The organism is Brachybacterium sp. p3-SID1565, assembly GCF_025143785.1.
Lineage (GTDB): Bacteria > Actinomycetota > Actinomycetes > Actinomycetales > Dermabacteraceae > Brachybacterium > Brachybacterium epidermidis.
The window spans coordinates 1-54,587 of the sequence record NZ_JAMBDS010000013.1 but is presented as its reverse complement, the minus strand read 5'-3'; the positions used below and the strand labels follow the sequence as shown (position 1 = coordinate 54,587).

Below are 54,587 nucleotides of genomic sequence, written 5' to 3'. Positions count from 1 at the left end.
TGCGGCATGCTGCTCACGGGCGCAGCAGCACCTTGCCCTGTCGGCCGTCGGTCAGCGTGGCCGCCACGGCGGCGGCGACCTCCTCCAGCGGGAAGGTGGCCGCGACCGGCAGGGTGACCTCGCCGGAAAGCAGGCCGGAGAAGATCTCGCCGATGAGCCGGCGACGCACCTCCGGCGCCATCTCCGCCGAGATCCGGGAGCCCCAGAAGCCTTCGACCTTCAGATCGCGGAAGATGATCGGGCCCGAGGGGAGCGCCATGGTCGAGTCGCCCATCGCCCCGAAGACCACCAGGCGACCGCCGTCCCCGAGCAGCGAGAGCACCTCGCCCGCCGCCTCGCCGCCCACGGAGTCCAGCCCCGCTGCGACGCGCGCCTCTCCGATCAGCGCACGCGCCTGCTCCTGCCAGTCCTCCCGATCGGTGGCGACGACGTCCCCGATGCCCTGCGCGGCGAGCTCCTCGACGCCGCTGCCGCGCCGCACCAGGCTGATGACGCGGATCCCGCGCAGCCGAGCGAACTGCGCGACGAGGCGGCCGACGGCCCCGGTCGCGGCGTTCTGCACGAGCACCTCGCCGGGAGCGAGGTCGAGGTGCTCGAGCAGGGAGACGGCGCTGAAGGGCATGGCCACGAGCTGGGCGGCGGACTCGTCCGGCAGCTCGGCCGGCACCGGGACCAGCGAGGAGGCGGGGGCGGTGAACAGCTCCGCCCAGGCTCCGGTGATCCCGGTCGCCGCGACACGGTCGCCGACGGCGTAGCCCTCGACGCCCTCGCCGAGCGCCTCCACCACCGCGACGGCCTCGCTGCCGGCGCCGGAGGGCAGCGCGGGGCGGACGCCGTAGGAGCCGCGGATCGTCCACAGGTCGTGGTGGTGGATCGGGCTCAACGACATCCTCAGCAGCGCCTCGCCGGCGGCCGGAACAGGGGCATCGGCCTCGGCGGTGCGCAGGACGTCGGCGGGATCGCCGAAGCGGTCGTAGGTGATGGTGAGCATGGGATCGCCTCTCGATTGTGGAACAATCATTCCACTATAGCGGCGGGGTGCCTCCCTGCACCGTGCGCGGCTCAGACCTCGGCGGGCAGGGACATCCCCGCGCGGGCGATGCGGACCATCTCCTCGCGGTCCACGACCTTGATGCGGGCGCGCGGCTCGCCGTCGGCATCCACCGCGGCCGCACCGAGGGCCTTCTCGTGCGCGTCCAGCGCCATCCAGCCCTCCCACGTGGTGTACTGCACCCCACGGGAGTCCAGCAGGCGCACGATCGCGTCGTTGTCGCGCTCCGGCGCGGTGGGCAGCTGCCCGGACTCGAGGTCCTCCAGCAGGGAGCCCACGGTCTCGATCGCATCGGACTTGGTCGCGCCGATCAGGCCGACGGGACCGCGCTTGATCCAGCCGTTGGCGTACAGGCCCGGCAGCACGGTGCCATCCGCCTCGGTGACACGGCCGGCGGCGTTGCTGATCACGCCGCGGGAGGAGTCGTAGGGGATCCCGGCCAGCTCGCTGCCGAAGTACCCCACCGCCCGGTACACGGCCTGCATCTCGTAGTCGACGAACTCGCCGGTGCCCTCCAGGCGCCCCTCCTCGTCGAGCCGGGTGCGCTCGAAGCGCATGCCGGTGACGTTCCCGTCCTCGCCGAGCACCTCGACGGGCCGATGCCAGAAGTGCATGTGCAGGCGCCGGGTGACGGGCCCGCCGTGGTGGTCGGTGGGCTCCTCGCCCGCGGCCTCGCGCCGCTGCTGCTCCTCGAGCCAGTTCACGAAGCTCTGCACCACCTGGTCGGTGCGCTTGTCGGCCTTGATGGCCTCCCACTCGGCCTCGCTGATCTGCTCGAGGTCGCGCGGGTCCATGACCACCTGCACACCCTTGGGGTGGGCCAGCTCGCGGGTCTCCAGCGGCGAGAACTTGGCCTGGGCGGGGCCGCGGCGGCCGAACACGTGCACATCGGTGGTGCGGGCTGCGGCCAGCCCCTCGTGCACGTTGGCGGGGATCTCGGTGCGCAGCAGCTCGTCGGCGCTCTTGGACAGCACACGGGCCACGTCGAGGGCCACGTTGCCGTTGCCGATCACCGCGACCTGCTCGGCCTCCAGCGGCCAGGTGCGCGGATAGTCCGGGTTCCCGTCGTACCAGGCCACGAAGTCGGCGGCACCGTAGGAGCCGTCCAGTTCGATGCCGGGGATGTCCAGATCGGCGTCCTTCAGGGCGCCGGTGGCGAACACGACCGCGTCGTAGTGCTCGCGCAGGTCCTCAATGGTCAGATCGGTGCCGAACTCCACGTGCCCCAGGAAGCGGATGTCGCCGCGGCCCAGGATGCGGTGCAGCGCGGTGATGATCCCCTTGATGCGCGGATGGTCCGGGGCCACGCCGTAGCGGATCAGCCCGAACGGGGCGGGGAGCCTGTCGAAGATGTCGGCCTGGACCTCCAGGCGCCCGGACTTCACGGCCTCGGAGCGCAGCAGGGTCTCTGCGGCGTACACGCCGGCGGGGCCGGATCCGATGACGGCCAGGCGGAGGGACTGCGGGGAGGAGGACATCTCACCTCGGTCTCGTGGCGCACGGATGCGCCGGACGGGAGCGCGCCGCAGCGCGCAGATTTCCGCACCACTTTATACGCGGAATTCGTGGGGGAGGGGGTGCTGTGAGCGGGCTGACGCACCCCCGACAGCACCGCGCACCCCCCGATGCTCCGAGGGGTGCGCGATGGTGGTCGAGCGGCGGGGGCGGGCGGGAGCCCGGCCCACCAGGGTCAGCTGCCCTTAGGGCCAGCTGTCTCCGGGTCAGCTGTCCTTGCGGGCCTCTTCCTTCGCAGCGGAGGTCTCCGGCTTGTTGTAGGCCAGCCAGAAGTAGACGCCCACGAACACGGCACCGCCGACGATGTTGCCGAGGATCACCGGGATCAGGTTGTCCCACACCACGGACAGCGGCGTCAGCGCCGCGAAGTCATCGACGGTCACTCCGGCCTTCTGGACGGCGGCGCCGTTCCAGAACTCGTCCCCCGCGCCGTACTTGACCATCAGGCCCATCGGCAGCATGAACATGTTGGCCACCGAGTGCTCGAGGCCGGTGGCCACGAACAGCGAGATCGGGCCGATCACGGCGAGGATCTTGTCGGTGACCGTCTTGCCGGCGGTCGCGATCCACACCGCGAGGCACACGGCGAAGTTGGCCAGCAGGCCCAGGAAGAAGGCGCGCGGCCAGTCGTAGGAGACCTTGGCCAGCGAGGTGTTCAGCGTGATCAGGCCCCATGCCCCGCCATTGGAGGCGTGCACGCCGGCCAGCAGGATCAGCAGCGCCATCAGCGCGGAGCCGATGAAGTTGCCGGTGATGGAGATGCCCCAGTGAGCGAGCATCTTGCCGGCGGTGATCCGCTTGGACAGCCACGGCATGACGGTCATGGTGGTGCCGGTGAACAGGTCCGAGCCGCTCATCACGACCAGTCCCAGGCCCACGGAGAACACGACACCGCCGAGGACCTTGGCGATGCCGGTGGGCCATTCGGTCATCCCCTGCTGGGAGGTGACCATGTAGATGAAGCCCCAGGCGATGAACGCGCCGCCGGTCAGGGACAGCAGGAACATGCGGCCGTAGGGCGTGGTCGCCTTGGCGTACATGCCGTCCTCGAGCGCCTTGGCGAGAGCCTTCGGTGCAGGGATCGCCGTGCTGGGCGGGGGAGCGGGAGCGGGAGCCGGCGCACCGGAGGCGCCGGGCCCGGGGGCGGGTGAACTCATGGGGGATTCCTTCTCTCGTACTCAGGAGGAATCCAGGTTACGCCCTGTTACCTGCGGAAGGAGACCGTTCGGGCCCGAGACGGCGAGCGTGTCCTCGGGTGCGCTGTGCGGGCCCTGAGTGAGGGAGGGAACCCTGTCAGCCCTGTGTGCTCACCGGTACCACGCCCACTGCGACCGACAGCGTGCTGGTGGCTCCGGGCGGACCCACCACGATCCCCTTGAGCGGGGGCACATCGGTGTAGTCGCGTCCCCAGGCGGTGGTCACGAAGCGCTGATCGACGAAGGTGCGGTTGGTGGGATCGATGTCCACCCAGCCCGTCCCGGGCACCAGCACGCTCAGCCAGGCGTGGGAGGCGGCCGAGCCCACCATCTCGCCGTCCGGTTGGGTGCCGAGCGCCCCGTCGGTGCTGCGCGCGGTGCGCAGGTAGCCCGAGACGTACCGGGCGGCCAGCCCGGCGGACCGTGCCACTGCCACGCCCACGTGGGCGAAGTCCTGGCACACGCCGTGCCGGGCGCTGAGCACCTCCTCCAGGGTCGAGGTCACCGTGGTGGCCCCGGAGTCATAGGTGAAGTCGGTGTGGATCAGCGCGGTGAGGTGGGCCAGGCACTCGCCGGTGGGGCGCTCGGGGACGAACACCTCGGAGGCGATCTCCTCGACCGCCCCACCAATGCGGATCCGGGGCGACGGCTGGGTGAAGTCGATGCTGGCCGCCGGCATCAGCGGGCCCCAGTTCTCCGGGCGGCAGCTCTCGAACGGGCGGGACATGGTCTCGCTGGGGTAGCGCCGCTCGGCCACGGAGACCCGTGCCCGGGAGTGCACCTCCAGGTGATCGTGGTGCTCATCCACCAGCAGGTAGGTCGAGGAGTTGCCGTAGAAGTCGGTGTGCGTGCTGAGCCGGGCGGGAGCAGGGTCCACGGAGACCTCGTGGGAGAGCACTCGCTGGTAGGGGGTGGCCCGGGGCTCCACGTGGGCGCGGCCGTAGTTGCGGCTGACGGGCTTGGCGTAGGTGTACGAGGTCAGGTGGTGCACGGAGTAGTCGACGGTCTCCACCGCGCTGTGGTCGTCCAGGCGCAGCGGGACCGGGGGCAGCTGCTCAGACATCGTCGAACCCCCAGGGGGCGGTGGACTCGGCAGGCCGGAAGTAGACGTCCTCGAGCGCACCGGCCAGTTCGCGCAGCGAGGAGATCGCGGAGCTGGTTTCGTCCAGCAGCACGGTGGGAGCGTCGTCGGCGGGATCGCCGACCGGACGCAGCAGGTCGCGGGGCGTCCAGCCGCCTACGCGGGTGCGCAGTGCGCTCAGAGGCGCCCGCAGCTCGGGCGAGGGCGTGGGCTCGGGCAGGCGGTCCAGGCCGGCACCCAGGCGCTCCAGCTGGAAGGCGAGCGAGCGCGGCAGGGTGGCGTCGGCCAGCAGCAGCTCCAGCAGCAGCTCCGGCTGGACCGCGGCATGGTAGTAGCGCCGGTAGGAGGCTCCGGACTCGGTGATCACCGCGACCGCCTGGGTGATGCGCGCCTCGGACGCTCCCGGCCTGCGGTGGCCCAGGCTGGCGCGCAGCAGTGCCAGCAGCCCCAGGGTGCGCTCGATGCGGCGGCCGGTCTCGGTGAGGTCCCACCCGATGTTGCGCGGCATCGAGTCGGTGACGGCACCGGAGAGGGTGAGGCAGCCGTCGATGATGTCGGTGAGGGCAGGCTCCAGCGGCTGGGACTCCATGCGGGACAGGGAGCGGATCCGCGCCCGCATGCGCGCGATCACCGGCCAGATGTCATCGGAGACCAGGTCCCGCAGGGTGCGGGTGGTGTGGGCGAGAGCCGAGAACGACTGCGCGAGGGAGCCGGGCCGGTCCACCGCGGTCAGCAGGGAGGCGATCTCGGTGTGCACCTCCTCGGCGTCCTGCAGGTCGATCCGGTGGAAGCCGGGGAAGGTGGTGGTGACGTCCGTGACGGCTCTCAGCAGCACCGACAGCGCGGTGCGCGCACTGCTGCCGCGCTCGGAGCCGAGATCGTTGGTGGTGTCCAGCACGGTGCGCAGCAGGCGCGCGGTCAGGTCCACCCGCTCCAGGTAGCGGCCGAACCCGAACAGGTCCGAGCCGATCGAGCGGGTCATCGCGGGGTACGCAGGCAGCACCGAGCGGCTGACGGTGGTGGGGGATGCCGGTGCGGCTGCGCCGGCGCTGTCGGACTCCGGTACCAGCACCCATACGTCCTTCACCGCGGGCGGGGCATCGTCCACGGTGGTGGCCACGCCACCGGGCAGCACCTCGTACCCGTCGTGCCCGGCCAGGACCATCAGCTGCAGGGTGACGGGTCGTTCGACGGGCTCCACCGCGCCGCTCGGGTCCAAGGACAGCACGGGGGACCAGGCGGTGCCGTTCTCCTCGGAGGCGGAGCGGAGCACCAGGTCCTCATGGAGCATCTGTCGGCACAGGTCGGGCAGGGCGCTGCGCAGTGCGGGGTTCTCCAGCAGCCCGGCCCCCAGCGGATTGAGCACCTCGACGTCGCCGTTGCGTGCAGCCTCCACCAGTCCCGTCACACCGCGCAGGGCAGTGGGGCCCAGGTCCAAGGGGTCCACCTGCCCGGAGGGGGCCAGACGGATCAGGGTGTCCACGGCCTCGGCCGGATCGGCCTGCACGCCGGGCACGCGCAGGGTGAGCGACCCGGCACCGGTGCGCAGGTCGGTGGCGGAGACCACGGGGGCGCCCAGGAGGTTCGCGAACCAGTGGTGGTCGAAGGCCCGCAAGGGATCCTCCTCCTCGCCCATCAGCACCACGGCGCGCCCCGCGCCGCCGTCAGTGCGCCCGCGATGGTCCAGCGCAGCGCGGATCCGATCGAAGAAGGGGTGCAGGCGGCGCAGCTCGGTGGAGCGGTACAGGCCTGGGGCGCAGCGGGACAGCACCCGGCGCATCTCCAGGGCGGCGCCGGCCCCGTGCGGGACGTCGATCTCGTCGCGGATCACCTTCCACTCGCCGTCGGCCGCGCGGCCCACGGTGCAGGTGAGGGCGAACAGGCTGTGGGATCCGCGGGCGGGGATGCCCACGGCGGTGCGAAGGTAGGCCGGGTCGTCGAGCAGCTGCGCGGTGGGTGCCACATCGGAGCCGAACACGGTGCGGGGGCCGTAGAGGTCCGCGTACAGCGCGTCCATCAGGCGTGCACGCTGCACCAGACCGCCCGCCAGGTGCTCCCAGTCGGAAGCGGTGACCACCGTCGGCAGGGGGTCGATCATCCCGGGGGCCGCACCGGAGACGTCGGCCGCGAACATGGCGGCGGCATCGGAGGATGCCTTGCGCAGAGCGGTGGGACCCAGGGCATCGAGTTCGACCTCGAGCGAGCGGGGGGTGGAGGAGCTCACCGGTTCATCGTAGGCGGCAGTGGTGGCGACCGGCGGCTCGTGGCGGACCCGCCGGTCGCCTCGGGGCTCAGGAAGCAGCGACCGCCGGGATGCCCTCGGAGGGCTGGACCACCACGAAGCCGGGGCCGTGGAAGGCCAGCTGGAACGACTCACCCGAGCCGCGCCCGATCAGGGAGCCCATCTTGAAGTCGTTCTTGATCTGGGGCTGCAGGTTCGCCGACCAGCACACGGCTGCCTGCGGGTCCACGTACGTGGGCTGGCGCGAGCAGTCCAGCAGCATCGGCGGGCCGTCGGAGGTCACCGCCACCATGCCCTGCCCCTGCAGGAACAGGTTGAACAGGCCACCGGCCATCATGCCGCCGCCGCCGAGGGCACGGATGTCCCACTGGATGGTGCTGTCGAAGGCCAGCAGGTTCTTGGTGTTCAGGGTGAGGGCGTCGCCCTCGAGCTGGATCAGGAAGATCTCGTGGGCCTGGCGGGCGTAGAACACCTCGCCGTGGCCGCGGGTGCGCATCATGTTGGCGCCCTCCCCGCTGACCATCTTCTTCAGCAGCTTCATGCCGCCGCCGGAGCCCTGGTACGAGAAGTCCATCTGCCCCTGGTAGGCGACCATGGCTCCGGCCGCGGAGATGATCTCGGGTGCCTGCGGGTGCAGGGCGCACCGCAGCATCTTCGAGGACTGCAGCGTCCAGCGGTCGTTGGTCTGCTTCTCCTGGTTCGAGGCGTCGAACAGGTTCGAGCGCATGGTTCCCCCTTCGTGCCGGCCGGGCCGTGCCCGGGTGCGTGTCGACGCCGCGCGGCGCCGCGGCGCCAAAGCTGTGCGGCACCGCGCGCGCATCGTCTCACGTGGGGGCGGCGGGGTCGAGGGGTGGCCGTGCCCGAACCCGGGCCCGCCTCAGGCGGGGGCGTCGGTGAGCTGGTAGTCGCCGGCCTCGTCGACCGCGGCTGCGAGGGCGTCCTTGGACACCTCGCGGTCAGCCGTCAGCGTGAGGGTGGAGGTGCCTCCGGTGACCAGGTCGACCTTCACGTCGGAGACGCCCTCGATCGCGGAGACCTCCTCCGTCACCGCGTTCACGCAGTGGCCGCAGGTCAGGCCGGTCAGTCCGTAGGTGGAGGTGCTCATGTCGTGCTCCTTCGTCTCGCGTCGGTGGGGTGGGGGCGCTGGTTCCTCGGTCAGGCCGCGGCGCGCCCTTTGGCTGGGCCGGGACGCGCCCCTTGGCCGGTCCGGGGCGGACCCCTTGCTCGGCCGGGCCGGGAACCAGGCCCTCGATGCGATTCTATACCCCTCAGGGGTATCGCTCGGGTGTGGCTGGCCCCCTGTGCAGGAGCCGTGCAGGTGAGGTGAGGGAACGCCGGAACGAGCGCAGCGGGACCCCGGCCGCGGCACCCGCCTCGTAGCATGGCCACCATGGTCGATCCCCGCCCTCGTCGCCCGGCGCGCCGCGATCCGCGGCTCGTCGCGCTCGCTGAGGACTCCGGCTACGAGATCCAGGGACGCATCGGCGCCGGGGGCATGGGGATCGTCTACCGGGGCCGGGACGCCGACGGCAACGACGTCGCGGTCAAGCTCCTGCGCCACGAGATCTCCGATGATCCGCGTGCCCGGGAGCGCCTGGCCCGAGAGGTGGCAGCCCAGCAGCGGGTGCGCAACGACAACATCGTGCGGATCCTCGATGCCGAGCTCGACTCCGGCGAGGCCTTCGTGGTCACCGAGTTCATCCCGGGGCCCACCCTCGAGGACGCCGTGCGCAGCCGGGGCGGGCTGCACCCCGAGGCCGTGCGCGAACTGGGCCTGGTGATGGGGGAGACCCTGCGGGACATCCATGCCGCCGGTGTGGTGCACCGTGACCTCAAGCCGAGCAATGTGCTGCTGCGCGGCGCCACCGACGAGGACCTGGACGGCTTCGACCCCGACGGGGACCGGCTGGACCCGGTGATCATCGACTTCGGCATCGCCATCGCCGCCGAGGAGTCGCGCTTGACCTCCACCGGCCTCGTGATGGGCACCGCCGCCTACCTCGATCCCGAGGTGGTGCGCACCAACCACACCGGGGAGGCAGGTGACTGGTGGGCGTGGGCCGCCCTGCTGGCCTTCGCGGCCACAGGTCGCGAACCGTACGGGGGTGGCCGCGCGGACCTGGTGTTCCTGCGCGCCGAGCGCGGCGAGATCGACGTCGAGGGCGCACCCGCGGAACTGGCACGGTGGCTGCGCAGTGCACTGCAGGCGGATCCGGAGCAGCGGCCCCGCCCCGAGGAGCTGCTCGAGCAGCTCGCCGATCTCGACCTCACCCACTACGACGACCCCGGTCCCACGGAGGTCTTCGATGCCGGTGGGCGCACCGCAGCACTGCCTGTCGCTGGAGCCGGCGCGGTGCAGCCCGGCACCGAGGCAGGCGGCACCGCCGGGCGCGGGGCCGACGCGCCGGTGGGTGAGACCGCTGCCGTCGTGGGGGGCGCGCCCGCCCCCGAGGACGGGGCGCCCACAGTCGCGCATGAGGCCGATCGCCACGCACCCCCGCAGGGAGTGACCGAGGCGCTCCCTGCGGCTGAGGGACCGTCATCGCTCCCCGACACGCAGGCGATCCCCGCCGGGACGGACGACACCCAGGTCCTCGAACCGATCGACTCGCCCACCGCCGTGCTGCCGGTGGTGGACCATCCCTCCGCTTCGGGGCCACGAACGGAGCCGATCCCGGACCGCGGGCCGGCCACCGAGGTGCTGCCGGTGATGGGCACCCCGACCCGGCAGATGCCCGTGGTGCCGCAGCATGCGCAGCCTCCGGTGAACGGCGGGGGGTACCCGGTGCAGCGCAGCCCCCAGGTCGCGCCTGCACCGCAGATGCGCAGTCATGCACCGGTAGTGCAAGCCCCTGCCCAGGTGCCCACGGCGCCCGGGTGGGCCGCGCCTGGCGCCATGCCCGGGCAGATGACCCCGTACGGTCCCTGGTCGGCCCCCGCCCCGCCGCCGCGCCGACCCCTGCTGGTGTGGACCGGGCACCTGCTGCTGATCGGCCTGGCCGCCGTGGCCCCCTACATCTCGCTGGTGCTGCTGCTGGTGCTGGGAGCCCTGGCCCGCACATGGGAGCGGTCCCATCAGGCCCTCGCGCAGCGACGCCTCCGCGGCGCCGCGGGATCGGGCGCTCAGTGGGCCGTGGGGGCTGCTGCCCCCCTGCGGATGCTGTTGTCCCTGGTCGAGATCGCGCTCCAGGCGCTGCTCCCGCTGCTGCTGGGCCTGCTCGTGGGCATCGCCGTGGACGCAGCCTGGACCGTGCTGCGCGCCGCCCCACCGCCCGACGGCATTGCCTTCGCGACCGCGATGACAGTGACCCTGCTCATCACCTGGGTGGGGATCGGCAGTCGCACCACCCGCGCGGGTGCGCATCGCATGGTGGACGCCGCCGCCCCGGACCGGGTGTGGTCGGCAGTGCTGGCCGTGCTCCTGCTGCTGCTGGTGGCCGCGGTGGTCACGACGATCCTTGCGCGCGGCGGGGCGGTGGACTACTTCCCCTTCGGCGCGGGCCCCAGACTCGAGGACATCGCCGTCTGGCGCCGCTGAGCGACCTTCCGGGCATACCCGGAGCGTGGTTCCGGCGCCTCGGACGTTGACCTGCGAGGGTTACACTCGCCCCCGTCCCGTCCATCCGCAGCGCCCCACCCGGGGGTGAGGAGAGAACATGGCCTCGTCGTCGAAGTCAGCGCAGAGCCGCCGTGAGGCGCAGCGGGAAGCCATCCGCAAGCAGCGCCAGGCCGAGCTGCGCCGGCAGCGCACCGTGCGCTCCGTGGTCATCGCCGTGATCACCATCGCCGCTCTCGTGCTCCTGGCCGGGGCCGGATACCTCATCTACCGCTCGCTGCAGCCCGAGGGCCCGGTGGCGACGCCGCAGGGAATCCCAGAGGGCCAGGGGTACCTGACCCTGGGCGCCCCCAGCGATTCCGGCAAGCCGGTGCTGGAGGTCCACCTGGACTTCATGTGCCCCCACTGCGGCACCTTCGAGGAGGTCAACGGCGCAGACCTGCAGACCATCGTCGAGCAGGAGGAGGCGACCGTGCACCTGGTGCCCCGTCGCATCATGGACCGCTCCTCCAGCTCCGGTGACTTCTCCACCCGCTCGGCCAACGCACTGGTGTGCGTGTACGAGGACGACCCCGACAACGCCCTCGCCTTCCAGCAGGCCATGTTCGACAATCAGCCCGCGCAGGGCACCGCGGGCCTGAGCAACGAGGAGATGTGGGAGTTCGCGCAGCAGGCCGGTGCCTCCGACAGCGTTCAGAGCTGCATCGACGGCCGCACCTACCAGGGCTGGGTGCGCCAGACGGCGAACGGCTACGCCCAGGAGAAGACCTCCGGCACTCCCTACGTGGAGATCGACGGCACCGAGTTCCAGGACTGGTCCACCCCCGGCGCCCTGCTCGAGGCCGTGCGGGCCGCGGGCAACGACGCGCCCGCCCCGTCCGACGGTGGCGGGGCCTCCGACGGTGGCGGTGCCTCCGATGGCGGCCAGGGCTGACCTGGCCCCGGTAGCATGTCGGGGCCGGTTGTGATCGACCGGCCCCATCCCGCTGGAGTGGCGCAACGGTAGCGCACCTGTCTTGTAAACAGGCGGTTGCGAGTTCGAATCTCGTCTCCAGCTCTGAGAACGGCTCTGGCCGACGGCAGGGCCATCACGTGGCCGCAGCACGAGCACCGCAGGACCCAGGGCCGCGTGAGGTGCTGCCGGCAGGTGCGTGCGAGCCCCGGCGTTCCCAGCACGGTGGCCTACAGTTCGGCTGACCCAGTCAGCGAAGTCAGGAGCCGCTGTGATGCACGAGAGCACCGACGACCAGACTGCCGATGCCGGCGGGGCGGAGCGGGTGGTGTTGCTGGACGAGGACGGCACCGCGGTGGGTACGGAGCTGAAATCCGAGGTGCACACCGACCGGACCCCGCTTCACCTGGCCTTCTCCGCGCACCTGATGGCGGATGACGGCCGGGTGCTGCTGACCCGCCGCGCCCTGTCGAAGAAGACCTGGCCGGGGGTGTGGACGAACTCGCTGTGCGGGCACCCGGCACCCGGGGAGTCCACCGCCGAGGCGATCCGCCGGCGCGCCGCCCAGGAGCTGTGCATCGATCCGACGTGGCTGGGAGAGCCCGAGCCGCTCCTGCCGGAGTTCCGCTACCGCGCGGTCGATGCCAGCGGGGTGGTCGAGAACGAGATCTGCCCCGTGTTCGTCGTACGACTGCAGGTGGAGCCGGAGCAGTTGCCGGCGCCCAACCCCGAGGAGGTCGCCGAGCAGCGCTGGCTGCCCGGGGAGGACCTGGTCGCTGCGGTGCAGGCTGCGCCCTTCGTGGTCAGCCCGTGGCTCGCCCTGCACATCGCCGACGATCGCGCGCGGGAGGCGCTCAGGACAGGTGCGGCCGGCTGATCAGCCCCACCGCACCTGCGCGATGATCAGCATGGTCACCAGGAAACCGGTGAGGTAGTTCAGCCACAGGAAGCGCCGCCAGCCGGCGTTGGCCCTCTCCGCGCGCTCATCGGGCAGGGCGCGGAACGGCCAGATGTTGGCGATGTACGGCAGCATCAGCACCGCTGACAGGGAGAACAGCTCCCACGGAAGCACCAGCAGCACCGCGGCCAGGGCGTAGAGCCCCATGGACACCAGCACCGTCGCCCGCGCACCCAGCACCGTGGCGATCGACCCCAGGCCGGCGGCCCGGTCTGCGGTCACGTCCTGCACCGCCCCGAAGGCCTGGCTGGCCATCGACCAGGAGAAGAACGCCGCCAGCACCAGCACTGCCGAGGCACCCAGGCGGCCGTCCGGCAGCAGGGCACCCACCACGGCCGGGCCCACGAAATGGGTGGCCGAAGTGGCCGAGTCCAGGAACGGCACCTCCTTGAACCGCAGGCCCTCGGCGCTGTACGCCACGACCGCGACCATGGTGACCGTAAGCGCCACCGCGGAGGCGATCGTCCCCACCGCGTACAGGTAGACGAGGAAAGGCACGCAGGCGACGATGCAGGCCACCAGGATCATCCGATGGTGGCTGCGGTCCACCACCGCGCCCTCCACGCCGCCCTTGCGGGGGTTCAGCAGATCGGACTCGTAGTCGAACACATCGTTGATCCCGTACATCGCCAGGTTGTAGGGGATCAGGAAGAACAGCGTGCCGATCACCAGCGGCAGGTCGATGCGTCCGGTGGTCAGCAGCATGGCCGCTGCGAACGGGTAGGCGGTGTTCACCCAGGACAGCGGGCGTGAGGTCTGCAGCAGGGACGAGAGCAGGCTGCCGCTGCGGGCCGGAGCGCTCATCGCAGGCCTCCTTCTGCTGGGTCACGATCTTCTCGCTCATGTCCGACCGGCTCTGCTCGGAAAGGGCCGGCTCGATCAGGGTCCCGGCGCAGGAACGCCCACAGCGCGGGCAGCAGCAGGGCCACCACCAGCACGTAGGAGAAGTCCTCGATGGGCGCCAGGCCGATGTGCCAGCCGATCAGATGCTCCTGGGCGTAGGTGAACAGACCCACCGCGATCATGATCGTGTCGAACACCGCGGTGAGCACCGCCACCACGGTGAAGGCGATCAGCGAGGTCAGCAGGACACGTCGTCTGCGCCGCCGCTGCACGTGCGAGAGGGCCAGGGCCGACGCGACGGCCGCCACCGCCATCACCACCAGGTTCACGTACAGGTAGGTCATGCCGCGCCGGTCCGTCCTGCGCTGCCGGCACCGGAGGCAGCCGCTCCATCCCTGCCGCCCGCACGGGCGCAGAGCAGACGATCGGCACCCGTGGCCACCACCATCGTCAGGTGGCACAGGAACCACAGGAAGAACGGCTCCTCGATCGTCAGGTGCGGCACGATCTCGTAGCCGCTGAGATACGGGCCCTCGCCGCGCGCGAACACCCCGAGCGCGATGCACACCAGGTCCCACACCAGCAGCAGCCCCACCCCAGCCGCCTGCACTCTCAGCGCGCGCCGCCGGTCACGGAACAGGTACAGCCGGAAGCGGTGGTCCAGCAGCAGCATGCAGCCGCTGGATGCGATGATCGCCGCGAGGTAGGCCCAGGAGGTCACGAACTCCATCATGGCGCGATCCGCGGCAGGGCCGACGGCGGCAGCGGGCCGTCGCTGCGGTCGCCCCGCAGGCGCTTGAGCACGTTCTCCGCGCTGATCAGGCACATCGGCAGACCGACCCCGGGAACCGTGGTGCCACCGGCGTACAGCAGGTTCGGAACATGGCGGGAGCGGTTGGCGCCGCGCAGGAAGGCGGACTGCCGCAGCGTGTGCGCAGGGCCCAGTGCGTTGCCGCGCCAGGAGTGCAGGTCAGTCGCGAAGTCGCCGGGTCCCACGCTGTGCCGCACCACGATCCGATCGGCCAGGTCCGGCACCCCGGCCCAGTCGTTGATCTGCGCGATCGCCTGGTCCACGGCCCTCTCCACGTCGGCATCGCCTTTGCCGTCGGCCCCGCCGCGGCCCAGACCGCGGCCGGTGGGAGCATCGGGGGAGACGGGGATCAGCACGAACAGGTTCTCGCTGCCGGCCGGGGCGCTGGTGGGGTCGGTCGCGGAGCTGCGGCACACGTAGATGCTGGCCGGATCCGGGACCGTGGGCTGCGCGGCCCCGATCTGGGCGAAGTTGCGATCCCAGTCCTTCGTGAACAGCAGCGTGTGGTGGGTCAGCTGCGGGAGCGCGCCCTCCACGCCCAGCAGCGCCAGCACGGCACCGGGTCCGCTGGTGCGGCCATCCCAGTACCGCTGCGGATAGGTGGCCAGCTCCTGCGGGAGCAGACGGGTCTCGGTGTGGTGCAGATCCGCGGCGGAGACCACCACGTCCGCATCGATCTGCTCGATGCCGGCGGCGGTGCGCACCGTGACTCCGGTGGCGCGGGCGCGACTGAGGCCCGGCAGCCCGCGCGGTGCGGTGGTGCGGATGGCGGTGACCTCCGCGCCGGTGCGGATCTGGGCCCCTTCGGCACGGGCGAGGTCGGCGATCACCTCGATGATGCGGTGGAACCCCCCTTGGGGGTACTTCACACCGTCCTCCAGGTCCATCGCGCTCATCAGGTGGTACAGGCTGGGCGCGGTGCGCGGCGTGGCCGCCAGGAACACCGCCGGGTAGCCCAGGATCTGCCGCAGCCGGGTGTCCTGGACCGTACGGCTCACCAGGGAATGCAGGGACTCCAGCAGCAGCCGGCCCAGCTTCGGCAGATGCGGTAGGGAGCGCAGGGCGGTGCCCAGCGGCACCCCCGAGAAGGTGGTGTACAGGAAGGACCGGGTGGCCAGCTCATAGGTGTGCCGCGCGGAGTCCAGGTACCGCTCCAGGCGCCTGCCCGCCCCGGGCTCGACCTGCTCGAACAGTGCCACCGCCGCGGCCCGGTCCGAGCGCACGTCCAGCGGCTCGGCGTGCCCCTCGCCGTACACCCGGTACGCCGGATCGAGGTCCACCAGCTCCAGGTGGTCCTCGATGCGCTCCCCCAGGAGCTCGAAGAAGTGCTCGAAGCACTCCGGCATCAGGTACCAGGACGGCCCGGTGTCGAACACGAAGCCCTCTCGCCTGAGGCGGCCGGCCCGACCGCCCAGCTGATCCCGGGCCTCGAGCACCGTCACCCGGTGGCCGTCCCGCGCCAGCAGGGCCGCGGTGGCGAGCCCCGCGATCCCCGCACCGATCACGATCACCCGTGCCATCAGCGATTCCTCCCGTCGGGCCTGCGCGCTCGCAGGCCACGGCCCCGCTCCTGCAGAGCGGCCCGCGCGATGATCGCGGCCTTCTGGGCGTCGGGGATGCGCACCCGCCCCGTCCGCAGCTCCTCGGCGTCGGTCGCGGCCAGGCGGTCGGTGAGAGCGGCGAACAGGTCGTGGACCGCGCGCACCGCGGTGCGACTGGAATCCGGCAGCAGCACGATCGCCTCCCGGGCTGCGGCGAGGTCCGCCTGGATGTCGATCAGCAGCTCATCCTTCTGCTGGTCGGTGAGGGTGGCCGGGTCCACTCCGGGGAAGTAGCTGCGTCCGCGACCCACCGCGTCTGCCCGCAGATCCCGCAGGAAGTTCACCTTCTGGAAGGCCGCGCCGAGGCGTCGGGCGCCCTCGAGCAGCGCCGGGGAGGGGGCGACGGGCACGGGGGAGCGGTCGGTGGTGAACACGTGCAGGCACATGAGCCCCACCACCTCCGCGCTGCCGTACACGTACTGCGCGAAGGAGAAGGGATCGTGCTCGCTGACGGTGAGGTCCGCGCGCATGGAGGCGAAGAACGGGCGGGTCAGTTCAGAGCCGATGCCGCAGGCGCGGGCGGTGCGAGCGAAGGCGTGCACCACCAGATCGCTGCTGAACCCGCTGGCCAGTGCCTGTTCGGTGCGCGTCTCGTAGTCATCCAGTGCTGCGGCGATGGCATCCGGTTCCAGCCCGCACCCCTCGGCGGCGCCGTCGACGATCTCGTCGGCCACCCGCACCAGTGCGTAGACGGAGCGCACCCGGCCCCGCACCGGGGTGCCCAGCAGCCGGGTGGAGGAGCCGAAGCTGGTGGAGTACGCATCGATCACCCGGTCCGCCGCACGCACGGCCGCAGCGGTGTATGCGCGGGCGTCGAGGGCCGCCTGGGGATGGGGCACGGGAGGCTGCTGGATCACCTGGGCGCTCCGATCTCCTCGGCGAGGCGGCGCAGTGTGCTGCCCAGTGGATCGGGGAGCTGCGCCGGTCCGATGTGCTGCTGTGCCTGATGGGCGTGCCGCCGGATCTGCTCGCTCGTCGCATCCAGGGCCCCGCACCGTGTGAGCAGCTCCCGCATGGACACGGTGATGCCGGCCAGATCTGCATCGGTGGCGACGGCCGAGCGGGCCAGCAGCTCGCGCACCTCCGCCGCTTGAGGAGACATCAGTGCGGAGGCCATGAGGTAGGTGTGCTTGCCCTCACGAAGGTCACCGCCCACGGGTTTGCCGGTGCTCTCCTGGTCGCCGAACACTCCCTGCACGTCGTCCTCGAGCTGGTAGGCCATGCCCAGCTGGGTGCCGATCCGCCCGACGGCCTGGACCTGCTCGGTCTCAAGACCCGCCAGCAGAGCACCGGACATCAGCGGTGCCTGGAACGTGTACACGGCGGTCTTCAGCTCGGCGGTGCGCAGCGCCTCGCTGCGCAGGTCGGCGGGGCCGGCATCGCCACCTGCCGGAGCGAGGGCCAGCTCCACGTCCAGCAGCTCGCCCAGGGTGGTGGTCACCACCGTGTCGTGCAGGATCCGCTGGAGCTGCTCCCGCTCGGGGGCCTGCACCTCAGCCGTGCCGGCCAGCAGCAGACGGTACGCGGCGGCCAGGGCCAGATCGCCGGCCAGGATGCTGCGGGAGTACCCCCGGTGGATGGCTGACTCTCCGGACATTCCGCGCGAACGCGCGCCCGCGGCGTGCGAGGCGTGCAGGGAGGGACGCCCGTAGCGCATGTCGTCGCGGTCGATCACGTCGTCGTGCAGGATGAACGCCGCGTGCAGCAGCCCGTACACGGCGGCGACCGCGGCCACCGCATCGGCCGTCGCAGCAGACGGCCCGCGCTCACCGACGTGCGCGGCCAGCACCACCAGGCGTGAGCGCAGGCGCTTCCCACTGCGCGTGTGGGTGAGGACCTCTTCCCACAGGGAACGCCCGTGATCGCCGGCTCCCTGGCCGCAGTCCTGCTGTGTGCGCACGAACCGCTCCAGGGTGGAATCCACTGCTGCCAGGTCGATGGCGTCGAGGCCCAGATAGTTCACTGGGTTAGTCAACCATATGCCGGGCGGAGGCCACCGAGGCTCCTCCCAGGCGCGGGAGGCGCCTCCCTCCAGCTCGCAGCGCACTGTTCTGAGCAGGCAAGCAGCTCTACCGGGTGCTGCGTTCAGATGGCGTTGGTGGCGTCCTCGTCACTGATCACCGGCATGGCGGTGGTGGTGGTCATCGGCTCACCCTCGGGGGAGAGCGGTCGCACCTTCAGCCAGTAGTAGCCGTGCGAGCCCAGCATGATCGTGAGGGTGCCGTCCTCGCTCACGGCAGGGAACTCATGGCCTCCGAACAGGTCGCGCACAGTGCGGCGGGCAAGGCCGCCCAGATCGAGGGTCGCGGTCACCGGCTGCGAGGACAGGTTGAACACGCACAGCAGGGTCTCGGCGTGGGAGTCCGCCTCCTCGCCGTACTCGGCGCCGTCGTAGGTGCGGGTGAAGGCCAGCACCCGGTCCGAGTCCGCGGGAATGTTCCGGTAGGCACCCATGCCGAAGGCCTCGTGCTCCCGCCGCACCGCCAGCATCCACCGCACGAAGTGCAGCAGCGAGCCGGAGTGGGCCATCTCCGCCTCCACGTTGGTGGTGGAGTAGTGGTACACCAGCGACTGGATCACCGGCAGGTACAGCTTGCCCGGATCGGTGATCTCGCTGAACCCGGCGTTGCGGTCCGGGGTCCACTGCATCGGCGTGCGCACCGCATCGCGGTCCTCCAGCCAGATGTTGTCCCCCATGCCGATTTCGTCACCGTAGTAGAGGAAGGGGGAGCCGGGCAGGGACAGCAGCAGGGCGTGGATCAGCTCCAGCTCGGAGCGGGAGTTGTCCAGCAGCGGCGCCAGGCGGCGACGGATGCCGATGTTGGCCCGCATGCGCGAATCGGGGGCGTACCAGCCGAGCATCGCCGAGCGGTCCTCGGGGGAGACCATCTCCAGGGTGAGCTCGTCGTGATTGCGCAGGAACGTGCCCCACTGGGCGCCGGGGGGGATCTCCGGGGTGTCGGCCATGATGTCGATGATGTGGCGGGCCGAGCCCTCCCGCAGCGCGTAGAAGATGCGCGGCATCACCGGGAAGTGGAAGCACATGTGGCACTCGGGCCGGTCCTCGGTACCGAAGTACTCCACCACGTCCTGGGGCCACTGGTTGGCCTCGGCGATGATCACCTTGCCCGGCCAGTGCTCGTCCACGAACGCCCGCAGCTCCGCCAGGAAGTCGTGGGTGGCCGGCAGGTTCTCCCCGTCGGTCCCCTCCTCCTCGAACAGGTAGGGGATGGCGTCGGCGCGGAACCCGTCGATCCCCTTGTCCAGCCAGAAGCGCACCACGTCGAGCACGGCCTCGCGCACCTTGGGGTTCTCGAAGTTGAGATCCGGCTGGTGGGAGAAGAAGCGGTGCCAGAAGAACTGGCGGCGCACCGGGTCGAAGGTCCAGTTCGACTCCTCGGTGTCCACGAAGATGATCCGCGCTTCCTGGTACTTCTCGTCGGTGTCGGACCACACGTAGAAGTCGCCGAAGGGGCCCTCCGGGTCCGAGCGTGACTCCAGGAACCAGGGGTGCTTGTCGGAGGTGTGGTTCAGCGGCAGGTCGATGATCACGCGGATGCCGCGACGGTGCGCCTCGGAGACCAGGCGCTCGAAGTCCGTGATCGAGCCGAACTCGGGCAGCACGGCCTCGTAGTCGGAGATGTCGTACCCGCCGTCGCGCAGGGGGGAGGCGAAGAACGGCGGCAGCCACAGGCAGTCGATGCCCAGCCACTGCAGGTAGTCGAGGCGATCGATCAGGCCGCTGAAATCACCGGTGCCATCGCCGTTGCCGTCCGCGAAGGCGCGCACCAGCACCTCGTAGAACACGGCCTTTCGGTACCAGTGGGGGTCGTAGTCGACGCCCGGTCCCTGCGGCGAGAACTGGGTGGCGTTCAGGGCCATAGCCTGCTCCTTCGATCGTCTGCGCGGCAGGCCCCAGCGTAGTGGAGGCGGTGGTGGGCGGCGGCCCCGTCCGGTGGTAGGTTCAGGCCGTGCCACACGCGGTTCTCGCAAGGCCCGGCAGTTCCCCCGCCCGCATCGCGGTCGCCGGGGCCGGGGCCGTACTGATGGGCGGGACCGCTCTTCTGATGCTCCCGGTCTCTTCCGCTGATGGAACCTGGACCGGTCTGGTGGACAGCTTGTTCACGGCGGTCTCGGCGATGTCGGTGACGGGCCTGGTGGTGCTGGACCCCGCCCATTGGACGACCTTCGGGCAGGTGGTGATCCTGCTGCTGATCCAGATCGGGGGAACCGGGGTGATGACCCTGGCCACTCTCCTGGGACTGGTGACGATGCGTCGGTTGGGCCTGCGCGCACGGGTGACCGCGGGCAAGGAGATCCATGCCGAACTGGGCGACGCGGGCGCGGTGGTGCGAGGCATCGTGGTCACCTCCCTCCTCATCGAACTGGTGGTGGCCGCGATCCTGTTCACCGCCTTCGCCCTGCGTGACGGGCTTCCCGTGCTGCCAGCGGCGGGCAGTGCCGTCTTCCACGCGGTCTCCGCGTTCAACAACGCCGGGTTCTCCCCGCACAGTGACAGTCTGATCCGGTATGCCGACGATCCCCTGGTGGCGCTGACGCTCGCCGCGGCCGTGGTGGCCGGGGGGCTCGGCTTCCCCGTGATCGCCGAATTGCTGCGACGACGGCACGGCCCCCGGCACTGGACGCTGACCACGAAACTCGTGCTCACCGGCACCCCTATCCTGCTGCTGGCCGGGCTGGTGACCACACTGCTGACCGAGCACTCCAACCCCGGCACCCTCGGGCCGATGGACTGGCCGCAGAAGGTGCTCAACGCCCTGCTGCACTCGGTGTTCAGCCGCACGGCCGGGTTCAACTCGGTGGACGTGGGCGCGATGCGGGAGGAGACCTGGTTGAGCACCGTCATCCTCATGCTCATCGGCGGTGGCCCCGCCGGGACCGCCGGCGGTCTGAAGATCACCACGGTGCTGATCCTGGTGCTCACCATCCGCAGCGAACTGCGCGGCGACAGCCACGTCATCGCCTTTGGCAAGAGGCTCCCGCAGGGGGTGAACCGGCAGGTGGTGACCGTGGTGGGGCTGATGTCGATCATGCTGCTGGGGGCCACCGCCGCGCTGATGGCCCTGGAGGACCACCCCCTCGACCGGGTGCTGTTCGAGGTGGCCTCGGCGATCTCCACCACCGGCCTGTCCACCGGGATCACCCCGCAGCTCAGCGATGCGTCCTGCCTGATCCTCGCCCTGCTCATGTTCGTGGGGCGGGTGGGCCCCATCTCCCTGGGCACCGCCCTGGCACTACGGCCTCGGCCCCTGCTGTACGAACCACCGAAGGAGCGACCCCTCATTGGCTAATCGAACGCCATCGGCCCATCGAACCCTGCTGTCCCGCCGCGATCCGAAGGATGAGGAGCACCATGTGCGCAGTGTCGTGGTGCTGGGGCTTGGCCGGTTCGGCTCCGCTCTCGCGGTCGAACTGACGCGCCTGGGGGTCGAAGTCCTGGGGGTCGACCAGGATGAGACCGTGGTGCAGGACCACGACGGGCGTCTCACCCATGTGGTGCGGGCGGACATCACCCGCGAAGAGGTGCACTCCCAGCTCGGGGTGCGCGATGCCGACCGGGTGGTCGTCGCGGTCGGCGGCCGCCTGGAAGCCAGCGTGCTGGCGTGCTCCCACCTCCTGCGGGCAGGAGTCGAGGACCTCTGGGCGAAGGCCGAATCGGCCGACCACGCGCAGATCCTCGACCAGCTCGGGGTGGCCCACGTGATCAAACCCCAGCATGAGACCGGGCAACGGGTCGCGCACCGGATCGCGGATCGGGCCGAGGAATGGGTGACCTACGGGCGGGGGTTCGCCATGGGCCTGTTCCCCGTCCCCAACCGTCTGCTGCACCGCACCGCGGCCGATGCCCGCATCGCGGAACGCTTCGATGTGCGCCTGATCGCCCGCTGCCCGGCCGGGCGGGACTGGGAGTACGTCTCCCTGCAGACCACGTTCAACCCAGGTGATCAGTTGATCGTCGCCGGGCAGGAGGCGAACCTGGAGCGCTTCGGCCGCTTGGACTGAGGTCGCGGTCCGTGCTTGCCGTGCCGCTGTCGGTCGGCGGAATCTGCCAGTCGATCTGCTGGCCGCCCTGCTGGGCCAGCAGTTCGTTGACCCGCGAGAACGGCCTGGAACCGAAGAACCCGCGGGAGGCCGACAGGGGGCTTGGGTGGGGGCTCGCGACGTAGGGGACCGCTCCCAGCATCGGCACCAGGGACTGGGCGTCCTTCCCCCACAGCAGCGCCACCAGGGGCCCGCCGCGGGCCACCAGTGCACGGATCGCGAGCTCGGTGATCTCCTCCCAGCCGCGCCGGCGGTGCGACCCGGGGGAGCCGGGCCTCACGGTGAGCACCCGGTTCAGCAGCAGCACCCCCTGCTCCTGCCAGGCGGTGAGGTCACCGTGCGCGGCGGGCGGGATGCCCAGATCCGCCTGCAGCTCGGAGTAGATGTTCGCAAGGCTGCGGGGCAGGGGACGCACGTGCTCCTCGACGGCGAACGAGAGCCCGATGGGATGCCCGGGAGTGGGGTACGGGTCCTGCCCCACGATCAGCACCTTCACCTCGGCGAGAGGACGGGTGAAGGCCCTCAGCACGTGCTCGCCTTGGGGCAGGTACCCGCGACCGGAGGCGGCCTCCTCGCGCAGGAAGTCACCTAGGGCATGGATCCGCTGCTCGGCGGGGGAGAGGGCCTCGGCCCAGTCGGGAGCGATGATCTGGGCGAGCGGCTTCGGCATGGCGACAGTGTTCCATGCTGGCCGGAGCGGTGATGCGTGTCCCACCACGGGGTTCGACGAGGCCCGGCGCGCCGCTGCGGGAGCGAGCCGCCGCCCGCGTACGCTCCACCCATGCCCCCCGCCGATGCGCACTCCGATCACCCGTCCCGCCCTGAGGGCGCAGGGGAGGAGCTGTCCGAGCGGGACCGGCGCATCCTCGAACTGGAGTCGCGCACCTTCCGCTTCGTGGGCACCAAGGAGCGCGTGATCCGCGAGCAGCTGGCCATGTCCCGCACCGCCTACTACGTGCGGCTGAACGCCCTGCTGGACGACCCGGCAGCACTGCGCGCCGCCCCTGCCCTGGTGAACCGCCTGCGGGACCGGCGCACCTCGGCCGACGACCTCTCCACCGCAGCTCCGGACCACAGGGTGGCCTGAGCAGGCGTGTGCTCCCACCCCCTGCCGGTCCGAACGGGTTTAATAGGCCCGTGGCCGATACCCAGTACCCGTACCCGCCCGATCGATTCGACGACGAGGCCGATGCCGCGACGTTCCACGGTGCGCACCGCGCCGAGGAGCCGTTCTGGCGTCAGAACCTCATCTACCTCGTCATCATCGCGGCGGCCTTCGTGACGCTGCTGGTGCTGCTGTTCCTGATCGGAGGCATGGGCAGGGACGGCGACGACCGCGCGAGCGACCCCACCTCGCCCGCCGCATCGGAGACCACCGAGGAGGCTCCTGCGGAGGAGGAGGGCGCCGAGGGCGAGGAGGAGGCCCCGGCCCCCGAACCCGATCGCTCCATCCCGGTGATGGTCATCAACGCCGGCGGCATCAATGGGATGGCCGGCGCCTGGCGCGACTCCCTCGAGGGCTCCGGCTGGGAGCAGGTGAGCATCGGCACCGCCGACAACGTGCAGCAGGAACCGGTGGTGTTCTACCGCGACGAGGCCGATGCCGAGACCGCCCAGGCCCTGGCCCAGGAGGTCGGTGCCGGTGAGGCCCGACAGAGCGACGAGTACGAATCGCGCATCACCTTCGTCGCCGTGACCGAGCCGGGAAGCGGAGGCCAGGAGGGTGAGGGCGGGAACGACGGCTGATCGAGCGGTCGCTGATCGACTGTTCCCCGATGTGCCGGCCTCGGCCCTGGGTCGAGAGTTAGCACTCTCGGGTCGAGAGTGCTTATGATGAGCTGGCACTCACCGGCCGTGAGTGACAGCGCCTCCCGAGGCACGGATCCGCGGCCGGCGAAGGCCTGATCGGGGGCGCTCGCGCCCGCCGACCACGAACATTCCGGCCCCGTGAGGGGCCCGGGGCCGTGGGACATGAACACGGCTGCGGGTCTCGTCCGTCGCGGGCACAGGGTCGGGTGGACACCACACCACACGGGAGAGATTCCACACATGGCCAAGCTCATCTCTTACGACGAGGAGGCCCGGCGCGGTCTCGAGCGGGGAATGAACCAGCTCGCTGACGCCGTCAAGGTCACCCTCGGCCCCAAGGGCCGCAACGTCGTGCTCGAGAAGTCCTGGGGCGCCCCCACCATCACCAACGACGGCGTCTCCATCGCCAAGGAGATCGAACTCGACGACCCGTACGAGAAGATCGGCGCGGAGCTCGTCAAGGAGGTCGCCAAGAAGACCGACGACATCGCGGGCGACGGCACCACCACCGCCACCGTCCTGGCCCAGGCCCTGGTCAAGGAGGGCCTGCGCAACGTCGCCGCCGGCGCCAACCCCATCGCTCTGAAGCGCGGCATCGACAAGGCCGTCGCGGCCGTCTCCGAGACCCTGCTGTCGCAGGCCAAGGAGGTCGACACCAAGGAGCAGATCGCAAACACCGCCGCCATCTCCGCGGCCGACCCGGCCATCGGCGAGCTCATCGCCGAGGCGCTGGACAAGGTCGGCAAGGAGGGTGTGATCACGGTCGAGGAGTCCAACACCATGGGCCTCGAGCTGGAGCTCACCGAGGGCATGCGGTTCGACAAGGGCTACATCTCGCCCTACTTCGTCACCGACGCCGAGCGCCAGGAGACCGTGCTCGAGGATCCGTACATCCTGCTGATCAGCTCGAAGATCTCCACCGTCAAGGACCTGCTGCCGCTGCTGGAGAAGGTCATCCAGTCCGGCAAGCCGCTGGCGATCATCGCCGAGGACGTCGAGGGCGAGGCCCTGGCGGTGCTGGTGGTCAACAAGCTGCGCGGCTCCTTCAAGTCCGTGGCCGTCAAGGCCCCCGGCTTCGGCGACCGCCGCAAGGCGATGCTGGAGGACATGGCCATCCTCACCGGTGGCCAGGTTATCTCCGAGGAGGTCGGCCTCAAGCTGGAGACCGCCGGTCTCGAGCTGCTGGGCCAGGCCCGCAAGGTCGTCGTCACCAAGGACGAGACCACCATCGTCGAGGGCGCGGGCGATGCCGAGCGCATCGCCGGTCGGGTCAAGCAGATCCGCACCCAGATCGAGGGTTCGGACTCCGACTACGACCGCGAGAAGCTCCAGGAGCGCCTGGCGAAGCTGGCCGGCGGCGTGGCCGTCATCAAGGCCGGTGCCGCCACCGAGGTGGAGCTGAAGGAGCGCAAGCACCGCATCGAGGATGCCGTGCGCAACGCCAAGGCTGCTGTGGAGGAGGGTGTCGTCGCCGGTGGCGGCGTGGCCCTGCTGCAGGCCGGCAAGGACACCTTCGACAAGCTCACCCTCGAGGGTGACGAGGCCACCGGTGCCAACATCGTGAAGGTGGCCGTGGAGGCCCCCCTCAAGCAGATCGCGATCAACGCCGGTCTCGAGGGCGGCGTCGTGGCCGAGAAGGTCAAGAGCCTGCCCGTGGGCGAGGGCCTGAACGCCGCCACCGGCGAGTACGAGGACCTGCTGGCTGCCGGCATCCTCGACCCGGTGAAGGTCACCCGCTCCGCTCTGCAGAACGCCGCCTCCATCGCCGGCCTGTTCCTCACCACCGAGGCCGTCGTGGCCGACAAGCCGGAGCCCGTCAAGGCTCCCGCCGGTGGCGACGACATGGGCGGCATGGGAGGCATGGGCGGCATGATGTGATCAGCCCCCGCGGCTGATCGCCTCGCCCGAGCGACCGCGAGAAGCCCCGGTTCCCGGAAGGGAGCCGGGGTTTTTCGCTGCCTGTGGGTGCTCCTCGGCCGGCGCCGTGCACGAGCGGATGCCGCAGTGCCGACCGCGTGCGATGCAGACCGCGTGCGATGCCGTCCGCGTGCGTTGCGGAACCGGCGTCGGGCATGCTGGAGGCATGCTCCTTGCATCGCCTCACGCCGCTGCCCTGTCCGTGCTCACCCAGAACATCCGCATGCAGCATCCGCAGACGGCTCCGGGCCAGGCGGATCACTGGGGCGACCGGGCTCCGGTGCTGCGCGATCTTCTGCGTCGTGCCGATGCCGACGTCGTGGGCACCCAGGAGGTGACCTGGCCCCAGCTCCCGGTGCTCGAGGAGGCGCTGGGCTCCACGCACCTGCGTCTGGGGTTCGGTCGCGAGGGCGGGGCGCGAGGTGAGCACTGCCTGCTCCACCTGCGGCGGGACCGCTTCGAGGTGCAGGACTGGGACCAGTTCTGGCTATCCCCGACCCCGGCGACCATCGGATCGGTGGGCTGGGACGCCCACATCACCCGCGTCGCGGTGTGGGCCCGCGTGCGGGACCATGCTGCGGATGCAGAGCTGGTGCTGGCCGTGACGCACCTGGATCACGCCGGGGAACTGGCGCGAGCGGAGAGTGCCGGGCTCATCGCCAACAAGCTGCGCGAGGTGGCCGGGGATGCGGCACCGATCGTGCTGATCGGGGACTTCAACGCCCCCGCGGGGGACTCCGTCCCTTGGCGACGCCTGAGGGATGCCGGGTTCGTCGACACGCATGACGCGGCCGAGCACATCGCCGGCGAGGACATCGGCACCTACACCGACTACGGTCCCGCGGTGCCCGGCGGGCAGCGCATCGACTGGATCATGGCCCGTGGGCTGGGGGTTCACGCCTATGCCGCCCACGACCACGTGATCGACGGGGTGCATGCGAGCGACCACGCCGGTGTGCAGGCGATCGTGGAGGTGGCTCCCTCGGCCTGAGACGGGCCGAGGGCCCTGCACCGGGCGGTGCAGGGCCCTCGAAAGGGCATGCGAGGTCTCAGCGAAGGGTCTCGCCGTGATCGTTGCCGTCCATCAGGCCGTCCTCGCGGCGCGGATCGCTGCGCGGTACGTCGCCGTCGCGACCCAGGCCATCATCCCGGCGGGTGTCGCGGTCGCTGCCCAGCAGGCCGTCGTCAGGGCCGGGGTTGCCGTCCCTGGCAGGGCCGTCGGCGCGATGGGCGCCCCCGCGCGAGTCCACGCCGCCGAGGCCGCCGTCCCGACGGTCGTCGTCGAGCAGTCCGCCGTCACGACGATCCCGGTCGCGGTCGAGCAGGCCGTCCTTGTCGTGGTGGTCGTCGTCCCGACCCAGGACGCCGCCGTCGTCACGACGGCTGCCGTCGGCGTCGCGGTCCAGCACCCCGCCGTCGCGGCGATCACGGTCGCGGTCGAGCAGGCCGTCGTCATCGCGGTGGTCTCGGTCGCGATCCCCGTCGCCGTCCCGATCACGATCCGTCTCGTAGCCCTCGGCCAGGCGCTCCTCGGCCTGGCGCTGGCGGCTCGCGGAGCCGTCCTCGTTCCTGGACCCCTCCTGCTCGGCCAGGGAGATCACGTTGGGATCGTCCTCGACGTCGTAGTCAGGATCGATGGTCGCATCGCGGTCCACACCGCGCTCGACGTCACCGCGATCGCGACCGTCGCGGTCGCGGTCGCCGAGATCGCGATCGTCGAGGTCCCGGTCCCGATCGGCGCGGGGTGAGGTGTCACGGTCCTGTCCGTACCGCTCCGCCTCGTCGCGCTCCGCCGAGGAGCGGCCGTCGAGGCGGTCGTCCTCACGGCCCAGCAGGTCGCGGTCACCGGCGCGGCGACCGTCGGCATCACGGCTGTCGGGGTCGCGGCCGTCGAGGTCCTCGCGGAGCTCGCGGTCGGCATCGGCATGGCGCATGCCTGCGGGGGGCAGGGGGCCGCTGCGGCCGTCGTTGGTGGGCTGAGTCATCGTGGTCCTCCTCCTCAGGGTGAGCGCCCCGCAGTGAGGGGCGTCACAATCAGTGCGGCCCAGCGTATCCGTCCGGCTCCGAGTTGTCAGTGCCTTCGCTGGGAGTCCGTCACCTGCCCGGGATCACCCGAACGGGTTCCACCAGCGGCCGTTGCCCAGCACCACCAGGGCGATCGAGGCTGTGAGCACCAGCAGCGACCCGATCATCACCAGCACATCGCGCGTGCGGAGCGGTCGCTGGTCGTACCAGGTGCGCCCCCTGCCGCGACCGAAGCCGCGCAGCTCCATGGCTGCGGCCACCGACTCGATCCGGTCGAAGGCCCCCAGCAGCAGCGGCATGAGCGTCGAGGTCAGATTGCGGATCCGCGTTCCCAGCCCTACGCGACGGGTCACCTCCAGACCTCGCGCCTGCTGCGCCTGGGAGATGGTGCGGAAGTCCCGCTGCACATCAGGGATGTACCGCAGGGCCAGGGAGACCGCATAGGCAGCTCGGTAGGGCACCCCGATGCGACTCAGAGAAGAGGCGAACTCCGGTGGCCGCGTGGTGGTGATGAACAGCAGCACCCCTGGCAGCACCGCGAAATACTTCAGTGTGACGACCAGCTGGTAGAACAGCTGCTCAGCGGTCAGGTCCCACCGCCACGGGCCGTCCAGCAGCAGGGTGCGGGAGTCGAACAGCTGCGGCCCGTAATCGGGGGCGAACAGGAAGATCAGCAGGTTGTTCAGGACCATGAAGATCGCGATCAGCCACAGCACCACTGCGAGGTCGCGCAGCCGCACCCGGGAGACGCCCCACAGCACCATCGACAGCACGGACAGCCCCAGCAGGTAGCGGGCATCGAAGCTGATCATCGCCCCCACCACCAGCGCGATCACCAGCACCAGCTTGGACACCCCGGTCAGCGTGTGCAGCCAGCCCCGGCGGGGCACGTACCCCAGCAGCGGCGCGCTCATCGCGCCGCTCCCTGCCCGGGCACCAGTCCTGCGCGCTGCTCCCGATCTGCCTGCACGAAGCGGTGCACCAGCCGCACCGGGTCCCCGATCCCGCAGCGCTGGGCGAGGGTGAACAGTCCCGTGGTCACCAGGTCGGCGTTCGCGGTGAGCTCCTCGTCGGTCAGGGCGGCGGCCGGATCGGTATCCGCCAGCAGGCGGCCTCCGCTCATCACCAGCACCCTGTCGGTGTACTCCAGTGCCAGGTGCATGTCGTGGGTGATCAGCACGACCGTGGTGCCCAGCTCGTTGATGCGGGTCAGGAAGTCCATGAACTCGCTGTAGTGCGCGTAGTCCTGCCCGGCCGTCGGCTCGTCCAGGATCAGCACCTGCGGGTCAAGGGCCAGGATCGAGGCGATCGTGACCCGCTTCTTCTGGCCGTGGCTGAGGGCGGAGACGGGCCAGGAGCGGAACGGCCGCAGACCGCACACCTCCAGCACCCGCGCGGTGCGCGCGGCGATCTCCTGCTCGTCCAGGCCCCGGGCCCGCATGCCCAGTTCGATCTCCTCGGTGATCAGGGGCCGGGAGATCATCTGGCCCGGCTCCTGCAGCACGAAGCCGACCTGTGCACCGCGCTCGGCGATGCTCCAACGGGCCGCATCGACCGATCCGATGCGCACCACACCTTCCGTGGCCTTCTCGAATCCGCAGATCACGCGGGCCAGGGTGGACTTGCCGGCACCGTTGGAGCCCAGCACCCCGATCATCTCGCCGCTGCGCACGCGCGCGCTCACACCCTCCAGTGCGCGGGTGCCGAGCGCATCACCCGGGCGGGGCAGCACGCAGCCCACGCCGTCGAGCTCCAGTGCGGCGGGGCGGCCCGCCGCGGGGCCCACCGGTGGTGTCCCGACCGCGGCCACCCATTGCCGCACCGCCGCGACCTGCCGCTCGTCCAGCTGCATCGCGCCCAGGTCCGACGGGCGCTGCTCGGCTCGAGCGGGAGCCCCGGCCAGGCGCAGCGCGGCCAGGTGCAGGGGCGGGCGGATCCCGTGCTGCTCCAGCAGGCCGGAGACCAGCACCTCGTCCGGGGGCGCATCGGCCACGATGCGGCCGTGGGCCATCAGCACGATGCGGTCCACCGGGCGGTGCAGCACGTCCTCCAGCCGGTGCTCGACGATCACCACGGTGCGGCCGTGGTCGCGGTGCAGCCGGTCGATCAGCTCCACCGCCGAACGACCCGCCGCCGGGTCCAGGTTGGCCAAGGGCTCGTCGAACAGCAGCACCTCGACGTCGTCCACCAGCACCCCGGCCATCGCCACGCGCTGCTTCTGCCCGCCGGAGAGCTCGTGGGGGGAGGCGGTCAGACGGTCCTCGATCTGGGCGATCGATGCGGCCTTCCGCACCCGGTCGGGCATCTGCCCGTGGGGGACCTGCTGGTTCTCCAGGCTGAAGGCGATGTCCTCACCCACCGTCAGGCCCACGAACTGGCCGGAGGTGTCCTGCAGGACGGTGCCGACGTGCCGCGAGGTCTCCACCAGCGGCACGGCGCCCGGATCGTTGCCGCACACCCGGACGGTGCCGGTGGCGGTCCCGCGGTGATGGTGGGGGATCAGACCGTTGAGCACCGAGAGCAGGGTCGACTTGCCCGACCCGGACGCCCCGATGATCGCCACCTTCTCGCCACGCCTGATCTCCAGGTCGATGTGGTGCAGGGTGGGTTCGGACTGCGCGCGGTACTGGAAGCAGTACCCGCGCAGTTCGATGATCGGGTCGGTGGGCCGATCCACCGGCAGTGCCGGGTCGGCGGTGGTCACGACTCGACCGTGAGGGACCCGGTCCTGGTGCGGGTGCGGGCGTAGACAGCGAGGATCAGGGTGCCCAGCACCGCGGTGGTGATGGTGTTGGCGGCGAATGCCACTGCGCCCTGGGCCCACACCTTCCCGGCGGGCTCGGAGTAGATCAGCACATCGCCCAGCGGTGCGATCAGCAGCCAGGCCGCCGCGTGGGCCACCGCCACCGCCGCCACGAAGCGCAGGGCGGTCGCGGCGGAGAACTCGCCGTCGTGGATCCGGTGGCGCAGCAACAGGAGCGCGACCACCAGGCCGAACACGCCGGAGGCCAGCTCCCAGCTGAACCAGATGCCGTAGCCGGTGACGTCGATCAGCAGGTGGCCGATCAGTCCGACCAACAGTCCGACCCAGGGGCCGTAGAGCACGGCCAGCACCGCGAGGATCGCGTACTGGATGGAGATGGAGGTGTTGGGGATCGGGGTGGGGATGGCCACGAAGCGGCCGAGGACGAAGAACAGGGCGGCGCCGATGCCGATGGCGACGACCTGGACGACGGGGGAATGGGAGCGGGACATGGCTACCTCTGCTGGGGACGGGGCTGGTCGAGGGGGCGGGGAGAGGATCGGGATCAGGGGGCCGGCTCGAGCCTCACCTTCCAGGAAGTGCCGGTGCCCAGGGAGAAGGCTCGCGCGTAGTGACCACGATTGATGGCCACCGCCATCCGGTCCAGGGAGTTCACGTACAGCAGCGACTCTCCCACCTCCACGTCCGCGAAGCTGCGGGCGTAGGTCATCTGTGCGGCGTGCACCACGGCGTCGTAATGGCTCACCCGCACCGTGACCCGACCACCGTGGCCGATGCCGAGCTCCCGGAACAGCTCCCGGGGGATGGACGTCCACAGGGACCCGTACCGCACATCGAGGGTGTCGATGGTGCCGTGGACACCGCCGCCATCGGCCCGAGGCTCCACCAGGGGCAGGGAGACCAGTTCCTCGAGCGGCACCGCGGGCCCCACCTGCTCGTAGGTGATCGCTCCGGAAGCGAGGCGGGCCCCGGTGTAGGCGTAGATGTCGCGACCGTGGAAGGTGTAGGACTCCTCGGAGCCCGCCCGGCGGTTCACCGTCTCGTCGATCAGGCGCAGCTCGGTGATGCCGAAGATGCTGTGCAGATGGGTGAGGGTGCCGTTGTCGGGCGTGACCACGAGGTGGCCGCTGCGGGTGCGGGCCACCACGCTCAGGCGGTCCGAGCCCACGCCGGGATCGACGACGGAGACGAACACCGTTCCTGCCGGCCAGTAGGAGATCACCTGGGCCAGCCGGTAGGAGCCCTCCCAGATGTCGTAGGGAGGGATGTTGTGGGTGAGGTCGTGGATGCGAAGACCCGGGTCGACAGCGACGGCCACGCCGTACATGGCGCTGACCGCACCGTCGTCGAGGCCGAAGTCGGATTGCAGGACGAGGGGGTGCACCCGAGCATTATCCCCACATCGCGGCAGGTGACGCCCGTTCATATCGCCAGATGAACGGGCAGCTCAGGCGGCGGTGCCGTTGCAGGGCCGGAGTCTCAGACCGCAGTGAGCCCCCAGGCCTCGGCCAGCAGCTCCAGGCCGCGCAGTCGGTCTGCCGGATCGAAGTGGTAGGCGGTGAGGATCAGCTCGTCGGCCCCGGTGGTGGTCACGATCTGCTCGAGCTGATCGACCACGGTGGCGGGCGAGCCCACGGCCCGGATGGAGAGGGTCTGGTCCACCTGGGAGATCAGATGCTCCGGGGCCACCTCCCCGATCGGGCGCGGCGGTTGGATCTTCTGCCGCTGCCCGGTGACCACGCCCAGGAACATCTGCTGCAGCGTGGTGAACTGTCGCTGCGCCTCCTCGTCGGACTCGGCCACCACCAGGTTCACCCCCACCATGGTGCGCGGTGCGGAGATCTGGGCGGAGGGGGCATCGGCATCGAAGTTGTCGCGGTACACCTCCAGCGCATGCAGGTACTGGAACGGGGCGAAGTGGGAGGCCACCGAGAACGGCATCCCCAGCTGGGCGGCCAGCCGGGCCCCGTTGGCGGTGGAGCCCAGGATCCACATCGGCACCTCGGTGCCCTTGGCCACCGACGCGCTGATGGGCAGACCACCGGTGGGCTCGTTGCGAGACCAGTCCCGCATCTGCTCCACCGCGGCGATGAAGGCATGCGGCTCCGCCGAGGTGCGGGCCAGCAGCTGTGCGGTGAGCTGATCGGTGCCCGGCGCGCGGCCCAGACCCAGGTCGATGTGGTCCCCGTGGAACTGCACCAGGGTGCCGAACTGCTCGATCACCGCCAGGGGCGAGTGGTTGGGCAGCATGATGCCCCCTGATCCCACTCGGATCCGCTGCGTGAGTGAGGCGGCCCGGTCGATCAGCAGGCTGGTGGCGCTGGAGGCCAGGGCGTCGGTGTTGTGGTGCTCGGCGAACCAGTAGCGCTCGTAGCCGAGCCTGTCGGCGGCCTGGGCGCCCTCCATCGAGGCGGCGATCGCCTCCCGGGTGGACTGGCCCTCCGAGATGGGCACCAGGTCCAGGATCGACAGGGGGACGTGGGGTGTGGATCCGTTGGCAGAGGAAGTCATGCCAGGAGCTTAGCCATAGCGGCTGGGCGCGCCGGGTGGCTGAGCCTAGAGCTGTGGGGGTCGGGTCGGATCGTGGTCGTCGTCGTGGATCCGCACGTGCGCCGCGGGGATGTCCTCGTAGCTGGTGGGATCGGAGATCGGCTCGAGGTGGGTGAGCACCGTGAGCTCCGGCAGGCGGCCCATGAGCTCCCGCTCCAGGTCCTCGATGTAGTCGTGGCCGTGCTTGACGGTCCACTCGTCGGGCACCAGCACGTGCACGTTCATGAACTTCTGCTGCCCGGCCTCGCGGGTCTGCAGGCCGTGGAAGGTGACCGTGCCGTCGGTGCGGCGGCGCAGGATCTCGGTGATGACCTCGTGATCCTCGTCCGAGAGCGCCTTGTCCAGCAGGCCGGAGACGGACTCGTGCATCAGGGAGATCCCGGTGACGATGATGTTCACGCCCACCGCGAAGGCCACCACGGCGTCCAGCCGCTCCCAGCCCGTCAGCGCCACCAGGCCCACCCCGATGATCACTCCCACCGAGGTCCACACGTCGGTCAGCAGGTGGCGGCCGTCCGCCCGCAGGGTGATGGAGCGGTAGCGCCGCCCGGCCCTGATCAGCACGAAGGCCACCGCACCGTTGATGATCGAGGCGATCACCGAGATCGCCAGGCCCCAGCCCACGTTCTCCAGGGGCTGCGGGTTCACGAACCGCTCCACGGCGGTGACCAGGATGACCGCGGCGGCCACGAAGATCATCGCGCCCTCCACCGCGGCCGAGAAGTACTCGGCCTTGGCGCGGCCGTACAGGAAGCGCTCGGTGGCCGGGCGGGCCGCGACCTTCAGCGCGATCAGCGCCACTACCGCGGCCACCAGGTTCACGGTGGACTCCGCGGCGTCGGAGAGCAGGCCCACCGAGCCGGTCATCGCCCAGGCGCCCGTCTTCAGGGCGATCGTGGCCACAGCCGCCGCGATCGACAGCCAGGCGAAGCGCGTGAGATCGACGGCCGACGACGAGGGGGCGTCCGGGCGGCGCGGCTGCGCCTCCGGAGCGTCGCCGGGGCCGGTGGGGTTCGGATCGGTCTGCACGGGTCTCTCCGCTCGTGAACTGTGCGCGCGGTGGAACGCTACCGGGTCGGAGCAGGATGCGCCCCGTCCTCGCTCATGATCGGATCAGCGCGAGCGTCGACCGGAGGAGAACGCGGCCAGGCCACCGCCGGCGCCCGGGGAGGATGTCGAGTACGCGGTACCGCCGGAGCGCCCCGAGCCCGAGCGGCCATCACCGGAGCGCCCCGAGCCCGAGCGGCCATCACCGGAGCGCCCGGCACCGCCGGAGCGGCCGGCGCCGGAACGACCCGCACGGTCACCGGGGCGACCGCCGCCGGAGCGCCCGGATCCGGACCCGCCGGCCTCTGCGTCGGGACGAGCCGAACCGCCGCCGGAGCGCCCGGATCCGGACCCGCCGGCCTCTGCGTCGGGACGAGCCGAACCGCCGCCGGAGCGACGCCGACCCTGACCGCCACCGGCATTGCCGCCGTTGACTCCACGGCCACCGTTGCCGCGGCCTGCGCCGGAGCGTCGACCGCCACCGGTGCCACGAACCGCGCCGCCACGCTCGCCGGGCTCCTGCACCGGAGTGCGATCGGGCACCTCGCCCAGTACGCGCTCCCCGGGCGCGAGGCGCTGTAGCACCTCGGCGCCGGCGCGCACTGCGGAGTGCACCTGGGGGCGGATCTTCGCGGCCCGCATCAGGGAGCTCACATCACCGCGCTGGTCCGGCGTCTGCACCGTGATCACGGTGCCCGCCTCGCCCGCGCGGGCGGTGCGGCCCGAGCGGTGCAGGTATGCCTTGTGCTCCACGGGCGGATCGGCGTGCACCACCAGGGACACCTCGTCCACGTGGATCCCGCGGGCGGCGATGTCGGTGGAGACCAGGGTGGTGGCCCCGCCGGACCCGAAGGCCTCCAGGTTGCGGGTGCGTGCGCCCTGGGAGAGGTTGCCGTGCAGCTCCACGGCGTCCACGCCGCTCTGCACCAGCTTCTTGGTCAGCTTCTTCGCCCCGTACTTGGTGCGTGTGAACAGGATGGTGCGGCCGGGTGCGGAGGCCAGGTCCAGCAGCACATCGAAGCGGTCGTCCGCGCTCACCTCGAGCACGTGGTGCTCCATCTTCGTGACCGTGGCGGTGGCCGGATCGGCCTCATGGGTGACGGGGGAGTGCAGGTACTGCTTGACCAACGTGCCCACTCCGGCGTCCAGGGTGGCGGAGAACAGCATGCGCTGGCCCTTGGAGGGGGTCTTGTCCATGATGCGGCGCACCATCGGCAGGAAGCCCATGTCGGCCATGTGGTCGGCCTCGTCCAGCACCGTGATCTCGATGGCGGAGAGGTCGGCGTGGCCCTGGCCCATCAGGTCCAGCAGGCGGCCGGGGCACGCGATCAGCACGTCGAGCCCGCGCTCGAGCGCGTCCACCTGGGGCTTCTGGCCGACACCGCCGAACACGGTGGCGGTGCGCAGCCCGGTGGCCTTCGCCAGCGGGGCGAGGGACTCGGCGATCTGGGCGGCCAGCTCGCGGGTGGGGGCCAGCACCAGGGAGCGCGGCTTGCGCGGGCTGCGCTTGCGGGCGCTCTCCTGCAGGCGCGCCACCAGGGGCAGCAGGAAGGCGTAGGTCTTGCCGGAGCCGGTGCGGCCGCGGCCCAGCACGTCCCGGCCGGCGAGGGAGTCAGGCAGGGTGGCTGCCTGGATGGGGGTGGGGGAGGTGATGCCGAGGGGCGCGAGCGCGTCGCTCAGCACGGAGGGCACGCCGAGGCGCGCGAAATCAGAGGAAAGCACAGAGGGATCCGTTCATCAAGAGTGGGTTCGCCGGGGCGCGTGCGTCGCAGTCACCGGAGGTCCCGGTGTGCGGAATGCTGCGCGGCCGGCGGAGACAGGGCCCGTCCTTCGGGCACGTCACCGATCACGGGGATCGGGATGGGTCTCCGCGGCAGGTCGTCGCGGCGAGATTCGACGGCGACCGTCACCGCCCACCGTACGCCCTCGAGGCCGTACGAGCGTGATCCGGGCCCTGGAATGTGACCCAGACGCGTGCTCAGCGCGCGAACGCGATCACTGCCCGCCTCCCAGGCCCGCATTGGCCACCGCCCTGCTTGGGGCTGGGGCGAACGGTGGGATTCCCAACCAGGAATTCCTGATCACTGGCACAGAACATGGCAGATGGTCTCGAGGTCGGGCATCAACTGCGCTTGACTGGACACATCCCCGATCAGCGCCGACCCCGAGGAGTCCCCCGTGCGCGCCACCGACACCGCACCCGATCCGGCCGCCCTGCCCGAGAAGCTCTCCGCGCTGTTCGCCCGCGCCGAGGAGCTGGCCGGGCACCTCGACGGGCCGCCGTCGGCCGCCAGTCCCGGCGACGCGGCCGGCGAACTGCCCCGACCCGAGCATCCACGCCCCCAGTTCCACCGCCCCACCTGGCTGAGCCTCAACGGCAGCTGGCAGTTCGAGATCGACCAGGGCGACTCCGGCCGTGAGCGGGGCCTGCTGGACCGCGAGCTGGACTCCCGGATCCTGGTGCCCTTCGCTCCGGAGACCACGGCCTCCGGCATCGGGAACAGGGACTTCCTGGAGGCCGTGTGGTATCGCCGCACCGTCACCGTTCCGGCCGACTGGGAGGGCCTGCGCCCGATCCTGCGCTTCGAGGCTGTGGACCACGAGGCCACCGTGTGGGTCAACGGCACCGAGGTGGCCCGCCACCGCGGCGGCTTCACCCCCTTCAGCGCCGACCTCTCCACCCTGGAGGGTGTGGGCGCAGGCTCCGAGCTGACCATCGTGGTGCGGGCCCGCGACCCGCACGACGTGGCCCAGGCCCGCGGCAAGCAGTCCACCTGGTTCCACGCCACCCACGCCAGCTACCACCGCACCACCGGCATCTGGCAGACGGTGTGGCTCGAGGGCGTGCCGGCCGACGAGATCCGCTCCCTGCGCATCATCCCCTCGCTCGCCTCCGGTTCCTTCTCCATCGACGCGTCGCTGTCCCGCTCCACACCCGGCACCCGCCTCGAGGTGGTCGCGAGCGCCCCTGGTGGCCAGGAGGTGGCCCGCGCCGAGGTGCGTGCCGACCTCGACCTTGCTCCGCATCTGGAGCTGGTGATCCCCGCCGAGCACGTGCGGGTGTGGGGCCCGGGGGAGCCCGAGCTGTACGCCCTGGCGGTGCGCCTGCGGGATGCCGAGGGCGCCGTGCTGGACGAGGCGCGGTCCTACGCTGGCCTGCGCTCCACCTCATTGAACGGTCACGAGTTCCGCATCAACGGCCAGAAGGTGTTCCAGCGCCTGGTACTGGACCAGGGGTACTGGGAGCACACCTTCATGACCTCCCCCTCCGACGAGGCGATGACCACCGACATCCGCCTGGCCTACGAGGCAGGGTTCAACGGCGCCCGCCTGCACCAGAAGGTGTTCGAGCAGCGGATGCTGTTCTGGGCGGACCTGCACGGCTACCTCACCTGGGGCGAGTTCGGCGACTGGGGCGCCTCGGGCAAGGGCCCGATGGGTGACAACCAGCAGCCCACCGCCTCCTTCGTCGCTGAATGGGTGCAGGCCGTGGCCCGCGACATCAACCACCCCTCGATCATCGGCTGGTGCCCCCTGAACGAGACCCACCAGGTGCTGCACGATCGCCTCACCCAGCTCGATGACGTCACCCAGGCGATGTACGACGCCACCAAGCTGGCCGATCCCTCCCGTCCGGTGCTGGACGCCTCCGGCTACTCGCACCGGGTGCGTGGGGCCGACGTCTACGACTCCCACTCCTACGAGCAGGACGTCGAGGCGTTCCGTGCCGAGCAGGCGGGTCTGGCCGACGGCACCCCCTTCGTCAACCGGCGCGAGCTGGCCCCCGACGACATGCCGTTCGCCGATGGAGCCTTCTCCCTGGCCTACGCCGGCCAGCCCTACTTCGTCTCCGAGTACGGAGGCATCTGGTGGAACGAGGAGGAGGCCCGGCGTGCCGCCGAGGCCGCCGCCGGTGACCGCACCGGCAACGATCAGGCCGTGTCCTGGGGCTACGGGGAGCGGGTGCGCTCGGAGGAGGAGCTGTATGAGCGCTTCGAGGGCCTCACCCGGGTGCTGCTCGAGGATCCGCTGATGTTCGGCTACTGCTACACGCAGATGACCGACGTGTTCCAGGAGAAGAACGGCATCGTGGACTTCGAACGCGGCCGCAAGCTGGACCTGGCCCGCCTGCGGGCGGTCCAGGAGAACCGCGCCGCCTACGAGGAGGACTGACCGAGCGCGAGCCCGGGCCCGGCGTGGGGAGCCGGTCTCCGACGGGGCCGGCCCCGTTCCCGCCGCCGTGCGGTCCCGGTCGCGCACGTCGGCTGCCCGCAAAAACCCGTGACCGATCGAGCCGCCGAGGCCAGGATGGAGGCATGATCGATCAATCGCGCCTCTGGGACGAACATGCCGCCGCGACCTACGACACTCCCGGTGAGGGCATGTTCGCCGCCGAGGTGCTGGAGCCGACGGTGGCACTGCTGTCCGAGCTCGCCGCTGGCGGGCGCGCCCTCGAGCTCGCGATCGGCACCGGGCGGGTCGCGATCCCGCTGCGGGAGGCAGGCGTCGAGGTGGCAGGCATCGAGCTGTCCGAGGCCATGATCGACCGGCTGCGGGAGAAGGTCGACGCCGCCACCATCCCCGTCGTCCAGGGTGACATGACCACCGCGACGGCGGGGGAGGGATTCACTCTCGCCTACCTGGTGTTCAATACCATCTCCAACCTGCTCACCCAGGAGCAGCAGGTGGAGTGCTTCCGCAACGCCGCCCGGCACCTCGCCCCTGGCGGGCGTTTCGTGGTCGAGCTGTGGGTGCCCCAGCTGCGTTCGCTGGCCCCCGGCCACGGCGGCACCGTGGAGGTCTCCGAATCCGGGTACCTGCTGGTCGACACCTACGACACCCTCGCCCAGCTCGTCGTCTCCCACCATGTCCGCTTCGATCCGCAGGTGGACGGCAGTCGCGAGGCCCAGCTCGCCCGCACCCCGCATCGCTACGTGTGGCCTGCTGAACTGGACCTGATGGCGCAGCTGGCCGGGTTCGAGTTCGAGCACCGGTACGCCGGGTTCGACCGCGCCGAGTTCACCGCCGAGTCGCGCAGCCACGTCTCCGTGTACCGCCGCGCCTGAACCCCGTGCGCGGCTCAGAGCACTCGGAGGTGCCGCTGGTCGCGGGCCGAGAGAGTGACGCCGATCCCCCGGTCGAAGGTCACCACGACGGCGCCGTGGCGCGCCGCCAGATTGACCAGGTGCACATCGGTGACCTGGCGGTGCCCCACGAGTCCTACGAGATCCACATTCGGTTCGAGCAGGGACGAGTCGTCGCGGAGGAACTGCCAATCGGGATGTCTCCGGATGCTCGACAATGAACGGAGTGCCACGGAGCCGGTGAGCTGGGTGCCCGTGATCCGTGGGTTCATCGCCAGTCGCAGAAGTCCGGATTCGGTGATCGGGGTGGTGGCGAACCCCGTGGTCCCCCGGAGCCACTCCACTGCCTGCTCATGATGCGTGTGCCCAGGGTGAACCAGCGCGACGAGGACATTCACGTCCGGGAGATCGAGCGCCTCAGTCATCATCGAGGGCGTCGTCGACATCGGCGGTGGTGATCGTGTGCTGGGGGTCGACAGGGAGCATGACAATGCCCGCCATCACCGGGGCGGGAGCCTCACGACGTTCCGCATCCAGCCCGGAGAGCCCGAGCTTGGAGACCGCTGCACCGAGAGACGTGCCGTCGCGTCGAGCGCGGGCACGGGCCGCCGCCAGCAGGCGGTCGTCGAGGTCGAGAGTGGTTCGCATGAGCACCAGCATAGAAGGGCATCACGCATCACGCATCGGGTGATCGGCCGTGCACGATGTCGCCGAACGGATCCGTGACCTCACGGACGGCGGCGTGCAGGTGGCGCTCGACGCCCTGGGATCGGCGGCCACCGCCCGGGCCGGGATCGAGTCGCTGCGTCCCCGGGGCCGCCATGTGCAGGTGGGACTGCTGCTGGGGGAGGATGCCGAGCCGTCGCTGCCCATGGGCCGGGTGATCGCGCAGGAGCTGCAGATCCGGGGCAGCCACGGGCTGGCCGCCACCGAGTACGCCGAGATGCTCGCTGAGATCGCTCGCGGCACCTTGGACCTGAGCCGCACCGTGGGCCGGGTGATCGGGATTGCAGACCTGCCGAGCGCGATGGTGGCGATGGGATCTCCGCCCACCGCGGCCGGGATGACGGTGGCGCGCCTGGTGAGAGGCGCGCGGTTCACTCGGGCGGGGTGATCGGCTTCTCGTAGGTCGCCGAGACCTGGTGCACCGTGAAGCCGAGCGACTCGTAGAGCCGGCCCGCCCCGGTGAGCGACTCGGAGTCCACCTCCAGTTCGGCCCGCTGGTAGCCGGCATCGGCAGCGGCCCGCAGGGAACGGGCGATCACCGCGCGGGCGATGCCCCGCCCGCGCGCCTCCGGCCGGGTCCCCACCAGGACCAGGTGCAGCACCGAGGGCTTGTGCTCCGAGGCCACCGCGTACCCCAGCACGGTGCCTTCCGGATCCACCGCCACCGCGGACTGCGCCGTCCGCGCCGTGTGGGCACTCCACCAGACCGCCCACTGCTCGAACGACGGGGCGGTGGAGCCCCAGTGGTCGGCGAAGGCCGCGACATGCGCCAGTCGCGTCGGCTCCCGGTGCTGCGGGCCCGGTGCGATGATCTCGACCCCGTCGACCTCGACCTCGGGCAGCGGGGTCCCGGTGAGGTCGAAGGCCATCTCGGACCACGAGCGGGCCCGTCGGTACCCGCGCCGCTCCAGGAGGGCACGGGCGTCCCGTCGGCCCCCTGGGCTGTACGGGTCCTGGCCGGCCGGGGCATCGATGCCCCCGAAGGCGCGGAAGTGCGCAGGGCGACCGGGATGGCGCTCGGTCGCGAGCTGGGCGCCCCGCCGTTCTGTGAGCTCCAGGATCCGGGTGCCGATGCCGCCCCGGCGATGCTCGGGGGCGACCCCGCCGCTGACCCCCGTGCGCACGCGCCCATCACGGTCGGTGCTGATGGAGACGCTCACGGCGCCGTACGCCACGAGCTCGTCACCATCACGCACGGCGACGGTGTCGGCCTGCAGATCCAGCCCCGGCATCGTGAGCCATTCACGCATGCTGGGCTCGTCGGCCACCTGCTCGTCGCCGTCATGGATGTGGATCCGGTTCGCCAGCGCGGCGAGCGCCCCGGCATCCTCCGGGCGCAGCGAGGTCCAGGTCAGGGGGGAAGAGGTGCTCACCCCAGGATGGTACGCGGATCCGATGCCGCACGATCGATCCGGATCCGATGCCGCACGATCGATCCGGATCCGATGCCAGATCGATCCGTCGGGGCGCCCGCGCCCCGGGGCGACTGCGCGTCGCAGCGAGGCTGTCTGCCTGTGGAACCATGGCCACCATGACGATCACCGCTGCGGCCGACGGCTCCGCCCTCGGCAACCCCGGCCCGGCCGGCTGGGCCTGGTACATCGACGAGGACACGTGGCGGGCGGGCGGCTGGCCCCATGGCACCAACAACATGGGGGAGCTGAAGGCCGTGCTGGACCTGCTGGAGTCCACCGCGGAGGACGCCGATCAGCACCTGGTCATCCTGTGCGACAGCCAGTACGTCATCAACTCAGTCACGAAGTGGATGCCGGGCTGGAAGCGCAAGGGGTGGCGCAAGAAGGACGGCAAGCCAGTGATGAACGTCGAGCTGCTGCAGGCGATCGACCGTGCGCTCGCCGGCCGCAGCGTCGAGTTCGAATGGGTCAAGGGCCATTCCGGCCACGCCATGAACGAGGCCGCCGACAAGCGCGCCAACGCCGCCGCCACCGCCTACTCGAGGAACCAGGACCCGCAGATCGGGCCCGGCTACCGCGGAGCACCGCCGTCGGCCACCGCTGCGGGATCCGCGGCCCCGGAAAGCCCTGCCGGTTCCGCACGCCCAGCTGTCGCTCCCGAGGCCTCCGCATCCCCTGAGCGTTCCGGTCGCGATGGCTCTGCCGGTTCCGCGCGCAGGGCTCGCCCCACCCCGGTGGCTCCGGCCGACGACGATGACCTCTTCAGCCTCTTCGAGGACATCTCCGGGGGCCCGGGCCCCGCCTCCATCACCGCTGTGGATCCCGACGCCACCGCCTTCGAGCAGGTCACCACCCGCGAGCAGGCCCTGCTCACCGACATGGTGCGCTCGGACCCGCCCAGCGCCGCCGAGCTGCTGCACCCCTCCTTCGCGGAGATCGGGGCGAGCGGCCGCACGTACGACCGCGACGACATCCTCGCCGCCCTCGCACCCCTGCAGGGCGTGGAGTCCTCGGACTTCGTGGCCGATGAGCTCGCCCCCGGCGTGGTGCTGCTGCGCTACCGCACCACCGGCCCGCAGGGCAGTGCGGAGCGCAGCTCGATCTGGCTGCGGGAGGGCGATCGCTGGCTGCTGCGCCACCACCAGGGAACCCCGGTCGACGAGAACCGCTGAGCTTTCCTGCCGAGGGGTGCACAGTTGGCGGTGAGGGCGGGCCATTCCGCCAACTGAGCACCCCTCGAGCCCGCCTGCCGCGAACAAGGACCTTGACGCCCGCATCCCCCTACTGTCTATGCTGTCCATAGACAGTAGGTTCACCGATGATCCGGGGGGCAGGATGCACATCCATATCGACCCCTCCGCCTCCGAACCGATCTACGAGCAGATCCGGGTCGGTATCGCTGAGGCGATCGTCGCCGGTGACCTCGAGCCCGGTGAGCCTCTGCCGTCGATCCGTGCACTGGCCCGGGATTTGCGCGTCAGCGTCATCACCACCACCCGCGCCTACAACGAGCTGGTGAGCGACGGTCTGGTGGTCCCCCAACAGGGGCGGGGCGTGTTTGTGCGCGACCACCCCACCGGTGCCCTGCAGGGCCGAGCCCTGGCCAGGATCCGAGAGGCCTTGGACGACGCGGTCCGCACTGCCCGGATCACCGGGATCGACGCACAGGACCTGCACACCATGCTCGACGAGCGCCTCCACTCCGACGCCGGGATGGACCACCGCGCCGCCGCCGGCCCCGCAGCCACTTCCGGTCCCACAGGCACAGCCGGCCATGCAGCGACCTCCGGCCCCACGGCCCGCCAAGACCCCCGTGCAACGGACCAGGAGACCCCATGATCACCGACCTCGCCCCCGCCATCGCCGTGCAGGACCTCTCGGTGCACCTGCCCTCCCAGCGCCGCTTCGGCGGGGCGCCCCACCACGTGCTGCGCGGCATCGACGTCACGGTGCCGTCCGGACAGGTCACCGCACTGGTGGGCAGCAACGGCGCCGGCAAGACCACGCTGCTGCGCACCCTGTCCGGGGCGATCCGCCCCAGCGCCGGGTCCGTGACAGTGCTCGGCGACCCGATCGGGGGGCCGGAGGACGCCCTGCCTGCCGGGGTGGGCGTGGTTCCCGATCAGCCCTTCCAGCCGGACCACTGGTCGGCCGACGACATGGTGCGCATTCTGCGAAAGATGGAGCACCGGGTTGATGCCGCCGGTATCGGCCGCCGGCTGCGCCGCGCCGGCATCGATCCAGGCACGGCGATCAAGAAGCTCTCCGCAGGGCAGCGCACCCGCCTCGTGCTCTCCGTCGTGCTCGGTGCCGCACCCTCCCTGCTGCTGCTCGATGAGCCCTTCGCCCGGTTGGATCCCCTCGCCCGGGAGGACGTCCTGGACGAACTGCGCAGGCACCAGGCCGAGGGGGAGGATCGCGCCATCCTGCTGTCCACCCACGAGCTGGGCAGCCTCGAACGGTTCGTGGACCACGTGGTGCTGCTGCACGAGGGGAAGGTGCTGCTGGAGGGGCCCTTGCTCGACCTCGCCGATCAGCACCTCGTGGCCACCATCCCCATCGACCCCCTGCCGCCGATGCGCCTCCTCCGAGGGCACCGGCGCACGGGCGACGTGCTCGATGCGCTCGTCGCCACGGAGGACGCCGTGTTCCTGCCCGGCAACGCCTGCCTGCGCAGGGCCACCATCCAGGACGTCCTCACCTTCACCCTCCGGGAGGCAGCCCGATGAACCCCCTCGACACCGCCATCACCCCCGCCGCCCGCCGCGAACGCCCCACCGGGCCACTGCGCCGTGCCTTCGCCCTCGAGCACAAGCACCACTACGACCTCCTGGGCCTCTACGGGATCCTCGCCGTGGTCGTCATCCAGCTGAGCTGGTTCGCCGAGATCCACGTGGGCTTCGTCCTGATCCTGCTGGCCGCACGGGCGCCCTGCGACCTCGTGGGCCGGCGCCACGACGACGAGCGCCTGCTGCGCGCCTCCCTCGGCATCTCCCGCGCCGATGCGGTACGGACACGATTCCTCATGGTGCTGTGGTGTCAGGTGCTGCTCATGGCCGGTGCCGCGTGGAGCATCCTGGCTCGCGATTACGGGCCTGACGACCTTCACTGGAGCAGCTTCGCCTCTTCGCCCGGACCCGCAGCTCTCACCCTCCAGGATCATCTGGTGGACATCGGCCTGTGGGTTGCGGCGATCATGTGGGTCCATGCCCTTCTGGGTGGCGAGGCGAACCGCCCCGGGCGCGGCCCGGCAGGGGCACGCGCGATCGCCCTCTTCATCGGGGTCTCCATCATGGAGTGCATGCTGTTGATCGGAGTGTGGTGGCTGGTCCGGCTCCCCTTCGAGAACAGTCCGTCCGGAGGGGACATGACCTCCTTCGCGCAGACCAGCAGCACAGCTCAGCTGATCACCGTGGCCCTGGCCCTCGGCAGCGCGGTGCTGGTGCTCCTGTGGCGGCGACGCAGCTGGATCCGTCACGCCTGACCGGATCCACCCCGCGCGAGTCCGCCCCATGGTCGGATGGCGTACCGCGAATGGAGCCGAACAGCCGCGTCAACGCCGTGAAGCAACCGTTCGCCTCCGCTCGAGCACGCCCTCGCCTGCGTGCACTCGCATCCCCGCCTCGCTGGCCCAGCAGTGACCCTGTGGGACGATGACCGCCATGACCACCCCCGCAGTCGGCCCCGCCTCCGGGCGCCCGGCCGCACGGGGACGGCGCGGCCGGGTGACCTCGTCGTCGATGCGCGGGGCCGCCACGGGGCAACCCGCACCCAGGCCCTCGGCCGCGCGGGGTCCGACCGGTCCCGCGGCCTCCGTGCCGCTCACTCAGCGGGCAGGCGGCCCGGACCTGGCGCGTGGCCTGGCCCTGCTGGGCATCGCCATGGCCAACACCGTCGGCTGGCTTCACGGGACGCAGTGGACGGTGCTGCTCAAGCAGGCCGACGCCACCGTCGCCGACCGCATCGTCGACGTGATCGCCGCGCTCACCGTCGACAACCGCGGGTTCCCCCTGTTCGCCCTGCTGTTCGGGTACGGCATCGGAGTGCTCCACCGCCGCTCACTGGCGCGCGGGGAGCGCTCCCGCACCTTCCTGGTCCGGATGCTGCGCCGCCACCTGGTGCTGCTGGCCCTGGGCCTCGCCCACGGGATCCTGCTGTTCAGCGGGGACATCCTCGCCTCCTACGCGATCATCGGGATGCTGTGCGCCGTGCTGGTCAGCCGTCGCAGCCGCTGGCTGCTGCCGTTGGCCGTGCTCCTCACGGTGCCGCTGCTGGCCCCCTGGGGCTGGGCCGATGCCACCTACGGCTTGATCCCGGCCGACGGATACCCCGATGCGAGTGCGGCCACGTACATCGAAGGCCTCGAGATCCGGGCCGGGGACATGCTCTATGGCGTCGGCACCGCGCTGGTGATGGACCTCGGCCTGCTGGGGCCGATGGCCATCGGCGCCATCGCCGCTCGGATCCACCTGCTCGAACAGGTCACGCCCAACCGGGACCTGCTGCGGCCCATCACCGCAGGGGGCATCGCCGTGGGGCTGGCCGGCGCAGTGCCACTGACCGCGGTGCTGGTGGCAGACCCCCACCACGCGTGGTTCGCCTCGGAGGTGGGCCTCGGCATCCTCGGTGTGCTGCACCAGCTCACCGGAGTGGCCGGCGCGCTCGGTGCGGCCACGGGAGCCGCCCTCGTCGCCGATGCCGTGCGCGGCCCCGCCGATGCTGTACGCGACCCCGCCGATGCTGTGCGCGGCCCCGCCGATGCTGTGCGCGGCCCCGCTGATGCCGTGCGTGGCCACGCCGGCGAGAGCAGCCCCGAGCCGTCCCGTCGCAATCCGGTCGCCGTCGCTGTGCACGCCGTGGAAGCGCTCGGAGCGACGGCCCTGACCGCGTACGTCCTGCAGTCCGTCATCTTCCTGGCCCTGTACCCGCCCTACACGCTGGACCTCGGAGCACGCATCGGCTCGGCCTGGTCAGCGGTGATCGTGCTGGCCGGCTGGCTGGTGATGATCGTGCTCGCCTCCTGGCTGCGACGCGCGGGCAGGCGCGGCCCCCTGGAGTTCGTGCTGCGACGCCTGGCCGGATCCACCTCCCCCCGCGGGTCCGACCCGGGCAGCGCGGATGCTGCGAGCGTGGGCCCTTCGATCGCCGGATCCGCACACTCGGCCCTCGGGAGCCGCACATGACGGTCTACGCCGACACCCCGCTGTGGGGCAGGCACAGCACCCTGTGGGGCCACCTCATCTCCGACACCTCACTGGAGGAGCTGCACCGGGCGGCCGACCGGGCGGGCCTGCACCCGCGTGCCTTCGACCTGGACCACTACGACTGGCCCGCCTCCGCTCACCGCGACCTGGAACGGGCCGGGGCGGTGTTCGTCAACGGCCGCGAGCTCACCCGCATCCTCATCGCCTCCGGGCTGCGCATCCCCCTGGTGGACCGCCCGGCCGCCCGGGCCCGGCGCACCGCCGAGCACGCCGCCCAGCTGGGACTCGATCCGGCACCGCGGGACCTGATCGTGGGTCTGGTGGGCCATGTGGACCCGCTGCCCGACGAGCCCGGTGCCTACCGCCTCACCCGCGACGACCCCGCCGCAGCGCCGCGCATCGAGGCCCGGGACGAGACCGGTCGGGCCGCCGCAGAGGAGTTCCTGCGCCGGGCCGACGCGGCCGCGCGAGCATGCGGAGAGACCGGGTTCGTCGGCCAAGCGATGGACGTGGCTGCGGGCGTCGCTGCGGACTGACGGGTTCCTCGCACCGGTCTGTCAGGGCATCGTGCCCGGCTGTCAGGGGCATCGCGCCAGCTCGACCGGTATCTCGCCTGGAGCGGGCGCTCAGGTGTTCGGGGACGGAACGCTGGGGCTGGTGGGCAGGGTGAGCGCGCGCACCTGGTCCGGCTGCGCATGGTGCTCGGAGTCCACCTGAGCGCTGGGCAGCTCGACCCAGAACGTGCTGCCTCCGCCGGGCGTCTCCCGCACCCCGATCCGCCCCTGATGCTGCTCGACGATGGTCGCGGCGATCGACAGGCCCAGGCCCGCGCCGCCGCCCTGCGTGGCCGAGCGGGACCGCGACTCGTCCGTGCGGTAGAAGCGCTCGAACACCTTCTCCCGCTGCTCCTCGGAGATGCCGGGACCGTGATCGCGCACCTCGATCAGCGTGGTGCCGTGCTCCGTCGGCCCCACTGCCAGCTCCACCGGGGAGCCCTTGGGGGTGTGCCGGTTCGCGTTGCCCACCAGGTTCAGGATCACCTGACGCAGGGAGCTCTCGTGCCCCAGCACCCCGATGGGCACGTGGGGATGCATCGTCATCGGCGTCCCCGACAGGGAGGTCACCATGACACGGCGCCGGGGATCCAATGCCCGCAGGTCCTGAGCGGCGTCGAACAGGGCATCGGCCAGATCCACCGGGGCCACGTCCAGATCCGGCTTCTCGTCGAGCCTGGCCAGACGCAGCAGGCTCTCCACCAGGGAGCCCATGCGGCGGGCCTCGTCCTCGATGCGGCGCATGGCCTGGGCGACGTCCTCGTCGGTGCGCAGGGCACCCATCCGGTACAGCTCGCCGAAACCGCGGATGGCGGCCAGTGGGGTGCGCAGCTCATGGGAGGCATCGCCCACGAAGCGGCGCATCTTCGCCTCGGAGCGGGTTGCCCGCTCCTCCGACTCGGAGCGGGTGGCGAAGGACTGCTCGATGTGCACCAGCATCTCGTTGACCGACAGTGCCAGTGCGTGCACCTCGAGGCTGGTGTCGCTGACCGGGACGCGCCGCGAGAGGTTGCCCGCCGCGATCTGCGAGGCGGTGGCCTCGACGTCCTGCAGCGGCTCCAGGGAGCGATGGGTCATGTACCCACCCAGGCCCATTCCCACCAGCACCACCAGGGTGCCCACCAGCACGATGATCAGCGCCATCTCGTGCATGGTGCGGTCCACGCTCGTCAGGGGAAGCGCCACGTACATGCTGCCCATGTCCGGGCCGGTGCTGAGCACCACCGCCACGCGCCACCGGTTCTCGTTGGAGTCGACCACCGTGAAGGGACGACCGCCGCGGAGCACGATCTCCTCCTCCGTCAGATCGGGGAAGTCGATCGTCACGTCGCCGTCGCCGTGGTGGACGATCACGTTCTCGATGGAGCGGCCGTTGTGGTCGCGGATCTCCACCGCGTACTCCACGGGCGTGTACCCGGCGCTCTGGACGGCGTCGTCATCCCCGGCCAGCTCCAGCTGGGCCAGGGTGAGCATCTCGCTCATACCGGCGCGCAGGTCGTTGTCGACCGACTGGATCAGGGTGCGGTTCAGCAGGAACAGCGAAAGACTGCCGGTGATCGCCGTTCCGGTCACCAGCAGCAGGGAGATCAGCGCGACGATCCGCGTCCACAGCGACACGGGACGCTCGGGGCGCAGGGCGGGCAGCGCCACACCTCAGCCTTCGGCGGCACGCAGCACGTACCCGATGCCGCGCTTGGTGTGGATCATCGGCTCACCCACCACGTCGATCTTGCGGCGCAGGTAGGAGATGTAGGACTCGACGATCCCCACCTCGCCCGACCAGTCGTAGTCCCACACGTGGTCCAGGATCTGGGTCTTGGAGACCACCCTCCCGGCGTTCAGCATCAGGTAGCGCAGCAGCTTGAACTCGGTGGGGGACAGGTCGATCACCACATCGCCTCGGTGCACCTCGTGGGAGTCCTCGTCCAGCCGCAGGTCCCCGACCACCAGAGCGCTCTCCACCGCCGGATCCGCTCCGCCGTGGGTGCGTCGCAGCACTGCGCGGATGCGGGCCACGACCTCCTCCAGGCTGAACGGCTTGGTGACGTAGTCATCGCCGCCGACGGTCAGGCCGGCCACCTTGTCCTTGGTCTCGTCACGAGCGGTGAGGAACAGGATCGGGTACTGCTCGCCGCGGTCGCGCAGGCGCCGGGTCACGGTGAAGCCGTCCATGTCCGGCAGCATCACGTCCAGTACCACAAGATCCGGCTGGTGCTCGGTGGCGGCCTGGATCGCCTCGTTGCCGGTGGCGGCGGTGAACACCTCGAAGCCCGCGAAGCGCAACGACGTGGCCAGCAGGTCACGGATGTTCGGCTCGTCGTCGACGACGAGGAGGCGGGCCTCGTACTCCTGGTGCTCAGTGGTCATGGGTCAACCGTCCTCCGATCAGTTGGGAGTCAGCTGGACGTTCACTGTACGCGGTGCCGGGGGAGCGGCCCAGGGCCGGGGTCGCGGGGTCAGCGCACGGCGCGCTGGATCCTCTCCTGCTGGCGCCGCAGCTTGCGGATGGTCAGGCCCATCTGGATCATCCTCACCGATCCCACCAGCGCCATCACCAGCGCGCCGGCGATCGCAGCCAGCAGCATCGCCACACCCAGCGGCAGGTCGAACTCCGCGTTGAAGTACTGGAAGGTGGCGGTGACGTTGTTCTGGATCACGAAGATCAGCAGCAGGATCAGCACGATCGCGCCCAGGATCAGGGAGAGCCACACCGCCGCGGTCTTGCCGCCGCTGCGCGGCTCCGCGTCGAGAGCAGGATCGTGCGGGTCGCGGGCCGTGGGCGCCTCGCGATGATCGCGGTCGAGATCGCGGTCCGCGTCGCGACGATTGAGCTCGCTACGATCGAGATCACGACGGTCGGCGTCCTGGCGCTCGTCGCGAGGCCGGTCCTCGCTGCGACGGGGCTCGTCCCGGCGGTCGAGGTCCCGGGGGCGGTCATCGGGGTACGTGCCGCGGTCGCTCTCGGGGCCGCGCGTGACCGGACGGTCCAGGTGGTCACGTCCGCGGGGGTCGGATCCGGTGCTCATGCGGTGCTCCTCGGGGAAGAACGGGCGGCCACGCGGCCGAAGCGGTGCGTGCTGGCACCACTGTAGTCACCGGACCCGGCTCGGCCGCCATCGAACAGCCGCGCTCCCTCACCTGTCGGGCGAGGTGATGCGTCACGGCCTCAGGGCCCGTCTGCCTCCGCGAGGTCCTCCGCATCCACGATGCGGTAGGCGTAGCCCTGCTCGGCCAGGAAGCGCTGCCGGTTCGCGGCGAAGTCCTGGTCCTGGGTGTCTCGCACCACCACCGTGTAGAAGTGGGCGGAACGGCCGTCGGCCTTCGGGCGCAGCAGGCGGCCCAGCCGCTGCGCCTCCTCCTGGCGGGAGCCGAACGCTCCGCTGACCTGCACCGCCACGGATGCCTCCGGCAGGTCGATCGAGAAGTTCGCGACCTTGGAGACCACCAGGCGGTCGATCCGACCGGCGCGGAACGCGTCGAACAGCTCCTGTCGCCGCTTGACCGGGGTCCGCCCGGTGATCAGATCGGCGTCCAGTCGCTCGGCGATCTCCTCCAGCTGGTCGAGGTACTGGCCGATCACCAGCAGCGGCTCGCCCTGGTGGCGCCGGGCGATCGCCTCCACCACCGGGAGCTTCGCCGGGTGCGCCGCACCCAGCCGGGCCCGGTCCTCCGGCTCGGCCATGGCGTAGGCCATCCGGTCCGAGGCCGGCATCGCCACCCGCACCTCGGTGCAGTCCGCCGGTGCGATGTACCCCTGCGCCTCGATGTCCTTCCACGGGGCGTCGTACCGCTTCGGACCGATCAGGGAGAACACCTCACCCTCGCGGCCGTCCTCCCGCACCAGGGTCGCAGTCAGGCCCAGGCGCCTGCGGGCCTGCAGATCCGCGGTCATCCGGAACACGGGTGCGGGCAGCAGGTGCACTTCGTCGTACACGATCAGGCCCCAGTCCCTGGCGCTCATCAGCTCCAGGTGGGGGTGGACGCCCTTCCGCTTGGTGGTGAGCACCTGGTAGGTGGCGATGGTGATCGGCCGGATCTCCTTGGTGGCTCCGGAGTACTCGCCGATCTCCTCCTCGGTCAGGCTGGTGCGGCGCAGCAGCTCATCGCGCCACTGCCGTGCCGAGACCGTGGAGGTCACCAGGATCAGGGTGGTGCGCTCCATGGCGGCCATCGCCCCGGCTCCCACCAGGGTCTTGCCGGCGCCGCAGGGCAGCACCACCACGCCGCTGCCGCCGTGGCGGAACCCGTCGATCGCCTCGAGCTGGTAGGGGCGCAGCTCCCAGTCCTCATCGCGCAGGGCGATCGGGTGCGCCTCGCCGTCGACGTACCCGGCCAGGTCCTCCGCCGGCCAGCCCAGCTTCAGCAGCGCCTGCTTCAGCGCACCGCGCTGGGACGGGTGCACCGCTACCCGGTCGGGATCCAGCCTCTCGCCGAGCATGCCCTGAACCCGCTTGGAGCGCAGCACCTCCTCGAGCACGGCGCGGTCCAGGGCGCGCAGCACCAAGGAGTGCTGCGGGTCCGCGAGCAGCTGCAGGCGCCCGTAGCGGTCCATCGTGTCCGCCACGTCGATCAGCAGCGAGTGGGGGACTGTGTAGCGGGAGTTCTCCACCAGCGCCGCCACCACCGACTCCGCGTCGTACCCGGCGGCCCGGGCGTTCCACAGCCCCAGGTCGGTGATGCGGTAGGTGTGCACGTGCTCGGGCGCACGCTCCAGTTCGGCGAAGGGCGCGATCGCGGCCCGCGCCTGGGCCGCCCGCTCATGGGCGACCTCCAGCAGCAGGGACTTGTCGCTCTGGACGATCAGGGGGCCGTCGGTCATCGTGCCAGGCTACGCCGCGGCACGAGCCCGATGCCGGGATGCGGGGCGAGGGGGCTCAGGCCCGGGCGGGATCCGGCAGTTCGCGGCCGTGCAGGCGCTCGAACATGCCTAGCTGGAACAGCACGTAGAACGGGATCGTCACGATGATCGGCAGCACGAACATGCCGGCCGCCGAGCCCACCACGCTCAGGACAAGCCACGCCACGATCGTCGTGCCCAGGTTCGCGCGCACCAGCGCCACGCTCTGCTTGATCGCCTCGACGGGGGAGGCACCGCGGGCGGAGGCCGGGATCGCGAAGAACAGCAGCACCGAGGCGATCAGGCCCGGGATGTAGAACAGCAGTGAACCGATCAGGGTGATCACGCCCACCAGCAGGGCGGTGAGGATGATCCGCATCGGACCGACCATGGCCTGCCCGAGGGTGGGGCGAGCGCCCTCCACGACCACCTCGGCGGCCCGCCCGGCACCGGATTCCCACAGCAGTGCGACCGGGATCAGCGGCAGCATCATCCCGAACAACACCGCGTAGAACACGAGCAGCTCCCGCAGCGGGACCTGCTCGGGATCCGGGGACTGCGAGACCATCCCGGCCAGCACGATCACCGCCACGACGACGGCGGCGATCCCCAGCACGATCAGCACGACCGTGTAGAGAAGACCGGAGACCAGGTACGCCACGGGGTTGCGGAGCACAGCGTTGCCGGCGAACCGCAGAGCGGCACCCAGATCGGAGGCCAGATCCGTTCCGGGTGGAGGCACGACACCGGCCGGGCCCTGCCCCGCCGGTGCGGAGTGCGCAGTCGCCTGCGGATGCGAGGCGTCGGCATGGGAGTCGGGCTGGACTGCGGGGTCGGACGGCGCGGGCCAGGCCCGCGGCTGAGGCGCGGGGGAGGGCGACGGCACATGGGAAGTCATCGCGACGAATCTCCTGGAGGACAGCGGCCAGGCGCGAGCCGGGACCGGTGGACTGATCACCATCACGGTAGTGGCCCTTCGTCGCTGCCCGGCACCACCGAGGGTCGATCAGGAGGATGCCTGAAGTCGACCCTTTCTCCCTTCCACGCGTGCCCGACGGTGCGGGGTTGCCGGTCCTTGCCCTCGACCCCGTGCGGAATCGCCCCTCCTCTCTAGAATGGGCAGCGGTGATCCGCGCTCCGAGCGCCCCGCCCGCGGGCGTCGGCCCGGATCGACAGCCCCCGACCCGAGGAGTTCCCATGGCATCCTTCGCACCCTCACCCGCCGACGTCGCCGACATCGGTGTGACCGGCATGGCCGTGATGGGCTCGAACCTGGCCCGCAACCTTGCCCGCAACGGCTTCAAGGTCGCCGTCCACAACCGCTCCGTCGGCAAGACCGAGAAGGTCATCGCCGACCACGGATCCGACGGCGAGTTCTACCCCTCGGAGTCGATGGCCGACTTCGTGGCCTCCCTGCAGAAGCCCCGCGTGGCGATCATCATGGTCAAGGCCGGCAAGCCCACCGACGCCGTGATCGACGAGCTGGCCTCCCTGATGGACGAGGGCGACATCATCGTCGATGCCGGCAACGCCCTGTTCACCGACACCCGCCGCCGCGAGGCCGCCCTGCGCGAGAAGGGCCTGCACTTCGTGGGCTCGGGCGTCTCCGGGGGTGAGGAGGGCGCCCTGAACGGGCCCTCGATCATGCCTGGCGGCACCAAGGAGTCCTACGACCGCCTGGGCCCGATGTTCGAGAAGATCTCCGCGCACGTGGACGGCGAGCCCTGCTGCACCCATGTCGGTGCGGACGGCGCCGGCCACTTCGTGAAGATGGTGCACAACGGCATCGAGTACGCCGACATGCAGGTGATCTCCGAGGCCTACGACATGATGTCCAAGGCCCTGGGCATGAGCGCCCCGGAGATCGGCGAGGTCTTCGCCGAGTGGAACAAGGGGGACCTGGAGTCCTTCCTGATCGAGATCACCGCCGAGGTGCTGGCCCACACCGACGCCGACACCGGCAAGCCCTTCGTGGACGTGATCCTGGACCGCGCCGCCCAGAAGGGCACCGGCGCCTGGACCGTGCAGACCGCCCTGGACCTCGGCGTCCCGGTCACCGGCATCGCCGAGGCCACCTTCGCCCGCTCCGTCTCCGGTTCGGTGCCGCAGCGCGAGGCCGGTCAGGCCGTGCTGCCCGCGCAGGCGCAGGCCCCCGAGATCGCCGATCGCGCCCAGTTCATCGACGACCTGCAGAAGGCGCTGTACGCAGCGAAGCTGGTCTCCTACTCGCAGGGCTTCGACGAGATCGCCAAGGGCGCCGAGGAGTACGGCTGGGACATCACCCTGGGCGACATGGCCCGCATCTGGCGGGGCGGCTGCATCATCCGGGCACGCTTCCTGGACCGCATCACCGAGGCCTACGAGCGCACCCCGGATCTGGCCCTGCTGCTGGCCGACGAGTACTTCACCACCGAGATCACCAAGTGCATCCCGGCCTGGCGCCGCGTGGTGGCCTACGCCGCCACCGCCGGGTACCCGGTGCCCGTGTTCGCCTCGACCCTGTCGTACTACGACGCGGTGCGGGCCGAGCGCCTGCCTGCCGCCCTGGTGCAGGCCCAGCGCGACTACTTCGGTGCCCACACCTACCAGCGTGTGGACGCCGAGGGCACCTACCACGTGGAGTGGTCCGAGGATCGCCGACAGACCCGCCAGGACTCCGACCAGCACGGCGTGACCCACGGCATCGTGGACCGCGAGGCCGGTGAGGACGTGAAGGCCGAGTCCGCCGACGGCGCGGGGCAGACCGAGAGCCAGGGCTCCTCCCGCTGAGCCTGCCCGCTCCCCCA

At 70.9% G+C, this 54,587-nt stretch carries 50 protein-coding genes, 1 tRNA gene and 1 pseudogene; 20 read left to right on the top strand and 32 right to left on the bottom strand.

Annotated features, from left to right (window positions below; translation table 11 throughout):
- Positions 1 to 13: 13 nt before the first annotated feature.
- The 7 genes from M4D54_RS05155 to M4D54_RS05125 form a co-directional block, all read right to left on the bottom strand.
- A complete protein-coding gene (locus M4D54_RS05155; protein WP_259890592.1) occupies positions 14 to 991 on the bottom strand; it encodes a zinc-binding dehydrogenase in 978 nt (325 codons plus the stop codon).
- A gap of 71 nt (positions 992 to 1,062) precedes the next feature.
- Positions 1,063 to 2,529 (bottom strand): FAD-dependent oxidoreductase, encoded by a 1,467-nt coding sequence (locus tag M4D54_RS05150; RefSeq protein ID WP_259890590.1) that lies wholly within the window; start codon positions 2,527 to 2,529, stop codon positions 1,063 to 1,065.
- A gap of 243 nt (positions 2,530 to 2,772) precedes the next feature.
- A complete protein-coding gene (locus M4D54_RS05145) occupies positions 2,773 to 3,723 on the bottom strand; it encodes a formate/nitrite transporter family protein (RefSeq protein WP_259890588.1) in 951 nt (316 codons plus the stop codon).
- A gap of 136 nt (positions 3,724 to 3,859) precedes the next feature.
- Positions 3,860 to 4,825, bottom strand: coding sequence for a transglutaminase family protein (locus M4D54_RS05140; RefSeq protein WP_259890587.1), 966 nt, complete (start codon positions 4,823 to 4,825; stop codon positions 3,860 to 3,862).
- On the bottom strand, positions 4,818 to 7,067 hold the full coding sequence (locus M4D54_RS05135; RefSeq protein ID WP_259890584.1) for a circularly permuted type 2 ATP-grasp protein: 2,250 nt from the start codon (positions 7,065 to 7,067) through the stop codon (positions 4,818 to 4,820). The genes M4D54_RS05140 and M4D54_RS05135 overlap by 8 nt, the downstream gene beginning before the upstream one ends.
- 67 nt (positions 7,068 to 7,134) lie before the next feature.
- A complete protein-coding gene (locus tag M4D54_RS05130) occupies positions 7,135 to 7,812 on the bottom strand; it encodes an AIM24 family protein (RefSeq protein WP_259890582.1) in 678 nt (225 codons plus the stop codon).
- A gap of 150 nt (positions 7,813 to 7,962) precedes the next feature.
- Complete coding sequence (locus M4D54_RS05125; protein WP_259789716.1) at positions 7,963 to 8,190, bottom strand: heavy-metal-associated domain-containing protein; 228 nt, start codon at positions 8,188 to 8,190, stop codon at positions 7,963 to 7,965.
- Positions 8,191 to 8,475: 285 nt separating this feature from the next.
- On the opposite strand from M4D54_RS05125, the gene M4D54_RS05120 reads away from it, so the two are divergent.
- From M4D54_RS05120 to idi, 4 genes are all read left to right on the top strand, one after another.
- Positions 8,476 to 10,623: a serine/threonine-protein kinase gene (locus tag M4D54_RS05120; protein ID WP_259890580.1), complete on the top strand. Its 2,148-nt coding sequence runs from the start codon at positions 8,476 to 8,478 to the stop codon at positions 10,621 to 10,623.
- Positions 10,624 to 10,741: 118 nt separating this feature from the next.
- Complete coding sequence (locus M4D54_RS05115; RefSeq protein ID WP_259890578.1) at positions 10,742 to 11,575, top strand: DsbA family protein; 834 nt, start codon at positions 10,742 to 10,744, stop codon at positions 11,573 to 11,575.
- A gap of 51 nt (positions 11,576 to 11,626) precedes the next feature.
- Positions 11,627 to 11,698 (top strand) — tRNA-Thr (locus M4D54_RS05110).
- Between the two features lie 169 nt (positions 11,699 to 11,867).
- The gene (gene idi / locus M4D54_RS05105) at positions 11,868 to 12,470 is read left to right on the top strand and encodes an isopentenyl-diphosphate Delta-isomerase (protein WP_259890576.1); all 603 of its coding nucleotides are present in this window, start codon (positions 11,868 to 11,870) and stop codon (positions 12,468 to 12,470) included.
- On the opposite strand, the gene M4D54_RS05100 is transcribed toward idi, so the two are convergent.
- From M4D54_RS05100 to treS, 8 genes and pseudogenes are all read right to left on the bottom strand, one after another.
- Positions 12,471 to 13,355 (bottom strand): prenyltransferase, encoded by an 885-nt coding sequence (locus M4D54_RS05100; protein WP_259890575.1) that lies wholly within the window; start codon positions 13,353 to 13,355, stop codon positions 12,471 to 12,473.
- Positions 13,352 to 13,738, bottom strand: coding sequence for a lycopene cyclase domain-containing protein (locus M4D54_RS05095; RefSeq protein WP_259890573.1), 387 nt, complete (start codon positions 13,736 to 13,738; stop codon positions 13,352 to 13,354). The genes M4D54_RS05100 and M4D54_RS05095 overlap by 4 nt, the downstream gene beginning before the upstream one ends.
- Positions 13,735 to 14,127, bottom strand: a complete 393-nt coding sequence (locus M4D54_RS05090) for a lycopene cyclase domain-containing protein (protein ID WP_311199678.1) — start codon at positions 14,125 to 14,127, stop codon at positions 13,735 to 13,737. Before M4D54_RS05090 ends, M4D54_RS05095 begins: the two co-directional genes overlap by 4 nt.
- Complete coding sequence (gene crtI / locus M4D54_RS05085) at positions 14,124 to 15,668, bottom strand: phytoene desaturase family protein (RefSeq protein ID WP_396121473.1); 1,545 nt, start codon at positions 15,666 to 15,668, stop codon at positions 14,124 to 14,126. Before crtI ends, M4D54_RS05090 begins: the two co-directional genes overlap by 4 nt.
- 6 nt (positions 15,669 to 15,674) lie before the next feature.
- A pseudogene (locus M4D54_RS13855) lies at positions 15,675 to 15,770 on the bottom strand (hypothetical protein); the annotation flags it as partial.
- Complete coding sequence (locus M4D54_RS05080; protein ID WP_259890569.1) at positions 15,725 to 16,663, bottom strand: squalene/phytoene synthase family protein; 939 nt, start codon at positions 16,661 to 16,663, stop codon at positions 15,725 to 15,727. The gene M4D54_RS05080 and the pseudogene M4D54_RS13855, both read right to left, overlap by 46 nt.
- Complete coding sequence (locus tag M4D54_RS05075) at positions 16,660 to 17,769, bottom strand: polyprenyl synthetase family protein (RefSeq protein ID WP_259890566.1); 1,110 nt, start codon at positions 17,767 to 17,769, stop codon at positions 16,660 to 16,662. The genes M4D54_RS05080 and M4D54_RS05075 overlap by 4 nt, the downstream gene beginning before the upstream one ends.
- A gap of 122 nt (positions 17,770 to 17,891) precedes the next feature.
- Positions 17,892 to 19,688 carry a maltose alpha-D-glucosyltransferase gene (gene treS, locus M4D54_RS05070; protein WP_259890564.1) on the bottom strand — a complete coding sequence of 599 codons (1,797 nt, stop codon included), beginning with the start codon at positions 19,686 to 19,688 and terminating at the stop codon, positions 17,892 to 17,894.
- Positions 19,689 to 19,915: 227 nt separating this feature from the next.
- Between treS and M4D54_RS05065 the strand changes: the two genes are divergently transcribed.
- Positions 19,916 to 21,118: a TrkH family potassium uptake protein gene (locus M4D54_RS05065; protein ID WP_193866569.1), complete on the top strand. Its 1,203-nt coding sequence runs from the start codon at positions 19,916 to 19,918 to the stop codon at positions 21,116 to 21,118.
- Positions 21,119 to 21,182: 64 nt separating this feature from the next.
- Positions 21,183 to 21,830, top strand: a complete 648-nt coding sequence (locus M4D54_RS05060) for a TrkA family potassium uptake protein (RefSeq protein ID WP_193866538.1) — start codon at positions 21,183 to 21,185, stop codon at positions 21,828 to 21,830.
- Here M4D54_RS05060 and M4D54_RS05055 read toward each other — a convergent pair.
- On the bottom strand, positions 21,760 to 22,539 hold the full coding sequence (locus tag M4D54_RS05055; protein ID WP_259890562.1) for a uracil-DNA glycosylase: 780 nt from the start codon (positions 22,537 to 22,539) through the stop codon (positions 21,760 to 21,762). The two genes, M4D54_RS05060 and M4D54_RS05055, sit on opposite strands and share 71 nt — an antisense overlap.
- Before the next feature lie 111 nt (positions 22,540 to 22,650).
- On the opposite strand from M4D54_RS05055, the gene M4D54_RS05050 reads away from it, so the two are divergent.
- The 4 genes from M4D54_RS05050 to M4D54_RS05035 all read left to right on the top strand — a co-directional run bounded on the left by M4D54_RS05050 (position 22,651) and on the right by M4D54_RS05035 (position 26,586).
- Positions 22,651 to 22,956 carry a DUF3263 domain-containing protein gene (locus tag M4D54_RS05050; RefSeq protein WP_193866537.1) on the top strand — a complete coding sequence of 102 codons (306 nt, stop codon included), beginning with the start codon at positions 22,651 to 22,653 and terminating at the stop codon, positions 22,954 to 22,956.
- Between the two features lie 50 nt (positions 22,957 to 23,006).
- The gene (locus tag M4D54_RS05045; RefSeq protein WP_193866536.1) at positions 23,007 to 23,615 is read left to right on the top strand and encodes a LytR C-terminal domain-containing protein; all 609 of its coding nucleotides are present in this window, start codon (positions 23,007 to 23,009) and stop codon (positions 23,613 to 23,615) included.
- Positions 23,616 to 23,918: 303 nt separating this feature from the next.
- Positions 23,919 to 25,556: a chaperonin GroEL gene (gene groL, locus M4D54_RS05040; RefSeq protein WP_193866535.1), complete on the top strand. Its 1,638-nt coding sequence runs from the start codon at positions 23,919 to 23,921 to the stop codon at positions 25,554 to 25,556.
- 205 nt (positions 25,557 to 25,761) lie between these two features.
- The gene (locus M4D54_RS05035; protein WP_193866534.1) at positions 25,762 to 26,586 is read left to right on the top strand and encodes an endonuclease/exonuclease/phosphatase family protein; all 825 of its coding nucleotides are present in this window, start codon (positions 25,762 to 25,764) and stop codon (positions 26,584 to 26,586) included.
- Positions 26,587 to 26,644: 58 nt separating this feature from the next.
- On the opposite strand, the gene M4D54_RS05030 is transcribed toward M4D54_RS05035, so the two are convergent.
- From M4D54_RS05030 to M4D54_RS04995, 8 genes are all read right to left on the bottom strand, one after another.
- Entirely contained in the window at positions 26,645 to 27,580 is a 936-nt protein-coding gene (locus M4D54_RS05030; RefSeq protein ID WP_193866533.1) for a hypothetical protein, read from the bottom strand.
- Positions 27,581 to 27,703: 123 nt separating this feature from the next.
- Positions 27,704 to 28,534: an energy-coupling factor transporter transmembrane protein EcfT gene (locus tag M4D54_RS05025; RefSeq protein WP_193866532.1), complete on the bottom strand. Its 831-nt coding sequence runs from the start codon at positions 28,532 to 28,534 to the stop codon at positions 27,704 to 27,706.
- On the bottom strand, positions 28,531 to 30,324 hold the full coding sequence (locus M4D54_RS05020) for an ABC transporter ATP-binding protein (protein ID WP_259890558.1): 1,794 nt from the start codon (positions 30,322 to 30,324) through the stop codon (positions 28,531 to 28,533). The genes M4D54_RS05025 and M4D54_RS05020 overlap by 4 nt, the downstream gene beginning before the upstream one ends.
- Complete coding sequence (locus M4D54_RS05015; RefSeq protein WP_259890555.1) at positions 30,321 to 30,875, bottom strand: ECF-type riboflavin transporter substrate-binding protein; 555 nt, start codon at positions 30,873 to 30,875, stop codon at positions 30,321 to 30,323. Before M4D54_RS05015 ends, M4D54_RS05020 begins: the two co-directional genes overlap by 4 nt.
- Before the next feature lie 53 nt (positions 30,876 to 30,928).
- Positions 30,929 to 31,768, bottom strand: a complete 840-nt coding sequence (locus M4D54_RS05010) for an S-adenosyl-l-methionine hydroxide adenosyltransferase family protein (protein WP_193866531.1) — start codon at positions 31,766 to 31,768, stop codon at positions 30,929 to 30,931.
- 95 nt (positions 31,769 to 31,863) lie between these two features.
- Positions 31,864 to 32,895, bottom strand: a complete 1,032-nt coding sequence (locus M4D54_RS05005; protein WP_193866530.1) for an LLM class flavin-dependent oxidoreductase — start codon at positions 32,893 to 32,895, stop codon at positions 31,864 to 31,866.
- A 45-nt stretch (positions 32,896 to 32,940) separates the two neighbouring features.
- Positions 32,941 to 33,963, bottom strand: a complete 1,023-nt coding sequence (locus tag M4D54_RS05000) for a cation diffusion facilitator family transporter (RefSeq protein ID WP_193866529.1) — start codon at positions 33,961 to 33,963, stop codon at positions 32,941 to 32,943.
- 84 nt (positions 33,964 to 34,047) lie between these two features.
- Complete coding sequence (locus M4D54_RS04995) at positions 34,048 to 35,703, bottom strand: DEAD/DEAH box helicase (protein ID WP_193866528.1); 1,656 nt, start codon at positions 35,701 to 35,703, stop codon at positions 34,048 to 34,050.
- 456 nt (positions 35,704 to 36,159) lie between these two features.
- Between M4D54_RS04995 and M4D54_RS04990 the strand changes: the two genes are divergently transcribed.
- On the top strand, positions 36,160 to 38,154 hold the full coding sequence (locus tag M4D54_RS04990) for a glycoside hydrolase family 2 protein (protein WP_259890552.1): 1,995 nt from the start codon (positions 36,160 to 36,162) through the stop codon (positions 38,152 to 38,154).
- Between the two features lie 143 nt (positions 38,155 to 38,297).
- On the top strand, positions 38,298 to 39,047 hold the full coding sequence (locus M4D54_RS04985) for a bifunctional 2-polyprenyl-6-hydroxyphenol methylase/3-demethylubiquinol 3-O-methyltransferase UbiG (RefSeq protein ID WP_193866526.1): 750 nt from the start codon (positions 38,298 to 38,300) through the stop codon (positions 39,045 to 39,047).
- 14 nt (positions 39,048 to 39,061) lie between these two features.
- Here the strand turns inward: M4D54_RS04985 and M4D54_RS04980 are convergent, their stop codons facing one another.
- Complete coding sequence (locus M4D54_RS04980; protein WP_193866525.1) at positions 39,062 to 39,490, bottom strand: TA system VapC family ribonuclease toxin; 429 nt, start codon at positions 39,488 to 39,490, stop codon at positions 39,062 to 39,064.
- Positions 39,483 to 39,713: a hypothetical protein gene (locus M4D54_RS04975; protein WP_193866524.1), complete on the bottom strand. Its 231-nt coding sequence runs from the start codon at positions 39,711 to 39,713 to the stop codon at positions 39,483 to 39,485. The genes M4D54_RS04980 and M4D54_RS04975 overlap by 8 nt, the downstream gene beginning before the upstream one ends.
- 49 nt (positions 39,714 to 39,762) lie before the next feature.
- On the opposite strand from M4D54_RS04975, the gene M4D54_RS04970 reads away from it, so the two are divergent.
- The gene (locus M4D54_RS04970) at positions 39,763 to 40,179 is read left to right on the top strand and encodes a zinc-binding dehydrogenase (protein WP_259890549.1); all 417 of its coding nucleotides are present in this window, start codon (positions 39,763 to 39,765) and stop codon (positions 40,177 to 40,179) included.
- On the opposite strand, the gene M4D54_RS04965 is transcribed toward M4D54_RS04970, so the two are convergent.
- Positions 40,163 to 41,164, bottom strand: coding sequence for a GNAT family N-acetyltransferase (locus M4D54_RS04965; RefSeq protein WP_259890547.1), 1,002 nt, complete (start codon positions 41,162 to 41,164; stop codon positions 40,163 to 40,165). The two genes, M4D54_RS04970 and M4D54_RS04965, sit on opposite strands and share 17 nt — an antisense overlap.
- A gap of 158 nt (positions 41,165 to 41,322) precedes the next feature.
- Here M4D54_RS04965 and M4D54_RS04960 point away from each other — a divergent pair, with 158 nt between their 5' ends.
- The 6 genes from M4D54_RS04960 (at position 41,323) to M4D54_RS04935 (ending at position 46,946) form a co-directional block, all read left to right on the top strand.
- Positions 41,323 to 42,378: a ribonuclease HI family protein gene (locus M4D54_RS04960; protein ID WP_193866523.1), complete on the top strand. Its 1,056-nt coding sequence runs from the start codon at positions 41,323 to 41,325 to the stop codon at positions 42,376 to 42,378.
- A 163-nt stretch (positions 42,379 to 42,541) separates the two neighbouring features.
- Positions 42,542 to 43,045 carry a GntR family transcriptional regulator gene (locus M4D54_RS04955; protein ID WP_193866522.1) on the top strand — a complete coding sequence of 168 codons (504 nt, stop codon included), beginning with the start codon at positions 42,542 to 42,544 and terminating at the stop codon, positions 43,043 to 43,045.
- Positions 43,042 to 43,935, top strand: a complete 894-nt coding sequence (locus tag M4D54_RS04950) for an ABC transporter ATP-binding protein (protein ID WP_193866521.1) — start codon at positions 43,042 to 43,044, stop codon at positions 43,933 to 43,935. Before M4D54_RS04955 ends, M4D54_RS04950 begins: the two co-directional genes overlap by 4 nt.
- Entirely contained in the window at positions 43,932 to 44,690 is a 759-nt protein-coding gene (locus M4D54_RS04945; RefSeq protein WP_193866520.1) for a hypothetical protein, read from the top strand. Before M4D54_RS04950 ends, M4D54_RS04945 begins: the two co-directional genes overlap by 4 nt.
- 331 nt (positions 44,691 to 45,021) lie before the next feature.
- Positions 45,022 to 46,389: a DUF418 domain-containing protein gene (locus tag M4D54_RS04940; RefSeq protein WP_259890546.1), complete on the top strand. Its 1,368-nt coding sequence runs from the start codon at positions 45,022 to 45,024 to the stop codon at positions 46,387 to 46,389.
- A complete protein-coding gene (locus M4D54_RS04935; protein WP_193866518.1) occupies positions 46,386 to 46,946 on the top strand; it encodes a DUF4031 domain-containing protein in 561 nt (186 codons plus the stop codon). The genes M4D54_RS04940 and M4D54_RS04935 overlap by 4 nt, the downstream gene beginning before the upstream one ends.
- Positions 46,947 to 47,036: 90 nt before the next feature.
- Here M4D54_RS04935 and M4D54_RS04930 read toward each other — a convergent pair whose 3' ends face one another.
- The 5 genes from M4D54_RS04930 to M4D54_RS04910 all read right to left on the bottom strand — a co-directional run bounded on the left by M4D54_RS04930 (position 47,037) and on the right by M4D54_RS04910 (position 52,543).
- Positions 47,037 to 48,614 carry a HAMP domain-containing sensor histidine kinase gene (locus M4D54_RS04930; RefSeq protein WP_193866517.1) on the bottom strand — a complete coding sequence of 526 codons (1,578 nt, stop codon included), beginning with the start codon at positions 48,612 to 48,614 and terminating at the stop codon, positions 47,037 to 47,039.
- Positions 48,615 to 48,617: 3 nt separating this feature from the next.
- Positions 48,618 to 49,331: a response regulator transcription factor gene (locus tag M4D54_RS04925; RefSeq protein WP_193866516.1), complete on the bottom strand. Its 714-nt coding sequence runs from the start codon at positions 49,329 to 49,331 to the stop codon at positions 48,618 to 48,620.
- A gap of 89 nt (positions 49,332 to 49,420) precedes the next feature.
- Entirely contained in the window at positions 49,421 to 49,990 is a 570-nt protein-coding gene (locus M4D54_RS04920; protein WP_193866515.1) for a lipopolysaccharide assembly LapA domain-containing protein, read from the bottom strand.
- 140 nt (positions 49,991 to 50,130) lie between these two features.
- Positions 50,131 to 51,783 (bottom strand): DNA repair helicase XPB, encoded by a 1,653-nt coding sequence (locus M4D54_RS04915; RefSeq protein WP_193866514.1) that lies wholly within the window; start codon positions 51,781 to 51,783, stop codon positions 50,131 to 50,133.
- Positions 51,784 to 51,838: 55 nt separating this feature from the next.
- Entirely contained in the window at positions 51,839 to 52,543 is a 705-nt protein-coding gene (locus M4D54_RS04910) for a hypothetical protein (protein ID WP_259890545.1), read from the bottom strand.
- 455 nt (positions 52,544 to 52,998) lie between these two features.
- Here M4D54_RS04910 and gndA point away from each other — a divergent pair, with 455 nt between their 5' ends.
- Positions 52,999 to 54,570 carry an NADP-dependent phosphogluconate dehydrogenase gene (gene gndA / locus M4D54_RS04905; RefSeq protein ID WP_259890542.1) on the top strand — a complete coding sequence of 524 codons (1,572 nt, stop codon included), beginning with the start codon at positions 52,999 to 53,001 and terminating at the stop codon, positions 54,568 to 54,570.
- The last annotated feature ends 17 nt before the right edge of the window (positions 54,571 to 54,587 follow it).

What these genes read in the sequence shown, in the direction of transcription:
- M4D54_RS05155 (WP_259890592.1), bottom strand. Translation starts at nt 991, where the DNA reads ATGCTCACCATCACCTACGACCGCTTCGGCGATCCCGCCGACGTCCTG.
- M4D54_RS05150 (WP_259890590.1), bottom strand. Translation starts at nt 2,529, where the DNA reads ATGTCCTCCTCCCCGCAGTCCCTCCGCCTGGCCGTCATCGGATCCGGC.
- M4D54_RS05145 (WP_259890588.1), bottom strand. Translation starts at nt 3,723, where the DNA reads ATGAGTTCACCCGCCCCCGGGCCCGGCGCCTCCGGTGCGCCGGCTCCC.
- M4D54_RS05140 (WP_259890587.1), bottom strand. Translation starts at nt 4,825, where the DNA reads ATGTCTGAGCAGCTGCCCCCGGTCCCGCTGCGCCTGGACGACCACAGC.
- M4D54_RS05130 (WP_259890582.1), bottom strand. Translation starts at nt 7,812, where the DNA reads ATGCGCTCGAACCTGTTCGACGCCTCGAACCAGGAGAAGCAGACCAAC.
- M4D54_RS05125 (WP_259789716.1), bottom strand. Translation starts at nt 8,190, where the DNA reads ATGAGCACCTCCACCTACGGACTGACCGGCCTGACCTGCGGCCACTGC.
- M4D54_RS05120 (WP_259890580.1), top strand. Translation starts at nt 8,476, where the DNA reads ATGGTCGATCCCCGCCCTCGTCGCCCGGCGCGCCGCGATCCGCGGCTC.
- M4D54_RS05115 (WP_259890578.1), top strand. Translation starts at nt 10,742, where the DNA reads ATGGCCTCGTCGTCGAAGTCAGCGCAGAGCCGCCGTGAGGCGCAGCGG.
- idi (WP_259890576.1), top strand. Translation starts at nt 11,868, where the DNA reads ATGCACGAGAGCACCGACGACCAGACTGCCGATGCCGGCGGGGCGGAG.
- M4D54_RS05100 (WP_259890575.1), bottom strand. Translation starts at nt 13,355, where the DNA reads ATGAGCGCTCCGGCCCGCAGCGGCAGCCTGCTCTCGTCCCTGCTGCAG.
- M4D54_RS05095 (WP_259890573.1), bottom strand. Translation starts at nt 13,738, where the DNA reads ATGACCTACCTGTACGTGAACCTGGTGGTGATGGCGGTGGCGGCCGTC.
- M4D54_RS05090 (WP_311199678.1), bottom strand. Translation starts at nt 14,127, where the DNA reads ATGATGGAGTTCGTGACCTCCTGGGCCTACCTCGCGGCGATCATCGCA.
- treS (WP_259890564.1), bottom strand. Translation starts at nt 19,688, where the DNA reads ATGGCCCTGAACGCCACCCAGTTCTCGCCGCAGGGACCGGGCGTCGAC.
- M4D54_RS05055 (WP_259890562.1), bottom strand. Translation starts at nt 22,539, where the DNA reads ATGCCGAAGCCGCTCGCCCAGATCATCGCTCCCGACTGGGCCGAGGCC.
- M4D54_RS05050 (WP_193866537.1), top strand. Translation starts at nt 22,651, where the DNA reads ATGCCCCCCGCCGATGCGCACTCCGATCACCCGTCCCGCCCTGAGGGC.
- groL (WP_193866535.1), top strand. Translation starts at nt 23,919, where the DNA reads ATGGCCAAGCTCATCTCTTACGACGAGGAGGCCCGGCGCGGTCTCGAG.
- M4D54_RS05035 (WP_193866534.1), top strand. Translation starts at nt 25,762, where the DNA reads ATGCTCCTTGCATCGCCTCACGCCGCTGCCCTGTCCGTGCTCACCCAG.
- M4D54_RS05030 (WP_193866533.1), bottom strand. Translation starts at nt 27,580, where the DNA reads ATGACTCAGCCCACCAACGACGGCCGCAGCGGCCCCCTGCCCCCCGCA.
- M4D54_RS05025 (WP_193866532.1), bottom strand. Translation starts at nt 28,534, where the DNA reads ATGAGCGCGCCGCTGCTGGGGTACGTGCCCCGCCGGGGCTGGCTGCAC.
- M4D54_RS05015 (WP_259890555.1), bottom strand. Translation starts at nt 30,875, where the DNA reads ATGTCCCGCTCCCATTCCCCCGTCGTCCAGGTCGTCGCCATCGGCATC.
- M4D54_RS05005 (WP_193866530.1), bottom strand. Translation starts at nt 32,895, where the DNA reads ATGACTTCCTCTGCCAACGGATCCACACCCCACGTCCCCCTGTCGATC.
- M4D54_RS04985 (WP_193866526.1), top strand. Translation starts at nt 38,298, where the DNA reads ATGATCGATCAATCGCGCCTCTGGGACGAACATGCCGCCGCGACCTAC.
- M4D54_RS04980 (WP_193866525.1), bottom strand. Translation starts at nt 39,490, where the DNA reads ATGACTGAGGCGCTCGATCTCCCGGACGTGAATGTCCTCGTCGCGCTG.
- M4D54_RS04975 (WP_193866524.1), bottom strand. Translation starts at nt 39,713, where the DNA reads ATGCGAACCACTCTCGACCTCGACGACCGCCTGCTGGCGGCGGCCCGT.
- M4D54_RS04960 (WP_193866523.1), top strand. Translation starts at nt 41,323, where the DNA reads ATGACGATCACCGCTGCGGCCGACGGCTCCGCCCTCGGCAACCCCGGC.
- M4D54_RS04955 (WP_193866522.1), top strand. Translation starts at nt 42,542, where the DNA reads ATGCACATCCATATCGACCCCTCCGCCTCCGAACCGATCTACGAGCAG.
- M4D54_RS04950 (WP_193866521.1), top strand. Translation starts at nt 43,042, where the DNA reads ATGATCACCGACCTCGCCCCCGCCATCGCCGTGCAGGACCTCTCGGTG.
- M4D54_RS04945 (WP_193866520.1), top strand. Translation starts at nt 43,932, where the DNA reads ATGAACCCCCTCGACACCGCCATCACCCCCGCCGCCCGCCGCGAACGC.
- M4D54_RS04935 (WP_193866518.1), top strand. Translation starts at nt 46,386, where the DNA reads ATGACGGTCTACGCCGACACCCCGCTGTGGGGCAGGCACAGCACCCTG.
- M4D54_RS04925 (WP_193866516.1), bottom strand. Translation starts at nt 49,331, where the DNA reads ATGACCACTGAGCACCAGGAGTACGAGGCCCGCCTCCTCGTCGTCGAC.
- M4D54_RS04920 (WP_193866515.1), bottom strand. Translation starts at nt 49,990, where the DNA reads ATGAGCACCGGATCCGACCCCCGCGGACGTGACCACCTGGACCGTCCG.
- M4D54_RS04915 (WP_193866514.1), bottom strand. Translation starts at nt 51,783, where the DNA reads ATGACCGACGGCCCCCTGATCGTCCAGAGCGACAAGTCCCTGCTGCTG.
- gndA (WP_259890542.1), top strand. Translation starts at nt 52,999, where the DNA reads ATGGCATCCTTCGCACCCTCACCCGCCGACGTCGCCGACATCGGTGTG.